The organism is Bacillus sp. LUNF1 (assembly GCF_011008975.1).
Classification (GTDB): domain Bacteria; phylum Bacillota; class Bacilli; order Bacillales; family Bacillaceae; genus Bacillus; species Bacillus velezensis.
The window spans coordinates 70,172-127,842 of the sequence record NZ_CP048876.1; the positions used below are offsets into that span (position 1 = coordinate 70,172).

The window sequence follows — 57,671 nt, forward strand, 5'->3', positions numbered from 1 at the left end:
AGCAAGTAGCCTTGTTGACACTTAAATTTTTATTTAGGTATAATTAAACAAACGATCTTTTTATAAGCCTAAGGAGGAGCACTTTTTTTATGTCGATTGAAGTTGGCAGCAAGTTGCAAGGGAAAATAACAGGTATTACAAATTTCGGAGCATTTGTTGAATTGCCTGGAGGCTCAACCGGTCTCGTTCATATCAGTGAGGTAGCCGATAATTATGTAAAAGACATTAACGAGCATTTAAAAGTCGGCGATCAAGTTGAAGTGAAAGTCATCAACGTTGAAAAAGACGGGAAAATTGGTTTATCAATTAAAAAAGCTAAAGACCGTCCGCAAGCCAGACCTAGAAATGATTTCCGTCCGAAAGAATCTTTTGAACAGAAAATGAACAAGTTTCTTAAAGATAGCGAAGACCGCTTATCATCTTTAAAACGAAACACGGAATCAAAACGTGGAGGGCGCGGAGCAAGAAGAGGATAACTTGCTGCTTTCTATAAATACATGGAGCATCCGTCTATCCCAGCGGGTGCTTTTTTTTGTATGTGTCCGTATAGTCAGAAAATTAAAACTTTAAAGTTCCTGTTGACGGAATGAAGAAACCTTTGTATTATATAACTTGTGCTTATAAGCACCTATATGGCGGTGTAGCTCAGCTGGCTAGAGCGTACGGTTCATACCCGTGAGGTCGGGGGTTCGATCCCCTCCGCCGCTACCATATATATATGGCCCGTTGGTCAAGCGGTTAAGACACCGCCCTTTCACGGCGGTAACACGGGTTCGAATCCCGTACGGGTCATCAAGCGAATCGGCTTCTGTTGCAGAAGCCGGTTTTTTCATATTTAGACAACTTTTTGAGAAATGTCGGAGGAAATACGAAAGGAAAGGGGAACAAGGGAGAAAGCGTCGAAGAGTTCTTTGGAAATGTTACCTTCTTTTGACAAAATCCTATCTGGGCTTTCATTTATAATGACAAGCAACGAATAAAACAGGTGGGGGATGAGAGCAATGGAAAAAGCGGAAAGAAGAGTGAACGGGCCGATGGCGGGACAAGCTCTGGAAAAACTGCAATCGTTTTTTGAAAAGGCGGCAAAGCTTACAGTCCATCAAGCGCATTCACTTTTTTTCTATAAGGGTTTCATTTATGTCGTGATCGGTTTTTTACTTGGACGGGCTTTCATATTATCTGAGGTTCTTCCGTTTGCGCTGCCGTTTTTCGGAGCGATGCTTTTGATCAGAAGAGATAAAGCCTTCTATGCTTGTCTGTCTTTACTTGCGGGCGCTTTAACCATTTCGCCGAAACACTCTTTATTGATTCTCACAGCTTTGGCCGTCTTCACTCTATTTTCAAAAATCGGTACATATATCGTGCAGGACCGGGTGAAGATGCTGCCGATCGTGGTGTTTTTCTCTATGGCTGCCGCGAGAATCGGATTTGTTTATTTTGAGAGCGGCGCTTTTACCACCTATGATTATGTGATGGCTGTTGTCGAGGCGGGTCTGGCCTTTATTCTGACGCTGATCTTTTTGCAAAGCCTGCCGATCTTCACGATCAAAAAAGTGAAGCAATCGTTAAAAATAGAAGAAATCATCTGTTTTATGATTTTGATCGCATCCGTTTTAACCGGGCTTGCCGGTGTTTCATTTCAGGGAATGCAGGCTGAGCATATCCTGGCCCGCTATGTCGTGCTGAGTTTTTCCTTTGTCGGCGGGGCGAGCATCGGCTGTACGGTCGGTGTGGTGACCGGACTGATCCTCGGGCTTGCGAATATCGGGAATCTCTATCAAATGAGTCTGCTTGCGTTTTCCGGGCTTCTTGGCGGGCTGCTGAAAGAAGGAAAGAAAGCCGGAGCCGCAGTCGGGTTAGTGATCGGCTCATTGCTGATTTCATTATATGGAGAAGGGTCTGCCGGATTAATGACCACTCTTTATGAATCTTTGATTGCCGTTGTTTTGTTTTTGATTACGCCCCAATCGATTACGAAAAAGGTGGCGCGATACATACCGGGCACTGCTGAGCACAGTCAGGAACAGCAGCAGTACGCGAGGAAAATCAGAGATGTCACCGCCCAGAAAGTAGACCAGTTCTCCAATGTGTTTCATGCCTTGTCGGAGAGCTTCGCCACCTTTCATCAGACGTCTTCTGATGAGCAGGCAGAGGAAGGGGAAGTGGATCTCTTTTTAAGCAAAATCACCGAGCATTCCTGCCAATCCTGCTATAAGAAAAGCAAATGCTGGGTTCAAAACTTTGATAAAACATATGACTTAATGAAACAAGTTATGCATGAAACAGAAGAAAAACAGTATGCCTCAAACCGCAGATTAAAAAAGGAGTTTCAACAGCACTGTTCCAAATCCAGACAGGTGGAAGAGCTGATTGAGGACGAACTTGCCCACCATCACGCCCATCTGACACTGAAGAGAAAAGTTCAGGACAGCAGAAGGCTTGTTGCCGAGCAGCTGTTGGGGGTTTCTGAGGTCATGGCGGACTTTTCTCGGGAAATAAAACGGGAGAGGGAGCAGCATTTTATTCAGGAAGAACAAATGATAGAGGCGCTTCAGCATTTCGGAATCGAGATTCAGCATGTCGAGATATACAGCTTGGAGCAGGGCAATATTGATATCGAAATGACAATCCCGTTCAGCGGAGGACACGGTGAGAGTGAGAAAATTATCGCCCCGATGCTGTCTGACATTCTTGAGGAGCAGATACTTGTCAAAAGCGAACAGCACTCGACTCATCCGAATGGCTACAGCCATGTCGCGTTCGGTTCGACCAAGTCGTACCGGGTATCGACAGGCGCGGCTCATGCGGCAAAAGGCGGCGGCCTTGTCTCCGGAGACAGCTACAGCATGATGGAACTGGGGGCGAGAAAGTATGCGGCCGCGATCAGTGACGGCATGGGCAATGGGGCGAGGGCCCATTATGAGAGCAATGAAACGATTAAGCTGCTCGAAAAAATTCTCGAATCAGGTATTGATGAAAAAATAGCGATCAAAACGATCAACAGTATTCTGTCTTTACGGACGACAGACGAAATCTACTCAACTCTCGATCTTTCTATCATTGATCTTCAGGATGCAAGCTGCAAATTCTTGAAGGTCGGTTCAACGCCGAGTTTTATCAAGCGGGGAGATCAAGTCATGAAAGTTCAGGCCAGTAATCTGCCGATCGGCATCATCAATGAATTTGATGTGGAGGTTGTAAGTGAACAGTTAAAAGCGGGAGATCTGCTCGTCATGATGAGTGACGGTATTTTTGAAGGGCCGAAGCACGTTGAAAACCACGACCTGTGGATGAAGCGGAAAATGAAAGGGCTGAAAACCGAAGATCCGCAGGAAATCGCTGATATATTAATGGAAGAGGTCATCAGAACGCGTTCCGGCCAAATCGAAGACGATATGACAGTGGTTGTTGTCCGGATTGATCACAACACGCCGAAATGGGCTTCCATACCGGTGCCGGCAGTTTTCCAAAATAAAAAGGAGATTTCTTAATCCATTCGTATAAATCACTTTCCTTCTGGCGAAGATGGGACTAATCGTATCACCGGGAGGAATGTATGTGAATAAGGGACATTTAAATCAAGTTCTGCTGGTTACAGATGGCTGCTCCAATCATGGTGAAGACCCGATCGCAATGGCGGCTTTCGCCAAGGAGCAGGGGATTACGGTGAATGTTATAGGAATTATGGAAGAAAACGCGATTGACCAAGAGGCAATGAAGGAAGTTGAAGGCATCGCCATGGCCGGAGGCGGCGTCCATCAAGTTGTGTACGCGTCACAATTGTCTCAGACGGTTCAAATGGTGACGAAAAAAGCAATGACCCAGACGCTGCAAGGCGTCGTCAATCAAGAGCTTAAACAAATTTTAGGGAAAAACGTTGAAATGGAAGAGCTTTCTCCTGAAAAACGCGGCGAAGTGATGGAAGTGGTTGATGAACTCGGCGAAACGGTTCATCTGCAAGTGCTTGTGCTGGTTGATACGAGTGCGAGTATGGCGCCGAAACTGCCGACGGTGAAAGAAGCGCTGATCGATCTTTCCATCAGTTTAAATTCCCGGGCCGGGCAAAATGAATTTGCCATGTGTATATTTCCCGGGAAAAGCCAGGAAGTTGAGCTTGTGCTGAATTGGACGCCGAAGCTTGAATCTCTTTCTGCACTCTTTGCGAAGCTGTCGACCGGCGGTATCACCCCTACGGGCCCCGCTATCCGGGAAGCGACGCAGCAGTTTGAGAGAATCCGCTCAAGAAGGAGCATGTTGGCAGATGATGAACGACGCTTTAACGAGTTTGGCATGTAGTCTGGCACCGGGGACGGCAATTCAGGGCAAATGGAACGGCAAATCCTACAGATTGCTCAAACAGCTTGGAAAAGGGGCTAACGGTATTGTATATCTGGCAGAAGCATCAGGCGGACAGGTCGCTTTGAAAATAAGCAGCGACAGCATGTCTGTTACCTCTGAAGTGAATGTCTTAAAATCCTTTTCAAAGGCCCGGTCGCAAACGATGGGGCCTTCTTTTTTTGATGCGGACGACGCGTTTATTCCGCAGCTGAATAAAAATGTCTCTTTTTACGTGATGGAGTACATAGAAGGGCCGCTTCTTCCGCAATATATCAGCAGTAAGGGAGCGGAGTGGATTCCGGTGCTGATGGTGCAGCTTCTTTCCAGCCTGTCAGTCCTTCATCAGCAGGGATGGGTTTTTGGTGACCTCAAACCGGACAATCTCATTGTAACCGGACCACCGGCTGCCATTCGCTGCATTGATGTAGGGGGAACGACAAAACAGGGCCGCGCGATTAAAGAGTATACGGAGTTTTACGACAGGGGCTATTGGGGGTATGGAACAAGAAAAGCAGAACCATCCTATGACCTGTTTGCTGTCGCAATGATCATGATCCACTGTGTCCAGAAGAAAGAGTGCAAAAAGTCAGGACAGCCGAAAGAACAGCTTCGTTCTATCATTGAAGGCCACCCGTTTCTGAATAAGTATAAGAAGGTTCTGTTTTCTGCTTTAAACGGCCAATATCCGTCTGCGGAAGCCATGAAGCATGACATCCTGACGGCGGGGCAGAGCGCCGGGAGCAAAAGGAAAGCCGCCGCCAAGCCTAAGCCGCCGCAATCAAAACCGCGGCAGGGCACTGTATCTCAAACGCGGTATAAACCTAAACAAAAACCCGCAAAGCACAATGGTTTGTTTGAAACAACACTTATTTTAATCAGCGTTCTCGCCCTTTATTTCGCTTACATCGTCTTTTTTCTCATCTAATGCCGGCCGGACGCCTGCGCTCATGCTTCTTCTTTGCTTGGAGGGAATGAAAGTGATAGGATATGTATATCTTTAAAAAACCTGCTCATTGTGAGGGGGACATTGTGAAAAGCGTGGAAGATTTTTTCAAAACATATCATCTTCAGGCGGAGGGAGAAACGATTATTGCCGGGGTCTCCGGAGGCCCTGATTCAATGGCGCTTCTCAGTATGCTGAATAAACACTTCGGGCATTCCTCCGTTATCATAGCGGCGCATGTCGACCATCAGTTCAGGGGTCCTGAATCTGAAGAAGATATGAAGTTTGTGCAGTCATATTGCGAAGCGGAACACATCCTCTGTGAAACGGTACAGATTGATGTTTCTGCATACGCAAAGAAGAATAGGCTGAACAAGCAGGCTGCCGCGCGTGATTGCAGATATCAGTTTTTCGAAGATCTGATGGCGAAACACCAAGCGAAGTTTTTGGCGCTGGCTCATCACGGCGATGACCAGGTTGAGACAATGCTCATGAGGCTTGCGAAAGGTACGCTCGGGGCAGGGCTTGCGGGAATGCAGCCCGTCCGCGAATTTGCATCCGGCTGGCTGATCAGGCCTCTCCTTTATGCGGCAAAGGATGAAATCCTTGAATACTGCCGTCAAAAAGGGCTCAGCTACAGAACGGATGAGAGCAATGCAAAAGACGATTATACAAGAAACAGATTCAGAAAGACCGTGCTTCCTTTTTTAAAACAAGAATCACCTGACGTTCATAAAATGTTTCAAAAGGTGAGTGAAGCACTGACAGAAGACGAACAATACCTGCAGTCATTAACGAAAGAACGAATGAATAAGGTTATTACAAGCAAGTCTGACACATCGGTTGAAGTCAATTCCTCTCAATTGCTTGCCCTTCCGATACCTTTACAAAGAAGAGGAGTTCAACTAATATTAAACTATCTTTATGAAAACGTTCCATCGTCGTTTTCCGCCCGCCACATACAGCAGTTTCTCGAATGGGCGGAAAATGGAAGCGCCTCGGGAGTGCTTGATTTTCCGAAAGGGCTGAAGGTGGTCAAATCATATCAGACATGTTTGTTTACATTTGAACAATGGCAATGTGAAAAAGTTCCCTTTGAGCTGCAGCTGCAAGGAGCGGAAGGCGAGACTGCTGTTCTCCCCAACGGCTTTATGATAGAGGTGGCCGTTCAAGCTGACCCTCATATCAAAAATGGGAATGCTGTTTTTATGACAAGCAGAAACAAGGTGCAATTTCCTTTAACAATCCGGACGAGAAAAATCGGCGACCGGATCAAACTTAAAGGGATGAATGGCTCGAAAAAGGTGAAAGATATATTTATTGATCATAAACTGCCTCTGCGGGATCGGGACGAATGGCCGATTGTAACGGATGCGAGCGGTGAAATTATCTGGCTGCCTGGCTTGAAAAAATCCATCTTTGACGATCTTGTGATTTCAAACAGTGACCGCATTGTATTACAATATAGACAGCATGAAAAGTGTAGGGGGCAAGCATTAACATGAAACAGGATATCGAAAAAGTGCTGATCTCAGAAGATGAGATCCAGCAGAAAGTAAAACAGCTTGGAGAACAATTAACAAGCGAGTACAGCGACACGTTTCCGTTGGCAATCGGTGTGTTAAAGGGAGCGCTTCCTTTTATGGCTGATCTTATAAAGCATATTGATACATATTTGGAAATGGACTTCATGGATGTATCAAGCTACGGAAATTCCACGGTTTCTTCCGGAGAAGTCAAAATCATCAAAGATTTGGATACATCTGTAGAAGGCCGGGACATCTTAATCATTGAAGATATTATCGACAGTGGGTTAACCTTGAGCTATCTCGTAGAACTCTTCCGATATCGTAAAGCGAAATCAATTAAGATTGTTACCCTGTTGGATAAACCAAGCGGAAGAAAAGCGGACATTAAAGCAGACTTCGTAGGCTTTGAAGTTCCTGACGCGTTTGTTGTGGGTTACGGACTTGATTATGCCGAACGCTATCGCAATCTGCCTTACATCGGAGTATTAAAACCGGCGATTTATGAAAGCTGATCGGCTGCCTGCTTCCGAGATGGTTATCGGTTGTATTGGAATGATTTTCTATGGTACTATTGAACATAGTTGTGCTTACTGTGGGAGGAGGTAAGGAATGAATCGGGTCTTCCGTAATACCATTTTTTATTTACTTATTTTATTAGTAGTAATCGGGGTTGTGAGTTACTTCCAGACCTCAAACCCGAAAACAGAAAATATGTCGTACAGTACGTTTATCAAGAACCTCGATGAAGGGAAAGTTGATAGCGTATCGGTTCAGCCTGTCAGAGGTGTTTATGAGGTAAAAGGACAGCTGAAAAAATACGACAAAGACCAGTACTTTTTAACACATGTTCCTGAAGGAAAAGGAGCAGACCAGATATTTGACGCAATTAAAAAGACGGACGTAAAAGTTGATCCCGCACAGGAAACAAGCGGGTGGGTGACGTTCTTAACGACGATCATTCCGTTTGTCATCATCTTTATTCTGTTTTTCTTCCTGCTCAATCAGGCTCAGGGCGGCGGAAGCCGTGTCATGAACTTCGGAAAGAGCAAAGCGAAGCTGTATACGGAAGAAAAGAAACGCGTGAAGTTTAAAGATGTAGCCGGCGCGGATGAGGAGAAGCAGGAGCTCGTTGAGGTTGTTGAGTTTCTGAAAGATCCCCGCAAATTCGCCGAGCTTGGCGCCAGAATCCCTAAAGGCGTGCTGCTGGTCGGACCTCCGGGAACCGGTAAGACATTGCTTGCGAGAGCCTCAGCCGGTGAAGCGGGCGTTCCTTTCTTCAGCATCAGCGGATCTGACTTCGTTGAAATGTTTGTCGGTGTCGGTGCTTCCCGTGTGCGTGATTTATTCGAAAATGCGAAAAAGAATGCGCCTTGCCTGATCTTCATTGATGAGATCGACGCGGTAGGACGTCAGCGCGGCGCCGGTCTTGGCGGCGGGCATGATGAACGCGAACAGACGCTGAACCAGCTGCTTGTAGAGATGGACGGTTTCAGTGCGAATGAAGGAATCATTATTATCGCTGCGACAAACCGTGCGGACATTCTTGACCCTGCATTGCTCCGTCCGGGACGTTTTGACCGTCAGATTACGGTAGACCGTCCGGATGTCATCGGCCGTGAAGCCGTATTGCAGGTGCATGCGAGAAACAAACCGCTTGATGAGACGGTGAACTTAAAAGCAATCGCTTCAAGAACACCTGGCTTCTCAGGCGCAGATTTAGAAAACCTTCTTAACGAAGCGGCACTCGTTGCTGCCCGTCAAAACAAGAAGAAAATTGATATGCGCGACATTGATGAAGCAACGGACCGTGTCATTGCGGGTCCTGCGAAGAAGAGCCGCGTCATCTCGAAAAAAGAACGCAATATCGTGGCGTACCACGAGGGCGGTCACACCGTTATCGGACTTGTGCTGGATGAAGCCGATATGGTTCATAAAGTAACGATCGTTCCAAGGGGGCAGGCGGGCGGATACGCGGTCATGCTTCCGAGAGAAGACCGTTACTTCCAGACAAAACCTGAACTTCTCGATAAAATTGTCGGTCTTCTGGGCGGACGTGTTGCGGAGGAAATTATCTTCGGCGAAGTCAGCACGGGGGCTCACAATGACTTCCAGCGGGCAACGAACATTGCCAGAAGAATGGTGACAGAGTTCGGTATGTCAGAAAAACTCGGACCGCTTCAGTTCGGTCAATCTCAAGGCGGTCAAGTATTCCTGGGCCGGGATTTCAACAACGAGCAAAACTACAGTGATCAGATCGCTTACGAAATCGATCAGGAAATTCAGCGCATCATTAAAGAATGTTATGAGCGTGCGAAAACCATCCTGACTGAAAATCGCGATAAGCTTGAATTGATTGCTCAGACATTGCTTGATGTGGAAACATTAGATGCGGAACAAATCAAGCATCTCGTGGATCACGGAAAACTCCCTGAGCGCAATTTCTCAGATGACCATCTTCAAAAAGACGATGTGAAAGTAAACATCCTGTCTAAAACAGAAGACGAAAAGAAAGACGAGCCGAAAGAATAGTTCGCTTTCTGATATAAAAACCGCCGGCGTATACCGGCGGTTTTTTTACTGGTTTCGTTTTGTTTACAAAAGAGCCGCAGATCGTGTATGGTATTGTAGAATGTTGAAAATGTTATGATTAGAAACTATTCAAAAGTGGTGATAGAGGTTGTTACTGGTTATAGATGTGGGGAACACCAACACCGTGATTGGTGTATATCATGATGGGGAACTAGAATATCATTGGCGCATAGAAACGAGCAGGCACAAAACAGAAGACGAATTCGGCATGCTGCTCCGCTCCTTATTTGAACATTCCGGACTGATGTTTGAACAGATTGAAGGGATTATCATCTCATCCGTAGTGCCGCCGATTATGTTCTCTTTAGAAAGAATGTGCACAAAATACTTTCACATCGAGCCGCAGGTTGTCGGCCCGGGAATGAAAACAGGTTTAAATATAAAATATGACAATCCGAAAGAAGTGGGAGCTGACAGAATCGTCAATGCCGTTGCGGCGATTCAGCAGTATGGCGGCCCCTTAATTGTTGTTGATTTCGGAACGGCGACGACGTATTGCTACATCGATGAAAACAAACAATACATGGGCGGCGCGATTGCTCCCGGCATTACAATTTCAACGGAAGCGCTGTACTCACGCGCGGCCAAGCTTCCGAGAATTGAAATCGCCCGACCGGACAATATCATCGGCAAAAACACGGTAAGCGCCATGCAGTCCGGCATCCTTTTCGGCTATGTCGGACAAGTTGAAGGCATTGTAAAGCGGATGAAATGGCAGGCCACACAAGAACCGAAAGTCATTGCGACAGGGGGGCTTGCGTCATTAATCGCAAACGAATCAGACTGTATTGATATTGTTGACCCGTTTCTTACTTTAAAAGGGCTGGAAATCATTTATGAGCGAAATCGCGTGGGTCACGTATAGGAGGTAAACGATGGATTATTTAATTAAAGCAATTGCATATGACGGTAAAGTGCGGGCTTATGCAGCCAGAACGACAGATATGGTAAATGAAGCGCAAAGAAGGCATGACACGTGGCCGACGGCATCAGCCGCAATCGGCCGGACGATGACAGCGTCTCTGATACTCGGAGCGATGCTTAAGGGTGAAGATAAGCTGACAGTCAAAATAGAAGGCGGCGGCCCGATCGGAGCCATTGTCGCAGATGCGAACGCAAAGGGTGAGGTAAGAGCATACGTATCAAACCCGCACGTTCATTTTGACCTCAATGAACAAGGGAAACTGGATGTCAGACGGGCGGTCGGAACTGACGGAACACTCAGTGTCGTAAAAGATTTGGGCTTGCGTGATTATTTTACGGGGCAAGTAGAGATTGTCTCGGGTGAACTCGGTGATGACTTCACGTATTACCTTGTTTCTTCTGAACAAGTCCCTTCATCTGTCGGCGTAGGTGTTCTAGTAAATCCTGATAACACGATTCTCGCTGCGGGCGGGTTCATCATTCAGCTTCTTCCGGGGACTGATGAAGAAACCATTTCAACAATTGAAAAGCAATTATCTCAAATCGAACCGATTTCAAAATTGATTCAAAAAGGCCTGACACCGGAAGAAATCTTAGAAGAAGTTCTGGGTCAAAAACCGGACGTTCTCGAAACAATGCCGGTCAAATTTCACTGTTCTTGTTCAAAAGATCGATTCGAAACGGCCATTTTAGGACTAGGCAAAAAAGAAATACAAGATATGATAGAAGAAGACGGAAAAGCCGAAGCGGTTTGCCATTTTTGTAATGAGAAATATTTATTTACAAAAGAAGAACTGGAAGAGCTTCGTGACGAAACAACCCGCTAGCTCTTTAGCGGGTTGTTCTATTTTGTAAAAGGGATGGGGTAGATTTTGAAATCGAGAACACTTTTGACGATTATTGTAGCGGCGCTGTTGGTATGCAGTGTAGCAGTGGCGTATAAGTTAACAAAATCCCAAGCTGCAGGGTCATCTGAAGAATCCATCGCGACAATCGGTGATAAACATATCACACGGCAGGACTGGATGAAAAAGATGGAAGACGAGTACGGAAAATCAACTCTGGAAGACATGATTAATGCACAAGTAGTGGAAGAACTTGCGAAAAAGAATAAACTCACAGTTTCAAACACCGAATTGGAACGTGAATTTCTTTTAATCAAAGCGGTGAATAATTCATTTTATGAAGACAGCCATATTACCGAAAAAGAATGGAGAGACCAGATCCGCTACAACATTCTTCTTGAAGAACTGCTGACGAAGGACATCGATATATCGGATAAGGAAATGCAATCATTTTATAATAAAAATAAAGAACTGTACCATTTCGATGATTCCTACAGAATCAGGCACATTGTCGTCAAAAACAAGGAAGAGGCGGACAGGGTGCTTGCTGATTTGAAAGGCGGTTCCAGCTTTGAAGCCGTCGCCGCTGAGCGTTCCACGGACAGATACACGTCTCAGTATGGCGGAGACCTCGGCTTTGTGACAGAAAACCAGGAAAATATCCCGCAGGCATATATCACAGAAGCTAAAAATCTCAAAGAAGATGAATGGTCCGCTGAACCGATTAAAGTTTCTTCAGGATATGCCGTCATTCAGCTGAAAGAAAAGCTTAAAGCAAGAACTTTCTCATACAATGAAGTGAGAAGTCAAATCAGACGCCAGATCGCGATGGATCAATTAGGTGACAAGGCGACAGTCAAAACGCTGTGGAAAGAGGCGGGGGTCTCTTGGTTCTACGGGGAAAAAAGAACTAAATGATTGACAAAAAATTTTGAAATTGATAACTTATATTTATAATACCAATAAATTTAGTCGGAAATTGAGGTGTCCAACATGGTGCGTATTGCAAATTCTATTACTGAACTAATCGGAAATACTCCTATTGTGAAATTGAATCGCCTGACGGATGAAAACAGTGCAGATGTATATCTGAAGCTTGAATACATGAATCCGGGCAGCAGCGTAAAAGACCGTATCGGAGCGGCGATGATTGAAGCGGCTGAAAAAGAAGGAAAATTAAAAGCCGGCGACACAATCATTGAACCGACAAGCGGAAATACAGGGATCGGTCTTGCGATGGTGGCAGCGGCTAAAGGTCTCAGAGCCATTCTCGTTATGCCTGATACAATGAGTATGGAACGACGCAATCTGCTGCGCGCATACGGAGCGGAGCTTGTGCTGACTCCCGGCGCAGAAGGAATGAAGGGCGCCATTAAAAAGGCGGAAGAACTTGCGGAGGAAAACGGATACTTTGTGCCTCAGCAATTCAACAATGCGGCAAACCCGGAAATTCACCGTCAAACGACGGGGAAAGAAATCGTAGAACAGTTTGGTGACGACCAGCTTGATGCGTTCGTGGCCGGAATCGGTACCGGCGGAACCATCACGGGAGCGGGCGAAGTGCTGAAAGAAGCATATCCATCCATCAAAATCTATGCGGTAGAGCCGGCTGATTCTCCGGTTCTTTCCGGCGGAAAACCGGGCCCGCATAAAATTCAGGGTATCGGAGCGGGATTTGTCCCTGAAACATTGAATACGGACATCTATGATCAAATCATTCCCGTCAAAAATGAGGATGCATTTGAATATGCCCGTAAAACGGCAAAAGAAGAAGGGATTCTCGGCGGCATTTCTTCCGGAGCGGCCATTTACGCGGCGCTGGAAATCGCGAAAAAACTCGGGAAAGGCAAGAAAGTGCTTGCGATCATCCCTAGTAACGGAGAACGTTACTTAAGCACACCGCTTTATCAGTTTGAATAGAGACATACACACGGCTCCCGGCTGTATCCGGGAGTTTTTTTGTGCCTGAAGCATCGAAAATCCAAAAAACGTTTCGAATTTTATGGTTGGAAGTGAAATTCACTTTTTTCACCAGTGTGATTGCTTTAAAATAAAACTACAGTAAAACGAAGCAGAGGATTGATATGATGGCACAACGCAGACCGGCAGGAAGAAAAATACCTTTTACGAAACAAGCATTTTTACAGCGATATGAAAACCTTTCGAAATCGAGAAAACGGCATGTTCTGCTCGAAAGCGCGAGAGGGGGAAGATTCAGTATAGCCGGTCTAGATCCGATTGCGTCCGTCAGAGGGAAAGACGGAATTACTACGATCAAGCATGAGGGAGAAACACTGTTTAAAGAAGGTGACCCGCTGCGGGCCTTTCATGAATGGTTTGGAACGCTCGGAACGGAAACAAACGTTGAGTTTCCGGACTTTCAGGGCGGTGCGATTGGTTTTATCAGTTACGACTATGCCCGATATATTGAGAATTTTAAGATGCTGTCGTTAGATGATCTGGAAACACCCGATATTTACTTTCTTGTTTTTGATGATGTGGCCGTTTATGACCATGAGGAAGAGGCGTTATGGCTCATTACCCATACTGAAGCGGAAGAAGCGGATCTTGCAAAAGAAAAGCTGTCCGGCTTAGAGGACATGTGGTGTTCCCTCCAAACGGCGGACGAGCCTTTTTCACCGCTGAATCGGAATGGGGACGGATCGTACGCCGCTCCGTTCACTGAGGAAGGATTTTCACAGGCTGTAGAACAAATTAAACAATATATCGCGAGCGGCGATGTGTTCCAGGTTAATTTGTCCATCAGGCAGTCTCAGTCTTTATCCGTTCATCCGTATGAGGTGTATAAACACTTGAGAAACGTCAATCCGTCTCCTTACATGGCCTATCTCGAGACACCGGGGTTTCAAGTGATATGCGGGTCGCCGGAGCTATTGGTGACAAAGAAGGGGAAGAAGCTTGAAACGAGACCGATCGCGGGTACGCGTTCAAGAGGAAAAGACGATGCTGAAGACAAGGCTTTGGCTGATGAATTAATTCACAACGAAAAAGAACGTGCGGAACACGTCATGCTTGTTGATCTTGAGCGCAATGACCTCGGGCGCGTATCGCGCTACGGCTCCGTGCGGGTTAACGAGTTTATGGCGATCGAAAAGTATTCCCACGTCATGCATATCGTGTCAAACGTACAGGGAGAGCTGCAGGACGGATATGACGCGACAGACATTATTCATGCGGTGTTCCCGGGGGGCACCATCACGGGAGCGCCCAAAGTGAGAACGATGGAAATTATAGAAGAGCTTGAGCCGACAAGACGGGGGCTTTATACTGGATCTATAGGCTGGTTCGGATTCAACGGAGATTTGCAGTTTAACATTGTGATCCGGACGATCTATGCAGCCGGCGGACATGCTTTTATGCAGTCCGGAGCAGGAGTGGTTATTGATTCGGTTCCGAAGCATGAATACAAGGAATCGTTCAAAAAAGCTTTTGCGATGAAAAAGGCGTTAGAGCTGAGTGAAGAAGAGACAAAAAATCAGACGAGGTGAGCAGAGATGATTTTAATGATTGACAATTATGATTCATTTACGTACAACTTGGTTCAATATTTGGGTGAGCTCGGGGAGGAACTGATCGTCAGACGGAATGACGAGATTACGATTGAGCAGATTGAAGAGCTGGGTCCGGACTTCTTAATGATTTCTCCCGGGCCGTGCAGTCCTGCTGAAGCGGGGATCAGCCTCGAAGCCATCAAACATTTTGCCGGCAGTATTCCTATTTTCGGCGTATGTCTCGGGCATCAGTCGATTGCGCAAGTATTCGGCGGCGATGTCGTCAGAGCAGAGCGGCTCATGCATGGCAAAACGTCAGAAGTTATGCATGACGGCCAGACGATTTTTAAAGGCCTGCAAAATCCGCTGGTCGCCACCCGGTACCATTCACTTATTGTCAAAGCGGACACGCTGCCGGATTGTTTTACGGTATCCGCTCAAACCAAAGAAGGAGAAATTATGGCAATCCGCCATCATGAGCTGCCTGTTGAAGGTGTTCAGTTCCATCCGGAATCCATCATGACCTCCTTCGGCAAAGAGATGCTCAGAAACTTTATAGAGACACACCGCAAAAAGGAAGTGTCGGTGTGATTATATATTTGAATGGTCAATATATAGAGGAGAAAGAAGCGGCGCTTTCTCCTTTTGACCATGGTTATCTGTACGGGATCGGCGCGTTCGAGACGTTCAGGCTTTACAGCGGCCGGCCGTTTCTGCCGGATGCGCATGTCGCCAGGCTCAACAGGGCGCTTCGGGATCTGCAGATTGCATATGAGGTGAACGAACAGGAGCTGCTTGATATGCTTCGGAGACTGTTGCACCTCAATGACATAAAGGACGGCAGCGCGCGTGTCCGGCTTAACATCTCGGCAGGCGTCAGCGATAAGGGGTTTGCCGCGCAGACTTATGAAAAGCCGACCGTCCTTTGTTTCGTCAACCGGCTCAATCCGGAAACTCTGCCTGTTCAAAAAGAAGGCAGGCTTCTCTCTGTCCGGAGAAATACGCCTGAAGGAACTTTTCGGTTAAAATCCCATCACTATTTAAACAACATGTACGCTAAACGGGAGATCGGGAATGATCCTAATCTTGAAGGGATTTTCCTGACCGGAGAAGGAGATGTCGCGGAAGGCATTGTCTCCAACGTGTTTTGGCGAAAAGGAGACAAGGTCTTTACGCCATCTTTGGATACGGGAATTCTCGATGGGGTAACAAGACAGTTTGTCATTGATGAATTGAAACGGCAGGGGACAGAAGTCACCGAAGGCCGATTCCGTTTTCAATCAATGCTTGAAGCAGATGAAGCATGGTTGACAAACTCCGTGCTTGAAATCATCCCGTTTTCTAAAATAGAGGAAGTTCCGCTGCCCGGAATGAGCGGAAAAACGGTGCAATTGCTCTGTAAGCAGTATCAGCAGGAAATAAACAAAATGAATGTACAGGAGGAGGAACAAAATGGCGCAGCAAACAATTGAACAGCCTAAACTGATTCATACAAAAAAAGGCGCTCTGTCCTATAAAGAGAAGACGCTCGTTATGGGGATATTAAATGTAACGCCAGACTCCTTCTCAGACGGCGGCAAATACGACAGTACGGAAAGGGCGCTTCTGCATGCGGCGAAGATGGCTGAAGAAGGGGCGCATATCATAGATATCGGCGGCGAATCGACAAGGCCCGGCGCATCACTCGTGTCGGCTGATGAGGAAATGTCACGAGTCATCCCCGTCATAGAACGGATTACAAGCGAGCTGGACATTCCGCTTTCAATCGATACGTATAAAGCGTCCGTGGCAGACGAAGCGGTCAAAGCGGGAGCCTCTATCCTTAATGACATCTGGGGGGCGAAAGGTGATCCTGACATGGCGTCAGTAGCCGCCGCACACGGGGTTCCGATTATCTTAATGCATAATCGCATGGAAAGAAACTACAACGATCTTATTCCTGATATGCTTGCAGACTTGATGGAAAGCGTAAAAATTGCCGCAGAAGCCGGCGTCACAGATGAAAACATGATTCTGGATCCGGGGATCGGCTTTGCGAAAAACTATGAGGACAATCTGGCTGTCATGAACAAGCTGGAGGTGTTCAGCGGGTTAGGTTATCCGCTGCTCCTGGCGACATCGAGAAAAAGGTTCATCGGCCGTGTGCTTGACCTTCCCCCTGAAGAACGTGCCGAGGGAACGGGAGCGACAGTATGCCTTGGCGTCCAGAAAGGCTGCGACATTGTGAGGGTGCACGATGTCAAAGAGATCGCAAGAATGACTAAGATGATGGATGCTATGTTGAACAAAGGAGGCGTACATTATGGATAAAGTATATGTAGAAGGTATGGAGTTTTACGGATATCACGGCGTATTCGAAGAAGAAAACAAACTCGGCCAGCGCTTCAAAGTAGACCTGACTGCCGAACTGGATTTGAGCAAAGCGGGAAAAACGGATGACCTTTCTTATACCATTAACTATGCGGAATTGTACAGTGTCTGCCGCGGCATCGTTGAGGGCGAGCCCGTTAATTTGGTCGAGACCCTTGCGGAACGGATCGCAGACACCGTCCTTGAGAAATTTGAGCCGGTGCAGCAATGTACGGTAAAGGTTGTTAAGCCTGACCCGCCGATTCCTGGCCATTATAAATCAGTAGCCATAGAAATGACGAGAAAGAAATCATGAACAATACGGCATATATCGGCCTCGGTTCCAATATGGGCGACCGTGAACATTATTTGCGCCAGGCAGTGGCCATGCTCAGCCGTCATCATGGCGTGACGGTGTCAAAGGTGTCCTCCATATATGAAACAGATCCCGTCGGCTATGAGGATCAAGATCAGTTTCTCAATATGGCGGTTGAAGTGAAAACGGCGTTATCTCCTTTTGAACTTCTTGACGTAACGCAGAGCATTGAAGCTGAATTAGGCAGAACGAGAGAGATTCGCTGGGGACCGCGGACGGCAGACCTTGACATTTTGCTGTATAATCGTGAAAATATTGAAACAGAGCGGCTGATTGTTCCGCATCCGAGAATGTATGAGCGCTTATTTGTCCTTGCGCCGTTAAAAGAAATATGTCCGCAGGCGGATCATATCACGGTAAGCGCTGAAACAAACCAAGAAGGTGTAAGAGTATGGAAGCAGAAATCTGGGGTAGGCGAATTCGTGCATTCAGAAAGCTGAAAGGTTATACTCAAGAAGGATTTGCAAAAGCATTAGGTGTATCAGTTTCTATTGTCGGTGAAATTGAACGCGGAAACCGATTGCCGTCAGATGCCATCATTCAAGATGCGGCAGATGTTTTAAATATAAGTGCGGACGAATTGGCCCCGCCTGAAAAATAGACAAATAATGAAAGGAGGGGAAAAATGTTTAAAATCGGTGATATTCAATTGAAAAACCGGGTCGTGCTTGCCCCTATGGCCGGTGTCTGCAACTCAGCGTTCAGATTGACTGTAAAGGAATTCGGAGCCGGATTGGTATGCGCTGAAATGGTCAGTGACAAAGCGATTCTTTACAACAACGCAAGAACAATGGGGATGCTTTACATTGATGAACGTGAAAAACCGCTCAGCCTTCAGATTTTTGGAGGAAAAAAGGAAACCCTTGTGGAAGCGGCGAAGTTTGTAGATCAAAACACGACTGCTGATATTATTGATATTAACATGGGTTGTCCCGTACCCAAGATTACAAAATGCGATGCGGGCGCCAAATGGCTACTCGATCCTGATAAGATTTATGAAATGGTATCCGCAGTAGTAGATGCTGTTGATAAGCCGGTTACAGTGAAGATGAGAATGGGTTGGGATGAAGAGCACATTTATGCAGTGAAAAATGCCCAAGCCGTTGAACGTGCCGGCGGAAAAGCCGTTGCCCTGCACGGCCGCACAAGAGTGCAAATGTATGAAGGCACTGCGAACTGGGATATCATTAAAGAAGTGAAGCAATCCGTCTCCATTCCCGTCATCGGAAACGGGGATGTCAAAACGCCTCAGGACGCGAAACGCATGCTTGAGGAAACAGGAGTTGACGGCGTCATGATCGGCCGGGCCGCACTCGGCAACCCGTGGATGATTTACCGTACGGTGCACTACCTTGAAACCGGTGAGTTAAAAGACGAACCGAAAGTCCGTGAAAAAATGTCGGTATGCAAACTGCACTTAGATCGCCTGATTAAGTTAAAAGGCGAAAATGTGGCAGTCAGAGAAATGAGAAAACACGCTGCCTGGTATCTGAAAGGTGTCAGAGGCAATGCGAATGTACGCAACGAAATTAACCAATGTGAGACGCGTGAAGAAGTTGTGCAGCTTTTAGATGCATTTACCGCCGAAGCAGAGGCAAAAGAGCTTCAAGATGCAAAAGTAGGTTAATATACACCCTCTATTGCTGCTCACTGCCAGCTTGCCGCTGGCAGTTTTTCTGCTTTTTCGTGAAAACAAAATGTAACGGAGTGATACCAATGAGTCAAGAAGAGCAAAATCATGAGGAATTGAACGACCAGCTGCAAGTCAGACGAGATAAAATGAACCAGCTGAGAGAAAACGGCATTGACCCTTTCGGCGAACGTTTCGAGAGAACGCATCAATCTCAACAGATCATTGACGCCTACCAGGATCTTTCTAAAGAAGAACTGGAAGAAAAAGCGATCGAAGTGACCATTGCAGGCCGTATGATGACAAAGCGCGGAAAAGGGAAAGCCGGCTTTGCGCATCTGCAGGACTTAGAAGGTCAAATTCAAATTTACGTAAGAAAAGACAGTGTCGGCGAAGAACAATATGAAATCTTTAAATCTTCAGACCTGGGAGACGTTATCGGCATCACGGGGAAAGTTTTCAAAACAAACGTAGGCGAGCTTTCTGTCAAAGCGACATCTTTTGAACTGCTGACAAAAGCACTGCGTCCTCTTCCTGATAAATATCATGGGTTAAAAGACGTTGAACAGCGTTACCGCCAGCGCTATCTCGATCTCATCGTAAACCCTGACAGCAAACAAACGTTTATCACACGCAGCAAAATCATCCAAGCGATGAGAAGATACTTAGATGACCATGGATACTTAGAAGTTGAAACACCTACGATGCACAGCATACCGGGAGGAGCGTCTGCACGCCCGTTCATCACGCACCATAACGCGCTCGACATGCCTCTTTATATGCGTATTGCGATTGAACTGCACCTAAAACGCCTGATTGTCGGCGGATTGGAAAAAGTCTACGAAATCGGCCGTGTGTTCCGTAATGAAGGTGTTTCTACACGCCATAACCCTGAATTCACGATGATCGAGCTGTATGAAGCGTACGCCGATTATAAAGATATTATGAGTCTTACGGAAAACCTCGTAGCACATATTGCGCAGGAAGTGCTTGGAAGCACCACAATCCAGTACGGAGAAGAGCAGATTGATCTGAAACCTGAATGGAAACGACTCCACATGGTAGATGCGGTCAAAGAAGCGACAGGTGTAGATTTCTGGAATGAGATGACTGTTGAAGAAGCGCGCGGTCATGCAAAAGAGCATGGTATCGAGATCACAAATTCAATGACGGTAGGTCATATCATCAATGAATTCTTCGAACAAAAAATTGAAGAAACACTCATTCAGCCTACATTTATTTACGGCCACCCTGTAGAGATTTCTCCTCTTGCTAAGAAAAATCCGGAGGACCCTCGCTTTACAGACCGTTTTGAGCTGTTTATCGTCGGCCGTGAGCACGCTAATGCGTTTACGGAGCTGAATGACCCTATTGACCAGAGGGAACGCTTTGAAGCGCAATTAAAAGAAAGAGAAGAAGGAAACGATGAAGCGCATATGATGGATGAAGACTTCGTTGAAGCTCTTGAATACGGCATGCCGCCGACCGGGGGATTGGGTATCGGTATCGACCGCCTTGTCATGCTGTTAACAAATGCTCCGTCTATCAGAGACGTTTTATTATTCCCTCAAATGAGACAACGCTAATAAAAGGGAAGGCGCCGTTTCTGCTTATCGCAGTACGGCGCTTTTTTAGAAACAAGCCGCTCATAAAACTTTTTTGATTTTCTTTTGAAAAACTATTGCACTATTATTTGCGAGGTGGTATATTATTATTCGTTGCCGCTAAACAAGGCGCTGACGAAAAAAAAGAAATTTAAAAAGTTATTGACTTCAAGAGATTGATAAGATAAAATAATAAAGTCGCTTGAACGAAAGACAAAATGATCTTTGAAAACTAAACAAGACAAAACGTACCTGTTAATTCAAAGTTTTAAATAAATCGCACAGCGATGTGCGTAGTCAGTCAAACTACTTTATCGGAGAGTTTGATCCTGGCTCAGGACGAACGCTGGCGGCGTGCCTAATACATGCAAGTCGAGCGGACAGATGGGAGCTTGCTCCCTGATGTTAGCGGCGGACGGGTGAGTAACACGTGGGTAACCTGCCTGTAAGACTGGGATAACTCCGGGAAACCGGGGCTAATACCGGATGGTTGTTTGAACCGCATGATTCAGACATAAAAGGTGGCTTCCGCTACCACTTACAGATGGACCCGCGGCGCATTAGCTAGTTGGTGAGGTAACGGCTCACCAAGGCGACGATGCGTAGCCGACCTGAGAGGGTGATCGGCCACACTGGGACTGAGACACGGCCCAGACTCCTACGGGAGGCAGCAGTAGGGAATCTTCCGCAATGGACGAAAGTCTGACGGAGCAACGCCGCGTGAGTGATGAAGGTTTTCGGATCGTAAAGCTCTGTTGTTAGGGAAGAACAAGTGCCGTTCAAATAGGGCGGCACCTTGACGGTACCTAACCAGAAAGCCACGGCTAACTACGTGCCAGCAGCCGCGGTAATACGTAGGTGGCAAGCGTTGTCCGGAATTATTGGGCGTAAAGGGCTCGCAGGCGGTTTCTTAAGTCTGATGTGAAAGCCCCCGGCTCAACCGGGGAGGGTCATTGGAAACTGGGGAACTTGAGTGCAGAAGAGGAGAGTGGAATTCCACGTGTAGCGGTGAAATGCGTAGAGATGTGGAGGAACACCAGTGGCGAAGGCGACTCTCTGGTCTGTAACTGACGCTGAGGAGCGAAAGCGTGGGGAGCGAACAGGATTAGATACCCTGGTAGTCCACGCCGTAAACGATGAGTGCTAAGTGTTAGGGGGTTTCCGCCCCTTAGTGCTGCAGCTAACGCATTAAGCACTCCGCCTGGGGAGTACGGTCGCAAGACTGAAACTCAAAGGAATTGACGGGGGCCCGCACAAGCGGTGGAGCATGTGGTTTAATTCGAAGCAACGCGAAGAACCTTACCAGGTCTTGACATCCTCTGACAATCCTAGAGATAGGACGTCCCCTTCGGGGGCAGAGTGACAGGTGGTGCATGGTTGTCGTCAGCTCGTGTCGTGAGATGTTGGGTTAAGTCCCGCAACGAGCGCAACCCTTGATCTTAGTTGCCAGCATTCAGTTGGGCACTCTAAGGTGACTGCCGGTGACAAACCGGAGGAAGGTGGGGATGACGTCAAATCATCATGCCCCTTATGACCTGGGCTACACACGTGCTACAATGGACAGAACAAAGGGCAGCGAAACCGCGAGGTTAAGCCAATCCCACAAATCTGTTCTCAGTTCGGATCGCAGTCTGCAACTCGACTGCGTGAAGCTGGAATCGCTAGTAATCGCGGATCAGCATGCCGCGGTGAATACGTTCCCGGGCCTTGTACACACCGCCCGTCACACCACGAGAGTTTGTAACACCCGAAGTCGGTGAGGTAACCTTTTAGGAGCCAGCCGCCGAAGGTGGGACAGATGATTGGGGTGAAGTCGTAACAAGGTAGCCGTATCGGAAGGTGCGGCTGGATCACCTCCTTTCTAAGGATTTTAACGGAATATAAGACCTTTGGTCTTATAAACAGAACGTTCCCTGTCTTGTTTAGTTTTGAAGGATCATTCGATTCTTCGAGATGTTGTTCTTTGAAAACTAGATAACAGAAGTAATTCACATTCAATTAGTAATGCAAGATATCACGTAGTGATTCTTTTTAACGGTTAAGTTAGAAAGGGCGCACGGTGGATGCCTTGGCACTAGGAGCCGATGAAGGACGGGACGAACACCGATATGCTTCGGGGAGCTGTAAGCAAGCTTTGATCCGGAGATTTCCGAATGGGGAAACCCACCACTCGTAATGGAGTGGTATCCATATCTGAATACATAGGATATGAGAAGGCAGACCCGGGGAACTGAAACATCTAAGTACCCGGAGGAAGAGAAAGCAAATGCGATTCCCTGAGTAGCGGCGAGCGAAACGGGACCAGCCCAAACCAAGAGGCTTGCCTCTTGGGGTTGTAGGACACTCTGTACGGAGTTACAAAGGAACGAGGTAGATGAAGAGGTCTGGAAAGGCCCGCCATAGAAGGTAACAGCCCTGTAGTCAAAACTTCGTTCTCTCCTGAGTGGATCCTGAGTACGGCGGAACACGTGAAATTCCGTCGGAATCCGGGAGGACCATCTCCCAAGGCTAAATACTCCCTAGTGACCGATAGTGAACCAGTACCGTGAGGGAAAGGTGAAAAGCACCCCGGAAGGGGAGTGAAAGAGATCCTGAAACCGTGTGCCTACAAGTAGTCAGAGCCCGTTAACGGGTGATGGCGTGCCTTTTGTAGAATGAACCGGCGAGTTACGATCCCGTGCAAGGTTAAGCAGAAGATGCGGAGCCGCAGCGAAAGCGAGTCTGAATAGGGCGAATTGAGTACGTGGTCGTAGACCCGAAACCAGGTGATCTACCCATGTCCAGGGTGAAGTTCAGGTAACACTGAATGGAGGCCCGAACCCACGCACGTTGAAAAGTGCGGGGATGAGGTGTGGGTAGGGGTGAAATGCCAATCGAACCTGGAGATAGCTGGTTCTCTCCGAAATAGCTTTAGGGCTAGCCTCAAGGTAAGAGTCTCGGAGGTAGAGCACTGATTGGACTAGGGGCCCCTACCGGGTTACCGAATTCAGTCAAACTCCGAATGCCGATGACTTATCCTTGGGAGTCAGACTGCGAGTGATAAGATCCGTAGTCGAAAGGGAAACAGCCCAGACCGCCAGCTAAGGTCCCAAAGTATACGTTAAGTGGAAAAGGATGTGGAGTTGCTTAGACAACCAGGATGTTGGCTTAGAAGCAGCCACCATTTAAAGAGTGCGTAATAGCTCACTGGTCGAGTGACTCTGCGCCGAAAATGTACCGGGGCTAAACGTATCACCGAAGCTGCGGACTGTTCTTCGAACAGTGGTAGGAGAGCGTTCTAAGGGCTGTGAAGCAAGACCGGAAGGACTTGTGGAGCGCTTAGAAGTGAGAATGCCGGTATGAGTAGCGAAAGAGGGGTGAGAATCCCCTCCACCGAATGCCTAAGGTTTCCTGAGGAAGGCTCGTCCGCTCAGGGTTAGTCGGGACCTAAGCCGAGGCCGAAAGGCGTAGGCGATGGATAACAGGTTGATATTCCTGTACCACCTCCTCACCATTTGAGCAATGGGGGGACGCAGGAGGATAGGGTAAGCGCGGTATTGGATATCCGCGTCCAAGCAGTTAGGCTGGGAAATAGGCAAATCCGTTTCCCGTGAAGGCTGAGCTGTGATGGCGAGCGAATTATAGTAGCGAAGTTCCTGATTCCACACTGCCAAGAAAAGCCTCTAGCGAGGTGAGAGGTGCCCGTACCGCAAACCGACACAGGTAGGCGAGGAGAGAATCCTAAGGTGATCGAGAGAACTCTCGTTAAGGAACTCGGCAAAATGACCCCGTAACTTCGGGAGAAGGGGTGCTCTGTTAGGGTGCAAGCCCGAGAGAGCCGCAGTGAATAGGCCCAGGCGACTGTTTAGCAAAAACACAGGTCTCTGCGAAGCCGTAAGGCGAAGTATAGGGGCTGACGCCTGCCCGGTGCTGGAAGGTTAAGAGGAGCGCTTAGCGTAAGCGAAGGTGCGAATTGAAGCCCCAGTAAACGGCGGCCGTAACTATAACGGTCCTAAGGTAGCGAAATTCCTTGTCGGGTAAGTTCCGACCCGCACGAAAGGCGCAACGATCTGGGCACTGTCTCAACGAGAGACTCGGTGAAATTATAGTACCTGTGAAGATGCAGGTTACCCGCGACAGGACGGAAAGACCCCGTGGAGCTTTACTGCAGCCTGATATTGAATGTTGGTACAGCTTGTACAGGATAGGTAGGAGCCTTGGAAACCGGAGCGCCAGCTTCGGTGGAGGCATCGGTGGGATACTACCCTGGCTGTATTGACCTTCTAACCCGCCGCCCTTATCGGGCGGGGAGACAGTGTCAGGTGGGCAGTTTGACTGGGGCGGTCGCCTCCTAAAAGGTAACGGAGGCGCCCAAAGGTTCCCTCAGAATGGTTGGAAATCATTCGCAGAGTGTAAAGGCACAAGGGAGCTTGACTGCGAGACCTACAAGTCGAGCAGGGACGAAAGTCGGGCTTAGTGATCCGGTGGTTCCGCATGGAAGGGCCATCGCTCAACGGATAAAAGCTACCCCGGGGATAACAGGCTTATCTCCCCCAAGAGTCCACATCGACGGGGAGGTTTGGCACCTCGATGTCGGCTCATCGCATCCTGGGGCTGTAGTCGGTCCCAAGGGTTGGGCTGTTCGCCCATTAAAGCGGTACGCGAGCTGGGTTCAGAACGTCGTGAGACAGTTCGGTCCCTATCCGTCGCGGGCGCAGGAAATTTGAGAGGAGCTGTCCTTAGTACGAGAGGACCGGGATGGACGCACCGCTGGTGTACCAGTTGTTCTGCCAAGGGCATCGCTGGGTAGCTATGTGCGGACGGGATAAGTGCTGAAAGCATCTAAGCATGAAGCCCCCCTCAAGATGAGATTTCCCATTCCGCAAGGAAGTAAGATCCCTGAAAGATGATCAGGTTGATAGGTCTGAGGTGGAAGTGTGGCGACACATGGAGCTGACAGATACTAATCGATCGAGGACTTAACCAATTTGAATGTATGCTTACTGTTATCTAGTTTTGAGAGAACACTCTCAATGGTTTGGTGGCGATAGCGAAGAGGTCACACCCGTTCCCATGCCGAACACGGAAGTTAAGCTCTTCAGCGCCGATGGTAGTCGGGGGTTTCCCCCTGTGAGAGTAGGACGCCGCCAAGCCATTACACGCAAGTGTAATATATGGAGGATTAGCTCAGCTGGGAGAGCATCTGCCTTACAAGCAGAGGGTCGGCGGTTCGAGCCCGTCATCCTCCACCATATTTGCCGGCCTAGCTCAATTGGTAGAGCAACTGACTTGTAATCAGTAGGTTGGGGGTTCAAGTCCTCTGGCCGGCACCATTTTTGGACAAGATAATAACATAAGTCTTTTAAAAAGAGCCATTAGCTCAGTTGGTAGAGCATCTGACTTTTAATCAGAGGGTCGAAGGTTCGAGTCCTTCATGGCTCACCATGTTACGCGGGTGTGGCGGAATTGGCAGACGCGCTAGACTTAGGATCTAGTGTCTTATGACGTGGGGGTTCAAGTCCCTTCACCCGCATTATACAGGATAGTGATCCTGTATGCGGAAGTAGTTCAGTGGTAGAACACCACCTTGCCAAGGTGGGGGTCGCGGGTTCGAATCCCGTCTTCCGCTCCAACTATACCATCCACGCCGGGGTGGTGGAATTGGCAGACACACAGGACTTAAAATCCTGCGGTAGGTGACTACCGTGCCGGTTCAAGTCCGGCCCTCGGCATTATTGTTATGCGCCCGTAGCTCAATTGGATAGAGCGTTTGACTACGGATCAAAAGGTTAGGGGTTCGACTCCTCTCGGGCGCGCCATAATATTTTTAAAAATCGGGAAGTAGCTCAGCTTGGTAGAGCACATGGTTTGGGACCATGGGGTCGCAGGTTCGAATCCTGTCTTCCCGACCACTTCGGGGCCTTAGCTCAGCTGGGAGAGCGCCTGCTTTGCACGCAGGAGGTCAGCGGTTCGATCCCGCTAGGCTCCACCATTTATAAAAAAACATGTTGACTTTAAGAGAAACTTATTATATAATTAAAAAGTTGCTTGGGAAAGTGAACAAAATGATCTTTGAAAACTAAACAAGACAAAACGTACCTGTTAATTCAAAGTTTTAAATAAATCGCACAGCGATGTGCGTAGTCAGTCAAACACTTTATCGGAGAGTTTGATCCTGGCTCAGGACGAACGCTGGCGGCGTGCCTAATACATGCAAGTCGAGCGGACAGATGGGAGCTTGCTCCCTGATGTTAGCGGCGGACGGGTGAGTAACACGTGGGTAACCTGCCTGTAAGACTGGGATAACTCCGGGAAACCGGGGCTAATACCGGATGGTTGTCTGAACCGCATGGTTCAGACATAAAAGGTGGCTTCGGCTACCACTTACAGATGGACCCGCGGCGCATTAGCTAGTTGGTGAGGTAACGGCTCACCAAGGCGACGATGCGTAGCCGACCTGAGAGGGTGATCGGCCACACTGGGACTGAGACACGGCCCAGACTCCTACGGGAGGCAGCAGTAGGGAATCTTCCGCAATGGACGAAAGTCTGACGGAGCAACGCCGCGTGAGTGATGAAGGTTTTCGGATCGTAAAGCTCTGTTGTTAGGGAAGAACAAGTGCCGTTCAAATAGGGCGGCACCTTGACGGTACCTAACCAGAAAGCCACGGCTAACTACGTGCCAGCAGCCGCGGTAATACGTAGGTGGCAAGCGTTGTCCGGAATTATTGGGCGTAAAGGGCTCGCAGGCGGTTTCTTAAGTCTGATGTGAAAGCCCCCGGCTCAACCGGGGAGGGTCATTGGAAACTGGGGAACTTGAGTGCAGAAGAGGAGAGTGGAATTCCACGTGTAGCGGTGAAATGCGTAGAGATGTGGAGGAACACCAGTGGCGAAGGCGACTCTCTGGTCTGTAACTGACGCTGAGGAGCGAAAGCGTGGGGAGCGAACAGGATTAGATACCCTGGTAGTCCACGCCGTAAACGATGAGTGCTAAGTGTTAGGGGGTTTCCGCCCCTTAGTGCTGCAGCTAACGCATTAAGCACTCCGCCTGGGGAGTACGGTCGCAAGACTGAAACTCAAAGGAATTGACGGGGGCCCGCACAAGCGGTGGAGCATGTGGTTTAATTCGAAGCAACGCGAAGAACCTTACCAGGTCTTGACATCCTCTGACAATCCTAGAGATAGGACGTCCCCTTCGGGGGCAGAGTGACAGGTGGTGCATGGTTGTCGTCAGCTCGTGTCGTGAGATGTTGGGTTAAGTCCCGCAACGAGCGCAACCCTTGATCTTAGTTGCCAGCATTCAGTTGGGCACTCTAAGGTGACTGCCGGTGACAAACCGGAGGAAGGTGGGGATGACGTCAAATCATCATGCCCCTTATGACCTGGGCTACACACGTGCTACAATGGACAGAACAAAGGGCAGCGAAACCGCGAGGTTAAGCCAATCCCACAAATCTGTTCTCAGTTCGGATCGCAGTCTGCAACTCGACTGCGTGAAGCTGGAATCGCTAGTAATCGCGGATCAGCATGCCGCGGTGAATACGTTCCCGGGCCTTGTACACACCGCCCGTCACACCACGAGAGTTTGTAACACCCGAAGTCGGTGAGGTAACCTTTTAGGAGCCAGCCGCCGAAGGTGGGACAGATGATTGGGGTGAAGTCGTAACAAGGTAGCCGTATCGGAAGGTGCGGCTGGATCACCTCCTTTCTAAGGATTTTAACGGAATATAAGACCTTTGGTCTTATAAACAGAACGTTCCCTGTCTTGTTTAGTTTTGAAGGATCATTCGATTCTTCGAGATGTTGTTCTTTGAAAACTAGATAACAGAAGTAATTCACATTCAATTAGTAATGCAAGATATCACGTAGTGATTCTTTTTAACGGTTAAGTTAGAAAGGGCGCACGGTGGATGCCTTGGCACTAGGAGCCGATGAAGGACGGGACGAACACCGATATGCTTCGGGGAGCTGTAAGCAAGCTTTGATCCGGAGATTTCCGAATGGGGAAACCCACCACTCGTAATGGAGTGGTATCCATATCTGAATACATAGGATATGAGAAGGCAGACCCGGGGAACTGAAACATCTAAGTACCCGGAGGAAGAGAAAGCAAATGCGATTCCCTGAGTAGCGGCGAGCGAAACGGGACCAGCCCAAACCAAGAGGCTTGCCTCTTGGGGTTGTAGGACACTCTGTACGGAGTTACAAAGGAACGAGGTAGATGAAGAGGTCTGGAAAGGCCCGCCATAGAAGGTAACAGCCCTGTAGTCAAAACTTCGTTCTCTCCTGAGTGGATCCTGAGTACGGCGGAACACGTGAAATTCCGTCGGAATCCGGGAGGACCATCTCCCAAGGCTAAATACTCCCTAGTGACCGATAGTGAACCAGTACCGTGAGGGAAAGGTGAAAAGCACCCCGGAAGGGGAGTGAAAGAGATCCTGAAACCGTGTGCCTACAAGTAGTCAGAGCCCGTTAACGGGTGATGGCGTGCCTTTTGTAGAATGAACCGGCGAGTTACGATCCCGTGCAAGGTTAAGCAGAAGATGCGGAGCCGCAGCGAAAGCGAGTCTGAATAGGGCGAATTGAGTACGTGGTCGTAGACCCGAAACCAGGTGATCTACCCATGTCCAGGGTGAAGTTCAGGTAACACTGAATGGAGGCCCGAACCCACGCACGTTGAAAAGTGCGGGGATGAGGTGTGGGTAGGGGTGAAATGCCAATCGAACCTGGAGATAGCTGGTTCTCTCCGAAATAGCTTTAGGGCTAGCCTCAAGGTAAGAGTCTCGGAGGTAGAGCACTGATTGGACTAGGGGCCCCTACCGGGTTACCGAATTCAGTCAAACTCCGAATGCCGATGACTTATCCTTGGGAGTCAGACTGCGAGTGATAAGATCCGTAGTCGAAAGGGAAACAGCCCAGACCGCCAGCTAAGGTCCCAAAGTATACGTTAAGTGGAAAAGGATGTGGAGTTGCTTAGACAACCAGGATGTTGGCTTAGAAGCAGCCACCATTTAAAGAGTGCGTAATAGCTCACTGGTCGAGTGACTCTGCGCCGAAAATGTACCGGGGCTAAACGTATCACCGAAGCTGCGGACTGTTCTTCGAACAGTGGTAGGAGAGCGTTCTAAGGGCTGTGAAGCAAGACCGGAAGGACTTGTGGAGCGCTTAGAAGTGAGAATGCCGGTATGAGTAGCGAAAGAGGGGTGAGAATCCCCTCCACCGAATGCCTAAGGTTTCCTGAGGAAGGCTCGTCCGCTCAGGGTTAGTCGGGACCTAAGCCGAGGCCGAAAGGCGTAGGCGATGGATAACAGGTTGATATTCCTGTACCACCTCCTCACCATTTGAGCAATGGGGGGACGCAGGAGGATAGGGTAAGCGCGGTATTGGATATCCGCGTCCAAGCAGTTAGGCTGGGAAATAGGCAAATCCGTTTCCCGTGAAGGCTGAGCTGTGATGGCGAGCGAATTATAGTAGCGAAGTTCCTGATTCCACACTGCCAAGAAAAGCCTCTAGCGAGGTGAGAGGTGCCCGTACCGCAAACCGACACAGGTAGGCGAGGAGAGAATCCTAAGGTGATCGAGAGAACTCTCGTTAAGGAACTCGGCAAAATGACCCCGTAACTTCGGGAGAAGGGGTGCTCTGTTAGGGTGCAAGCCCGAGAGAGCCGCAGTGAATAGGCCCAGGCGACTGTTTAGCAAAAACACAGGTCTCTGCGAAGCCGTAAGGCGAAGTATAGGGGCTGACGCCTGCCCGGTGCTGGAAGGTTAAGAGGAGCGCTTAGCGTAAGCGAAGGTGCGAATTGAAGCCCCAGTAAACGGCGGCCGTAACTATAACGGTCCTAAGGTAGCGAAATTCCTTGTCGGGTAAGTTCCGACCCGCACGAAAGGCGCAACGATCTGGGCACTGTCTCAACGAGAGACTCGGTGAAATTATAGTACCTGTGAAGATGCAGGTTACCCGCGACAGGACGGAAAGACCCCGTGGAGCTTTACTGCAGCCTGATATTGAATGTTGGTACAGCTTGTACAGGATAGGTAGGAGCCTTGGAAACCGGAGCGCCAGCTTCGGTGGAGGCATCGGTGGGATACTACCCTGGCTGTATTGACCTTCTAACCCGCCGCCCTTATCGGGCGGGGAGACAGTGTCAGGTGGGCAGTTTGACTGGGGCGGTCGCCTCCTAAAAGGTAACGGAGGCGCCCAAAGGTTCCCTCAGAATGGTTGGAAATCATTCGCAGAGTGTAAAGGCACAAGGGAGCTTGACTGCGAGACCTACAAGTCGAGCAGGGACGAAAGTCGGGCTTAGTGATCCGGTGGTTCCGCATGGAAGGGCCATCGCTCAACGGATAAAAGCTACCCCGGGGATAACAGGCTTATCTCCCCCAAGAGTCCACATCGACGGGGAGGTTTGGCACCTCGATGTCGGCTCATCGCATCCTGGGGCTGTAGTCGGTCCCAAGGGTTGGGCTGTTCGCCCATTAAAGCGGTACGCGAGCTGGGTTCAGAACGTCGTGAGACAGTTCGGTCCCTATCCGTCGCGGGCGCAGGAAATTTGAGAGGAGCTGTCCTTAGTACGAGAGGACCGGGATGGACGCACCGCTGGTGTACCAGTTGTTCTGCCAAGGGCATCGCTGGGTAGCTATGTGCGGACGGGATAAGTGCTGAAAGCATCTAAGCATGAAGCCCCCCTCAAGATGAGATTTCCCATTCCGCAAGGAAGTAAGATCCCTGAAAGATGATCAGGTTGATAGGTCTGAGGTGGAAGTGTGGCGACACATGGAGCTGACAGATACTAATCGATCGAGGACTTAACCAATTTGAATGTATGCTTACTGTTATCTAGTTTTGAGAGAACACTCTCAATGGTTTGGTGGCGATAGCGAAGAGGTCACACCCGTTCCCATGCCGAACACGGAAGTTAAGCTCTTCAGCGCCGATGGTAGTCGGGGGTTTCCCCCTGTGAGAGTAGGACGCCGCCAAGCTATATTATGGTAAAGGCAGCTCATCATGAGTTGCCTTTTTTGTGTTTTTCTGCATACATTATATAATATGAGAAACGTAACGATATGCCTTTTTGCAAAAGCAGGTTTTATGCTTGTGCAAAGTGGAAATAATAGAGATAGAGCGATACAGTTGAAAAATTTCGCGAAACACCTTATAGTAAGGTTAAAGTCAAATATAGTCAAAGTCAATAAAGGAGGGGGTTGAGTGGGACATAATATTTCTGACATCATTGAACAGTACTTGAAACAAGTATTAGATCAAAATGGCAAAGAAATTTTAGAGATCAAACGCAGTGAAATTGCTGATAAATTTCAATGTGTTCCTTCCCAAATAAATTATGTCATCAACACCAGATTTACAAGTGAAAGAGGATATATTGTTGAAAGTAAACGGGGAGGCGGCGGTTATATTCGTATTATCAAAATTAAAATGAATAACGAAGTCGTCCTCATTAATAATATTATTTCGCAGATTCATACCCACTTGTCCCAGGCAGCCTCTGATGACATTATTCTCAGACTGTTAGAGGACGGAGTTATTTCGGAAAGAGAAGCTAAAATGATGGTGAGTGTAATGGATCGTTCAGTTCTATATATTGATTTGCCCGAACGGGATGAACTAAGAGCCAGAATGATGAAAGCAATGCTCACATCTTTAAAACTAAAGTAAGCGGGTGAAAAGATTGATTTGTCAAGAATGCAATGAGAGACCGGCCACTTTTCACTTTACGAAAGTTGTTAATGGAGAAAAACAAGAAGTTCATATTTGTGAACAATGTGCAAAAGAAAATAGCGATTCATACAGTATAAGTGGAAACCAAGGGTTCTCGATCCATAATTTATTATCAGGGCTGCTGAATATGGAGTCTTCATTTCAAAACACCGGTTCTCAAATGTTCGGCTACTCAGAGCAAGGCACAGCTTGTAAGAAATGCGGTATGACGTTTCAGCAGCTGAGAAAAACAGGGCGTTTCGGCTGTGCGGAATGTTACGATACGTTCTACAGCCAAATTACACCGATCTTGCGAAAAGTTCACAGCGGGAATACGGTGCATGCCGGGAAAATTCCAAAACGAATAGGTGGAAACCTGCATGTAAGACGGCAAATGGAAATGTTAAAAAAAGAACTTGAATCTTTAATACACCACGAAGAGTTTGAAAGAGCAGCGGAGGTCAGGGATCAGATCCGATCGTTAGAGCAGAAATTAAAAAGTAAAGACAGTGAGGGGGAACAAGGGTAATGTCGCTCAAGCATTTTATTCAGGACGCACTAAGCAATTGGATGAAGCAAAAGGGACCTGAAAGTGACATTGTACTCAGCAGCCGTATACGGTTGGCCCGAAACTTTGAAAATATAAAGTTTCCTGCCAGGTATACGAATGAAGAAGCCTCATCCATCATTCAGCAATTCGAAGATCATTTTTCAGGAAAAGAACTTCCTGATATCGGTCAATTTCATTTAATCAGAATGAGTGAAGCTCAGCCTTTGGAAAAACGGGTGCTGATGGAGAAACATCTGATCAGCCCGAATTTAACTGAATCCCCTTTTGGCGGCTGTTTGCTTTCTGAAAATGAAGAAGTCAGCATTATGTTAAATGAAGAAGATCATATCAGAATTCAATGCCTCTTCCCCGGCTTCCAGCTTCTCAACGCTATAAAAGCGGCAAACCAGGTTGATGACTGGATTGAGGAGAAAGTGGATTACGCCTTTGGAGAGAAGAGAGGGTACTTAACAAGCTGTCCTACAAATGTAGGGACGGGACTAAGGGCTTCAGTCATGATGCATTTGCCGGGCCTTGTATTAACTAGGCAAATGAATCGAATTATACCGGCAATTAACCAATTAGGCTTAGTTGTTAGAGGAATTTACGGTGAAGGCAGCGAAGCATTAGGAAATATCTTTCAAATTTCAAATCAAATCACACTCGGAAAATCAGAACAGGACATTGTAGATGATTTAAACAGTGTGGCTGCCCAGCTGATTGAGCAGGAACGTTCAGCCCGAGAAGCGCTTTACCAAACCTCGAAAATTGAATTGGAGGACCGGGTATTCAGATCTTACGGTGTTTTATCCAACTGCCGTATGATTGAATCAAAGGAAACGGCGAAATGCCTTTCTGACGTTCGGCTGGGGATAGACCTTGGAATCATCAAAGGGCTATCAAGCAATATACTTAATGAACTGATGATTTTGACACAGCCGGGTTTTCTCCAACAATATTCGGGCGGTGCATTACGGCCGAACGAAAGAGACGCGAGAAGAGCGGCTCTTATCAGGGAAAGGCTGCATTTAGAAATGAGTGCAAATAGACAGGAGGATGATTCGATATGATGTTTGGAAGGTTTACAGAGCGAGCTCAAAAGGTATTGGCACTGGCACAGGAAGAAGCACTGCGCTTAGGCCATAACAATATTGGAACTGAACATATCTTATTAGGTCTGGTTCGTGAAGGAGAAGGGATTGCGGCTAAAGCACTCCAAGCACTCGGACTCGGTTCGGATAAAATTCAGAAAGAAGTGGAGAGCTTAATCGGACGGGGACAGGAAATGTCTCAAACGATTCATTATACGCCAAGAGCAAAAAAAGTCATTGAGCTCAGCATGGATGAAGCCAGAAAGCTAGGACATTCTTATGTGGGAACAGAACACATACTTCTCGGACTGATTCGTGAAGGAGAAGGCGTGGCCGCGAGAGTTCTGAATAATCTCGGTGTCAGCTTGAATAAGGCGAGACAGCAAGTGCTGCAGCTTCTGGGAAGCAATGAGACGGGATCTTCTGCATCCGGTACGAACAGCAATGCAAACACGCCGACGCTTGACAGCTTGGCTCGTGATTTAACTGCGATTGCGAAGGAAGACAGTCTTGATCCGGTTATCGGCCGAAGCAAAGAGATTCAGCGTGTTATTGAGGTATTAAGCCGCAGAACGAAGAATAATCCCGTTCTTATCGGAGAACCGGGTGTAGGTAAGACTGCGATTGCTGAAGGCCTCGCACAGCAGATCATCAATAATGAAGTGCCGGAAATTTTACGTGATAAACGCGTAATGACATTAGACATGGGTACGGTTGTAGCCGGTACGAAATACCGCGGAGAATTTGAAGACCGCTTGAAAAAAGTAATGGATGAAATACGTCAGGCCGGCAATATTATTTTATTCATTGACGAACTGCATACACTGATCGGAGCGGGGGGAGCAGAAGGTGCGATTGACGCATCGAATATCTTAAAACCTTCACTGGCCCGCGGAGAGCTTCAATGCATCGGTGCGACAACGCTTGATGAATACCGTAAATATATCGAAAAAGACGCTGCTCTGGAGCGCCGTTTCCAGCCGATTCAGGTGGATCAGCCGTCAGCCGATGAAAGCATTCAAATTTTAAAAGGGCTCCGTGACCGCTATGAAGCGCATCACCGCGTATCCATTACCGATGAAGCGATTGAAGCAGCGGTAAAATTGTCCGACCGTTATATTTCTGACCGCTTCCTTCCGGATAAAGCGATCGATTTAATTGATGAAGCCGGTTCAAAAGTACGTCTCCGTTCTTTCACAACGCCTCCGAACTTAAAAGAGCTTGAGCAGAAACTCGATGAAGTTCGCAAGGAAAAAGACGCTGCCGTTCAGAGCCAGGAGTTTGAAAAAGCGGCTTCTCTTCGTGATACGGAGCAGCGCCTGAGAGAACAGGTGGAAGACACGAAAAAAACGTGGAAAGAAAAACAAGGCCAGGAGAACTCCGAAGTTTCTGTAGAGGATATCGCGATGGTTGTATCCAGCTGGACCGGGGTGCCTGTATCTAAAATTGCCCAAACGGAAACAGATAAGCTTCTCAATATGGAAAACATTCTGCACTCCCGCGTCATCGGCCAGGATGAAGCTGTTGTAGCCGTTGCAAAGGCTGTCAGACGTGCAAGAGCCGGTCTGAAGGACCCGAAACGCCCGATTGGTTCATTCATCTTCTTAGGCCCTACAGGCGTTGGGAAGACAGAGCTGGCACGAGCGCTGGCGGAATCCATTTTCGGTGATGAGGAAGCGATGATCAGAGTGGATATGTCCGAATACATGGAGAAACACTCGACTTCACGTCTTGTCGGTTCTCCTCCGGGATATGTCGGCTATGATGAAGGCGGCCAGCTGACAGAAAAAGTGAGAAGAAAACCTTACTCTGTCGTACTGCTTGATGAAATTGAAAAAGCGCATCCTGATGTGTTTAACATTCTCCTGCAAGTGCTTGAAGACGGACGCTTGACTGATTCAAAAGGACGCACTGTGGATTTCCGCAACACGATCCTGATTATGACGTCAAACGTCGGAGCGAGCGAGCTGAAACGCAACAAATATGTGGGCTTCAATGTGCAGGATGAATCACAAAACCATAAAGACATGAAAGACAAAGTCATGGGAGAGCTGAAGCGCGCCTTCAGACCTGAGTTTATCAACCGGATTGACGAAATTATCGTCTTCCACTCCCTTGAGAAAAAACATCTTACAGACATCGTGTCGCTTATGTCTGATCAGTTAACAAAACGTCTGAAAGAACAAGATCTCTCTATCGAGCTGACGGATGCTGCAAAAGCAAAAGTGGCAGAAGAGGGCGTCGATTTGGAATACGGCGCACGTCCGTTAAGAAGAGCGATTCAAAAGCATGTGGAGGACCGGTTATCAGAAGAACTCCTCAGAGGCAATATTGATAAAGGCCAGCACATTGTTCTTGATGTTGAGGACGGCGAATTTGTCGTAAAAACAACTGCTAAAACGAACTAATATAGTGACAAACATGAGGCATACGTAAGCGAGTGTATGCCTCACTTTGTTATATAGAGAAATATTCGATAAGGAAGAGGTCTTACAACATATATGGCTAAATCAAAAACAAAATTCATCTGCCACTCATGCGGTTATGAATCCGCTAAGTGGATGGGAAAGTGCCCGGGCTGCGGGGCTTGGAATACAATGGTGGAAGAAACCATAAAAAAAGCACCGGCGAATCGGCGGGCGGCTTTCTCCCACTCCGTTCAAACCGTCCAGAAACCATCACCCATTACATCAATTGAAACATCGGAAGAACCCCGCGTTCAAACAAAGCTCGAAGAATTCAACAGAGTGCTTGGCGGCGGCGTTGTGAAAGGCTCGTTAGTATTAATCGGCGGCGATCCAGGCATCGGAAAATCAACGCTCCTTCTCCAAGTATCCGCACAATTAGCAGATACGGCCGGCAGCGTGCTTTACATTTCAGGGGAAGAATCCGTGAAGCAAACGAAGCTGCGTGCCGACAGACTTGGAATCAACAGCCAAATGTTACATGTTTTATCTGAAACCGATATGGAGTATATTTCGTCTGCTATACAAGAGATGAAACCCGCATTTGTTGTCGTAGACTCCATTCAGACCGTGTACCAAAGTGATATCACCTCGGCTCCCGGCAGTGTATCACAAGTAAGAGAGTGTACGGCCGAATTGATGAAAATCGCGAAAACAAACGGCATACCTATTTTTATCGTCGGGCACGTCACAAAAGAAGGATCGATCGCAGGGCCGAGATTGCTTGAGCACATGGTCGATACCGTTCTATACTTTGAAGGAGAGCGGCATCATACATTCCGTATTTTGCGGGCCGTAAAAAACCGTTTCGGCTCCACAAATGAAATGGGCATCTTTGAAATGCGGGAAGAGGGGCTTACGGAAGTGCTGAACCCTTCTGAAATTTTCTTGGAAGAGCGTTCTGCCGGGGCATCGGGTTCGAGTATCGTTGCGTCAATGGAAGGAACGAGACCGATCCTGGTTGAAATCCAGGCGCTCATATCACCGACCAGTTTTGGAAACCCGCGCCGCATGGCTACAGGCATTGACCACAACAGGGTGTCGTTAATTATGGCTGTGCTTGAGAAGCGGGTGGGTCTTTTGCTTCAAAATCAAGATGCATATTTAAAGGTCGCCGGCGGGGTCAAACTGGATGAACCGGCGATTGATTTGGCAGTAGCCGTCAGCATTGCCTCAAGCTTCAGAGATACACCGCCGAATCCCGCAGATTGCTTTATCGGTGAAGTGGGTCTGACAGGAGAAGTCCGCAGGGTGTCAAGAATCGAACAGCGCGTAAAGGAAGCGGCAAAACTCGGCTTCAAGCGCATGATCATACCTGAGGCGAATGCAGATGGGTGGACAATACCAAAAGGGATTGAGGTTGTCGGAGTAGCAAATGTTGCAGAAGCGCTTCGTACTTCATTAGGAGGATCATAATAGATGGAAAAAGAGAAAAAAGGGGCGAAACAAGAGCTTGACCTGTCTGCAATTCTGCAGTTCGTTGCTCCGGGCACCCCGCTCAGAGCCGGGATAGAGAATGTACTTCGGGCAAATACAGGCGGCCTGATTGTTGTCGGATACAATGATAAGGTAAAGCAAGTCGTGGATGGCGGTTTTCATATTAATACATCATTTGCGCCCGCTCACTTATACGAGCTGGCCAAAATGGACGGTGCCATTATTTTAAGTGATTCCGGACAGAAAATTCTTTATGCGAATACGCAGCTTATGCCGGAAGCGACCATTTCTTCTTCAGAAACGGGAATGAGGCACCGTACGGCGGAACGGGTGGCGAAGCAGACCGGCTGTCTCGTCATCGCCATTTCTGAGCGCAGAAATGTCATTACGTTATATCAGGACAGCATGAAGTACACACTAAAGGACATAGGATTTATTTTAACAAAGGCAAATCAGGCCATTCAAACGCTTGAGAAGTATAAAACCATTTTAGACAAAACGATTACGGCTTTAAACGCATTAGAGTTTGAGGAGCTTGTGACATTCAGTGACGTGCTGTCCGTCATGCATCGATATGAAATGGTGCTCCGAATAAAAAATGAAATCAATATGTATATTAAAGAACTCGGAACGGAAGGCCACTTAATCCGTCTGCAGGTGATTGAACTGATTACGGACATGGAAGAAGAGGCGGCACTTTTCATCAAAGACTATGTCAAAGAAAAAATCAAAGATCCGTTCGTGCTGTTAAAAGAGCTTCAGGATATGTCCAGCTATGATCTGCTTGATGATTCCATTCTGTTTAAGCTGCTTGGATATCCGGCTTCTACCAATATTGATGATTATGTGCTCCCGAGAGGATACAGGCTGCTGAACAAAATTCCGCGTCTGCCGATGCCGATTGTTGAAAATGTGGTTGAGGCGTTCGGATTTTTGCCAAGCATAACGGAAGCCACTGTAGAAGAGCTTGATGATGTTGAGGGTATCGGCGAAGTGCGCGCCAAAAAAATCAAAAAAGGCTTAAAACGCCTTCAGGAAAAACACTATATAGATAGACAGCTTTAAGAATCGCTTAAACCTGTCGGAATCCGGGTATATTATTGTTAGTTTTTGTTTATTCTGAATTTGTAGGCTCTGACAGTCTGCTGAAAAAATGCTACTTAAAAGGAGGTGGAGGTATGTTAAAACGAATAGTTCAGGCGTTCTTCATTATTGTGGGCGGCGTTGTCGGTATCTTTTTAATACCTGAATTGTTTGTGCTGTCAAATATACAGGACATACCTTTAATAACAAACGCATATACGTCTGCTGCAATTGGTGCTATTATCTTTTTTCTCATCAGTATATGGACGACAGAATATGTGATTAATTGGGTAAAATGGATTGAAGATTCTTTACTGAGAGCTCCGGTGCCGGATCTGTTATTCGGGAGTCTCGGATTGGTTTTTGGACTTATCATCGCATATCTCATTGTAAACGTGATTCCGCTGGACAATATTCCGTACCGTATATTCAGCACCATCATTCCGGTCTTTCTGGCTTTCTTTCTCGGTTATCTGGGCTTCCAAGTCGGATTTAAGAAAAAGGATGAACTGATCAGTCTTTTCTCCATTTCTGCAAGAATGCAGAAGAAAAAGGGAAGTGCTGATGAGGAGCAGGAGGAACAGGATAAAAGGCTGAAAATCTTAGATACAAGTGTTATTATTGATGGGAGAATTGCAGATATTTGTCAGACGGGCTTTTTAGAAGGCGTCATTGTCATTCCTCAATTTGTGCTGGAGGAATTACAGCATATCGCTGATTCTTCAGATGTTTTAAAACGTAACAGAGGACGACGCGGTCTGGATATCTTGAATCGCATTCAAAAGGAACTGGATATTACGGTTGAAATTTATGAAGGCGACTTCGAGGACATTCAGGAGGTTGACAGCAAGCTTGTCAAACTTGCGAAGCTGACATCCGGCGTCGTTGTGACGAATGATTTTAATTTAAATAAAGTATGTGAGCTTCAGAAGGTTGCGGTACTGAATATTAATGACCTTGCAAACGCGGTGAAGCCGGTTGTGCTTCCGGGCGAAGAGATGAATGTGCAGGTGATTAAGGACGGGAAAGAGCATAATCAAGGTGTGGCTTACTTGGATGACGGTACGATGATTGTTGTGGAAGAAGGCCGCAATTATATAGGGAAACATATTGATGTGCTCGTAACCAGCGTACTGCAGACAGCGGCGGGACGAATGATTTTTGCCAAGCCCAAGCTGCTTGAGAAAGCTCTTTAAGAGGGAGTTCATATGGAGTATGTTGTCGTTATTCCGGCTGCCGGACAAGGAAAACGGATGAAGGCCGGGAAAAATAAGCTGTTCATCAGCTTAAAAGGTGCGCCTGTTATTATACACACACTGCGGGTTTTTGAAAGCCACGCACCCTGTCAGAAAATAATCTTGGTGATAAACGAGAGTGAACGGGAAGATTTTCGCCAGCTGCTGGCCCAATTTCCGATTCAGACGGAAATTGAGCTTGTTACCGGAGGTGCGGAGCGTCAGAACAGTGTATACGAAGGACTGAAAGTGATTGATAAGGAATCGGTCGTTCTTGTTCATGACGGAGCGCGCCCGTTTGTCACACATCAGCATATCGATAAGCTCGTTGAAACAGCAGAGGAGGCGGGAGCGGCTGTCCTGGCTGTTCCTGTGAAAGACACGATAAAACGGGCGGAAGGCTCCCGGGTTGCGGAGACCTTTGATCGTTCAAGCTTGTGGGCCGTTCAAACGCCGCAAGCTTTTCGTCTTTCTTTATTGAAGACGGCGCATATGGAAGCGGAAAACAAAGGCTTCTTAGGGACGGATGACGCCAGCCTCGTCGAGCGTCTTGATGGATATCAGGTGAGTATCGTTGAAGGCAGCTATACCAATATTAAGCTGACAACGCCGGATGATCTGATATCCGCGGAAGCAATCATGAAAGCGGAAAGTGGGAATCATAATGTTTAGAATCGGACAAGGATTTGATGTGCATCAATTAACGGAAGGCCGTCCTCTCATCATCGGCGGAATTGAAATTCCTTATGAAAAAGGGCTGCTCGGACATTCAGATGCTGATGTATTGCTGCATACAGTCGCAGACGCGTGTCTCGGAGCGGCAGGTGAAGGAGATATCGGCAAGCATTTCCCGGATACTGATCCGGAATTCAAGGATGCGGATTCTTTTAAGCTGCTTCAGCATGTCTGGAACATTGTTAAAGAAAAAGGATACGTACTCGGAAATATAGACTGTACGATTATTGCGCAAAAGCCGAAAATGGCGCCGCATATTGATGCTATGAGAAAACGGATAGCGGAAGGCCTTGAGGCGGACGTCTCTCAAGTAAACGTAAAAGCGACGACGACTGAAAAGCTCGGGTTTACCGGAAGAGCTGAAGGAATTGCCGCTCAGGCGACCGTTCTGATCCAAAAAGCCTGATCATTGTTTTGATGCCCGGTCTATTTGGTGGTAGAATAGATACATATATTCGGCTAGAGGCTACAGACGAGATGAAAGGAAGTATTTGAACATGGGAAATGAAGTACGCGTTCGTTATGCACCGAGTCCGACCGGACATTTGCATATCGGTAACGCCAGAACAGCGCTTTTTAACTATTTATTTGCCCGCAGCCAAGGCGGAAAGTTTATTATCCGGATTGAGGATACGGACAAAAAGCGAAATATTGAAGGCGGAGAGCAAAGCCAGCTCAACTATTTGAAATGGCTCGGCATGGACTGGGATGAAAGTGTGGATATCGGCGGAGAATACGGCCCGTACCGCCAGTCTGAGCGTAACGACATTTACAAAAAGTACTATGAAGAGCTTCTTGAAAAAGGGCTTGCTTATAAATGTTTCTGTACGGAAGAAGAACTTGAGAAAGAACGTGAAGAGCAAATCGCCCGTGGGGAAATGCCGCGCTATTCCGGCAAACACAGAAACCTGACTCAGGAAGAGCAGGAGCAGTTTTTAGCCGAAGGCAGACAGCCGAGCATCCGTTTCCGCGTGCCGGAAGGGAAAATCATCGCATTTAACGATATCGTAAAAGGTGAGATTTCTTTTGAATCAGACGGCATCGGCGACTTTGTCATCGTCAAAAAAGACGGAACACCGACGTATAACTTTGCTGTCGCGATTGACGATTACTTAATGAAAATGACGCACGTGCTCCGCGGTGAGGATCACATTTCAAATACACCGAAACAGATCATGATTTTCCAGGCATTCGGCTGGGATGTTCCTGTCTTCGGACATATGACGCTTATCGTAAACGAAAGCCGCAAAAAATTAAGTAAACGTGATGAATCAATTATCCAGTTTATTGAGCAGTATGATGAGCTGGGTTACCTGCCTGAAGCGCTGTTTAACTTTATCGGACTTCTCGGCTGGTCTCCCGTCGGTGAAGAAGAGCTTTTCACAAGAGAACAATTCATTGAAATTTTTGATGTAAATCGTTTGTCTAAGTCACCGGCTCTGTTTGATATGCATAAACTGAAATGGGTCAACAACCAATACGTCAAAGCGCTGGATCTTGATCAAGTGGTTGAGCTGACCTTGCCGCACCTGCAAAAAGCTGGAAAAGTCGGCACTGAGCTTTCTGCCGAGGAGCAGGAATGGGTTCGTAAATTAATCTCTCTTTACCATGAGCAATTGAGCTACGGCGCTGAAATTGTCGAGCTGACTGATTTGTTCTTTAAAGATGAGATCGAGTATAATCAAGAGGCAAAAGCCGTTCTGGAAGAAGAACAGGTGCCTGAAGTGCTCAGCGTATTTGCTGCGAAGCTTGAAGAGCTTGAAGAATTTACGCCTGAGCTGATCAAAGCCTCAATTAAAGCTGTTCAGAAAGAAACAGGCCATAAAGGTAAAAAGCTGTTCATGCCGATTCGTGTAGCGGTTACCGGTCAGACACACGGTCCTGAGCTTCCGCAGGCCATTGAGCTGATCGGCAGAGAAACAGCCGTCAGACGCCTGAAAAGCATTTAAATATACGATTGTTGACAGGGAAGAGTATAAAACAATGACCATTACAGAAAGAATCTTCATCGGCTGAGAGAGATTCATGCGTCATGTTTTAGAAGTGCGCCCTTAAGACCTTTGAAGAACATTTCTGCGGAAATCAGTATTTAAAGGCGGCCGCCGCCGTTACCGGCTTTTAAGTTGGGAAAACAGTGACTTGTTTTTCAAACAGAGTGGAACCGCGCGGTAAAAGCGTCTCTGTCATGTTTACATGCAGAGGCGCTTTTTTTATAGGCGGAAAAACAGACTGGAGCGGGGAGAGAATGGGGGGAAGCATGTGTTTTTTAAAATGCTAAAAGAAGACATAGATACAGTGTTCGATCAAGATCCGGCAGCAAGAAGCTATTTCGAAGTTGTTTTAACTTATTCTGGTTTACATGCTATATGGGCGCATCGGATTGCACATGCTTTATATAAACGGAGATTTTTCTTCCTGGCGCGCCTGATATCACAGATTGCCCGTTTCTTTACCGGAATTGAAATCCATCCCGGCGCGACCATCGGGAGAAGGTTTTTCATTGACCACGGTATGGGGGTCGTCATAGGGGAAACATGTGAAATCGGCAATAACGTGACGGTATTCCAAGGTGTCACTCTCGGGGGAACGGGAAAAGAAAAGGGGAAGCGGCATCCGACCATAAAAGATGATGCTTTAATTGCAACCGGAGCGAAGGTGCTCGGCTCTATTACGGTCGGGCAGGGTTCTAAAGTAGGGGCCGGTTCCGTTGTGCTTCGTGATGTTCCCGACTTTTCGACCGTTGTCGGCATACCGGGGAAAGTCGTCATTCAGAACGGAAGAAAAATCAAACGCGATCTCAATCACCAAGACTTGCCCGATCCGGTTGCTGACCGGTTTAGAGCATTGGAGCAGCAGATTTTTGAACTGCAGGCTGAACTGGAAGATAAAAAAGAAAGGATCAACCAAAAATGACCATTACACTTTATAATACATTGACACGGAAAAAGGAAACATTCGTTCCTCTTGAGGAAGGCAAAGTAAAAATGTACGTGTGCGGACCGACTGTATACAACTATATTCATATCGGAAACGCCCGTCCGGCGATTGTGTATGATACCGTACGCAACTATTTAGAGTATAAAGGATACGATGTTCAATACGTATCGAATTTTACCGATGTTGACGACAAACTGATTAAGGCGGCCAACGAGCTCGGCGAGGACGTCCCGGCCGTTTCTGAACGGTTTATTAAAGCGTATTTTGAAGACGTGGGCGCCCTCGGATGCCGGAAAGCGGATCTTCACCCCCGGGTCATGGAAAACATGGACGCCATTATTGAATTTGTCAGCGAGCTGATTAAAAAAGGCTACGCTTATGAATCAGAAGGCGATGTCTATTTCAAAACAAGGGCCTTCGAAGGCTACGGCAAGCTATCTCAGCAATCAATTGATGAACTCAGATCAGGCGCGCGTATCCGGGTCGGCGAGAAGAAAGAGGATGCGCTGGACTTTGCTCTTTGGAAAGCTGCTAAGGACGGAGAAATATCATGGGATAGCCCTTGGGGAAAAGGCCGCCCGGGCTGGCATATTGAATGCTCCGCAATGGTGAAAAAGTATTTGGGTGACGAAATCGATATTCATGCCGGCGGTCAGGACCTGACATTCCCGCACCATGAAAACGAAATTGCCCAATCTGAAGCATTAACAGGCAAGACATTCGCAAAATACTGGCTTCACAACGGATATATCAATATCGATAATGAGAAGATGTCAAAATCTCTCGGCAACTTTGTTTTGGTGCACGATATCATTAAGCAATATGACCCGCAGCTTTTGAGATTTTTCATGCTGTCCGTTCATTACCGCCACCCGATCAACTATTCGGAAGAGCTGCTTGAGAAAACAAAAAACGCGTTTAACCGCCTGAAGACGGCCTATAGTAATTTAAACCATCGTTTGATTAGCAGTACGAATCTGACTGACAATGATGAGGAATGGCTCGCTAAAATTGAAGAGCACCGCACTGCGTTTGAAGAAGCAATGGATGATGATTTTAATACGGCGAATGCGATTTCCGTTTGGTTTGATCTGGCGAAGCTCGCCAATTACTACATGCAGGAAGACAATACGGCGGATCACGTCATTAAAGCCTTTATCAGCATGTTTGACAGAATCGGATCTGTTCTCGGACTTACGCTCGGCGAAGAAGTGCTTGTCGACGAAGAGATTGAAGAGTTGATTGAGAAGAGAAATGAAGCCCGCCGCAATCGCGATTTTGCTTTGTCAGACCAGATTCGCGATCAGCTGAAAAGCATGAATATCATTCTTGAAGATACGGCCCAGGGAACTCGCTGGAAGCGGGGAGAGTAAGCGGATGCTTCAATTTGAACAAATCAAAGATTCAAAGCAGTTAAACGGTCTTGCGCTTGCTTATATGGGTGATGCCATTTTTGAAATATATGTCCGGCATCACCTGCTTAAGCAGGGCTTTACGAAACCGAATGACCTTCATAAGAAGGCGAGCCGGATTGTATCGGCAAAATCACAGGCAGACATATTGTTCCGCCTTCAGGACGAATCCTTTTTCACGGAGGAAGAGGAAGCCGTGCTGAGAAGAGGCAGAAACGCGAAATCAGGGACGACGCCAAAAAACACAGATGTACAGACGTACCGCCATAGTACAGCTTTTGAGGCTTTACTCGGATACCTTTTTCTTGAGAAAAGAGAAGAAAGACTGAATCAGCTGATTGCTGAGGCTATACAAGTCGGGACGTCAGGGAGGAAAACAAATGAGTCAGCAACATGATTACGTCATAGGAAAAAACGCTGTGATTGAGACGTTAAAGTCAGATCGCAAGCTGTATAAGTTATGGATGGCGGAAAACACAGTAAAAGGACAGGCGCAGCAAGTTATGGAGCTTGCTAAAAAGCGCGGCGTCACCATTCAATTTGTACCGAGGAAAAAACTCGATCAGATGGTGGAGGGGCAGCATCAGGGTGTTGTCGCCCAGGTGGCAGCATATGAATATGCACAATTAGACGAATTATATAAAAGAGCGGAAGAGAGAAACGAACAGCCTTTCTTTCTCATATTGGACGAGCTGGAAGACCCTCATAATCTCGGTTCCATCATGAGAACGGCTGACGCTGTCGGTGCACACGGCATCGTGATTCCGAAACGCAGAGCGGTCGGACTGACTTCGACGGTCGCAAAAGCTTCGACCGGTGCGATTGAACACATTCCCGTCGTGAAGGTGACCAACCTTGCCCGGACACTTGATGAAATGAAGGAGCGGGGGATTTGGGTCGTCGGAACGGATGCATCCGCCCGGGAAGACTACCGCTCTATGGACGGCAAGATGCCTTTGGCGCTCGTTATCGGAAGCGAAGGCAGAGGAATGGGCCGGCTTGTGAAAGAGAAATGTGATTTTCTCATTAAGCTTCCGATGGCCGGAAAAGTCACGTCTTTGAATGCGTCGGTAGCGGCCGGCCTTCTCATGTATGAAGTCTACCGGAAGCGCAATCCTTTAGGGGAATGAAGACAGATGGACATCCTGTTAGTAGACGGATACAACATGATTGGAGCTTGGCCGCAGCTAAAGGATTTAAAAGCGAACAGTTTTGAAGAAGCGAGAGATGTACTGATCCAGAAGATGGCGGAATATCAGTCCTACACGGGAATCAGAGTCATTGTGGTGTTTGACGCACACCTGGTAAAAGGCATAGAGAAAAAACAAACGAATCACAGAGTCGAAGTGATTTTCACACGGGAGAATGAAACGGCGGATGAGCGGATCGAGAAGCTTGCCCAGGCGCTGAATAATATTGCGACACAGATTCATGTCGCAACTTCCGATTATACGGAGCAGTGGGCGATCTTCGGACAAGGGGCTCTCCGTAAATCCGCCCGGGAGCTCCTGAGGGAAGTGGATACGATAGAACGCCGGATTCAAAGGCGGGTTTCAAAGATCACTTCTGAAAAACCACCGGGTAAAATCGAGCTGTCCGAAGAGGTTTTGAAAACGTTTGAAAAGTGGCGCCGAGGCGGTCTGGATTAGGTTGACGCTTTTTCGCCCATTAATGTATAATATTTCTATCTACGTGCGCCGGGGGGATCGCAGTGAATCTACAGAACAGCAAGGGAAAGTTCAACAAAGTGCAATTTTGCCAGTTGGAGGACGAGCAGGTCATTGAAAAGGTTCATGTTGGGGATAGTGATGCGTTAGATTACTTGATTACGAAGTACCGTAATTTTGTACGGGCGAAAGCAAGGTCTTATTTTTTAATAGGGGCCGACAGAGAAGATATTGTACAGGAAGGGATGATAGGCTTATATAAGTCTATCCGAGACTTTAGAGAGGACAAGCTTACTTCATTTAAAGCTTTTGCAGAATTATGCATTACCCGCCAGATTATTACCGCAATAAAGACAGCTACCCGTCAGAAACACATTCCTTTAAATTCCTATGTTTCTTTAGACAAACCTATTTTTGATGAAGAATCTGACAGAACACTGCTTGATGTCATTTCAGGCGCTAAAACGTTAAATCCTGAAGAGATGATTATTAATCAGGAAGAATTTGATGATATCGAAATGAAAATGGGAGAACTGCTGAGCGATCTGGAGAGAAAGGTGCTTGTTTTGTACTTGGACGGAAGAAGTTACCAAGAGATTTCAGATGACTTAAACCGACACGTAAAATCAATCGATAATGCCCTGCAGCGCGTGAAGCGCAAGCTTGAAAAGTATTTAGAAATAAGAGAGATCAGCCTGTAGCAGGTTTCTGTGTCATATTGACAGAATTTTTCTGACTGTGCTATTTTATTAAGATAAATGAATGTTTAGGAAAAGGTGTAACGACATGAGAAAAAAGATTACGCTGGCATGCAAAACATGCGGAAATCGTAATTATACGACAATGAAAAGCTCTGCATCAGCGGCTGAGCGGTTAGAAGTTAAGAAGTACTGCAGCACTTGCAATTCACATACAGCTCATTTAGAAACAAAATAGTGTTCGCTTTTTAAATTGTGGAGGTCTTTTACATGCGCATGATGAGTTTCTTTAAAGATGTTGGGAAAGAAATGAAAAAGGTTAGCTGGCCTAAAGGCAAAGAGTTAACGCGCTATACAATCACGGTGATTTCAACGGTTATCTTTTTTGTTATCTTTTTTGCCCTCCTTGATACAGGAATTTCTCAATTAATTCGTTTAATAGTTGAATAATGATCAGCAATACGTGCTATAATAGATCATAATATCGTTTGCCAAAACCCGTTCAGCGGGTTTTTTATTGTGTTGTTGAAAAAGGATTCATAGGCCCTGAGCCTATTTTTTGTTTTACACTTCATTTTTAAATGCGGGGAGGGAAGGACTGCAGAGTCCTGATAGAATGGAAAAGAATTGGTATGTTGTTCATACGTATTCCGGTTATGAAAACAAAGTAAAAGCAAACCTTGAAAAACGTGTGGAATCAATGGGAATGCAGGATAAAATTTTCCGCGTTGTCGTCCCTGAAGAAGAAGAGACTGATATTAAGAACGGCAAGAAAAAAGTAGTCAAAAAGAAAGTGTTCCCGGGTTATGTGCTTGTTGAAATCGTCATGACTGATGATTCCTGGTATGTGGTCCGCAACACGCCGGGCGTTACCGGATTCGTCGGATCAGCCGGTTCAGGCTCAAAGCCGACTCCGCTTCTTCCTGGCGAAGCGGAAACCATCTTAAAACGCATGGGCATGGATGAGCGGAAAACCGACATTGATTTTGAATTGAATGAGACAGTCAAAGTCATAGACGGACCTTTCGCCAACTTTACAGGATCAATTGAAGAGATTGATTATGATAAGAGCAAAGTGAAAGTATTCGTTAACATGTTCGGCCGTGAAACGCCGGTTGAACTGGAATTTACCCAGATCGACAAATTGTAATGTGAAAAAACTTGAAATTGCTATATATTAATGATAATATAGCAAAGGTACGTCTTGGACTAATCCAAGGCAGCTAGCTTGATATTTCGTCATTCATATAAAGAATGAAACCTTGAGTGGGAGGGTTTACCCTATTACCACATCACGGACTTAAGGAGGTGTGTCTCGTGGCTAAAAAAGTAGTAAAAGTTGTAAAATTGCAAATTCCTGCTGGAAAAGCTAACCCAGCGCCGCCAGTTGGACCTGCACTAGGTCAAGCCGGTGTAAATATCATGGGATTCTGTAAGGAGTTTAACGCTCGTACAGCTGACCAAGCTGGTTTAATCATTCCTGTTGAAATTTCGGTTTACGAAGACCGTTCATTTACATTTATTACAAAAACTCCGCCTGCTGCAGTATTGCTTAAAAAAGCAGCTGGAATTGAGTCTGGTTCTGGTGAACCAAACCGTAATAAAGTGGCAACCGTTAAGCGCGATAAGGTTCGCGAAATCGCTGAAACGAAAATGCCTGACTTAAACGCAGCAGACGTTGAAGCGGCAATGCGCATGGTTGAAGGTACTGCCCGCAGTATGGGTATCGTTATCGAGGATTAATTTGTTTCTTGTCGGGTTGCGAGTTTTCACAAGTTCGCAACCCTTATTCGTGGGAGGTTATTCCGCTATAACCACATAAGGAGGAAATTTTAAAATGGCTAAAAAAGGTAAAAAGTACGTTGAAGCTGCGAAGCTTGTAGACCGTGCGAAAGCTTACGACGTCGCTGAAGCAGTGGCGCTTACTAAAAAAACAAACACAGCTAAATTCGACGCTACAGTTGAAGTTGCTTTTCGTTTAGGGGTTGACCCTCGTAAAAACGATCAGCAAATCCGCGGTGCAGTTGTACTTCCTAACGGAACTGGTAAAACTCAGCGCGTGCTTGTATTCGCTAAAGGCGAAAAAGCAAAAGAAGCTGAAGCTGCCGGTGCAGACTACGTTGGCGATTCTGATTACATCGCGAAAATCCAGCAAGGCTGGTTCGAATTCGATGTAATCGTTGCGACTCCTGACATGATGGGTGAAGTCGGTAAAATCGGCCGTGTGCTTGGACCAAAAGGTCTTATGCCAAACCCTAAAACAGGAACTGTTACATTCGAAGTAGAAAAAGCAATCGGCGAAATCAAAGCTGGTAAAGTAGAATACCGCGTTGACAAAGCTGGTAACATCCATGTTCCGATCGGAAAAGTTTCTTTCGAGGATGAAAAACTTGTTGAGAACTTCACAACAATGTATGATACAATCCTGAAAGCAAAACCGGCTGCGGCCAAAGGTGTTTACGTGAAAAACGTTGCCGTTACTTCTACTATGGGCCCTGGTGTCAAAGTAGACGCTTCTACTTTCAACGTAAAATAATATTTGACTTTAGATCAGCATTCTGATATGATTCAAAATGTTGTAAAATATAATATGTCATTTATACCGTAGACAGCAGGGGCCGTTGAGGCTTAATATCCTGCCGAGGTGTATATATATCACAGCTATTACGTTACGTATGCTTGTATATACAGCCTCCATGTCCACATGGAGGCTTTTTATATGAAATCGTCGTCACAGTCGTGATCACCTAGCGGTATAAGTGTTACACAAAATCTACAGGAGGTGTAACCATGAGCAGCGCAATTGATACAAAAAAAGTTGTTGTTGAAGAGATTGCTTCTAAACTGAAAGAAAGCAAATCAACGATCATCGTTGACTACCGCGGACTTAACGTTTCTGAAGTAACTGAACTCCGTAAACAGCTTCGCGAAGCTAACGTAGAGTTCAAAGTGTACAAAAACACAATGACTCGCCGTGCGGTTGAACAAGCTGAACTTGATGGTTTGAATGATGTCTTAACTGGACCGAATGCGATCGCATTCAGTACTGAAGATGTTATCGCTCCGGCAAAAGTTCTTAACGAGTTCGCGAAAAATCACGAAGCTCTGGAAATCAAAGCGGGCGTTATCGAAGGAAAAGTATCTTCTGTTGAAGAAGTGAAAGCTCTTGCTGAACTTCCTTCACGCGATGGCTTACTTTCTATGTTGCTTAGCGTACTTCAAGCTCCAGTTCGCAACCTTGCACTTGCAGCTAAAGCAGTTGCAGACCAAAAGGAAGAACAAGGCGCTTAATCTGATTTTACCCTAAAATAAAACAAATGGAGGAATTTCAAATGGCTTTAAATATCGAAGAAATCATTGCTTCCGTTAAAGAAGCAACTGTACTTGAACTGAACGACCTAGTAAAAGCAATCGAAGAAGAATTTGGCGTAACTGCTGCTGCTCCTGTAGCTGTAGCTGGCGGAGCTGCTGCTGGCGGCGCTGCTGAAGAGCAAAGCGAATTCGACCTTATCCTTGCTGGTGCAGGTTCTCAGAAAATCAAAGTTATCAAAGTTGTTCGTGAAATCACTGGTCTTGGCTTGAAAGAAGCTAAAGAACTTGTTGACAACACTCCAAAACCACTTAAAGAAGGTATTGCGAAAGAAGAAGCTGAAGAGCTTAAAGCTAAACTTGAAGAAGTTGGCGCTTCTGTAGAAGTTAAGTAATCTTCACTTGCCTGTAGGGGAAGCTCGCTTTTATGAGGCGGGCTTTTTCTTTGCTTTTCTTTAAGTGCCATTAAAAAAGGAGGTTCTAATAATGAGTGAACACTATTATTCAGAAAAACCTTCAGTTAAAAGCGATAAACAGACATGGTCATTTACACTGCGGAACAGATCTTATACATTCACAAGTGACAGCGGCGTTTTCTCGAAAAAGGAAGTTGATTTCGGTTCGCGCGTCTTAATTGAAGCGTTTGAAGAGCCGGAGATCGACGGTGACTTCCTGGATGCAGGCTGCGGTTACGGCCCGATCGGTCTGTCGCTCGCCGGTGCATTTACAGACCGGACCGTGCACATGATTGACGTGAATGAAAGAGCCGTAGAGCTGTCAAATGAAAATGCAGAAAAAAACGGAATAAAAAACGTTCGGATTTATCAGAGTGATTTATTTTCAAATATTGATTCTGCTCAAACATTTGCTTCTATTTTTACAAACCCCCCAATCCGCGCCGGAAAAAAAGTTGTCCATGCCATTTTTGAAAAAAGCGCTGAGCATTTAAGGGCTTCAGGTGAATTGTGGATCGTTATACAGAAAAAACAGGGCGGGCCTTCTGCCATTGAAAAACTGAAGGAGCTTTTTGACGAAGTTTCTGTGGTTCAAAAAAAGAAAGGCTATTATATCATAAAAGCAAAAAAAGTTTGACTTGAATTTTCAGCTATGTTAATATTGTAAAATGCCAATGTATATATTTTGCATGATATGCTGAAATAATCATAGTGCATGTATAAATTATACAAACATGGAAATGCTAATAAAATCGGTATTTGTTTTTGGATGTGGTTTTCTTAATTAGAAACCCTTTTTTCTTTTGTCTTGTAAAAGTATTTCTTTATCGTAAGAGATGCTTATTACACATATAATACGCATGATTTGAGGGGTGAATCAGTTGACAGGTCAACTAGTTCAGTATGGACGACACCGCCAGCGCAGAAGCTATGCTCGCATTAGCGAAGTGTTAGAATTACCAAATCTCATTGAAATTCAAACCTCTTCTTATCAGTGGTTTCTTGATGAGGGTCTTAGAGAGATGTTTCAAGACATATCACCAATTGAGGATTTCACTGGTAACCTCTCTCTAGAGTTCATTGACTACAGTTTAGGAGATCCTAAGTATCCCGTTGAAGAGTCAAAAGAACGTGATGTGACTTACTCAGCTCCGCTGAGAGTGAAGGTTCGTTTAATTAACAAAGAAACTGGAGAGGTAAAAGATCAGGATGTCTTCATGGGTGATTTCCCTATTATGACAGATACCGGTACTTTTATCATCAACGGTGCAGAACGTGTTATCGTATCTCAGCTTGTTCGGTCTCCAAGTGTATATTTCAGTGGTAAAGTAGACAAAAACGGTAAAAAAGGTTTTACCGCGACTGTCATTCCAAACCGTGGCGCATGGTTAGAATACGAAACTGATGCGAAAGATGTTGTGTATGTCCGCATTGATCGCACACGTAAGTTGCCGGTTACGGTTCTTTTGCGTGCTCTCGGCTTCGGTTCCGACCAAGAGATTCTCGATCTCATTGGTGAGAACGAATATCTCCGCAATACACTGGATAAGGACAACACTGAAAACAGTGACAAAGCGCTTCTTGAAATCTATGAGCGCCTTCGTCCCGGAGAGCCGCCTACAGTAGAAAATGCAAAAAGCTTGCTGGATTCCCGTTTCTTCGATCCGAAGCGATACGACCTTGCGAATGTAGGACGCTATAAAATTAATAAAAAGCTTCATATCAAGAACCGCCTGTTTAACCAGCGCCTTGCAGAAACACTGGTGGATCCGGAAACCGGTGAAATTCTCGCTGAAAAAGGGCAGATTCTTGACAGAAGAACACTTGATAAAGTATTGCCATACTTAGAAAATGGAATCGGCTTCAGAAAACTTTATCCTAACGGCGGCGTTGTCGAGGATGAAGTGATGCTTCAATCCATTAAAATCTATGCTCCTACCGATGCAGAAGGAGAGCAGACGATCAATGTGATCGGCAATGCTTACATCGAAGAAGCGATTAAAAACATTACGCCTGCTGATATTATTTCTTCTATCAGCTACTTCTTCAACCTCCTGCACGGAGTGGGCGACACTGATGATATCGACCATCTCGGAAACCGCCGTCTGCGTTCTGTAGGTGAGCTCCTGCAAAACCAATTCCGTATCGGTTTAAGCCGGATGGAACGTGTCGTACGTGAAAGAATGTCTATTCAAGACACAAATACAATTACGCCGCAGCAGCTGATTAACATCAGACCTGTTATTGCGTCTATTAAAGAGTTCTTCGGAAGCTCACAGCTTTCTCAATTCATGGATCAGACGAACCCGCTTGCTGAATTGACGCACAAACGCCGTCTGTCAGCTCTCGGACCGGGCGGTTTGACACGTGAGCGCGCAGGTATGGAAGTACGTGACGTTCACTACTCTCACTATGGCCGTATGTGCCCGATTGAAACGCCTGAGGGCCCGAACATCGGTTTGATCAACTCATTGTCATCATTTGCGAAAGTAAACCGCTTTGGTTTCATTGAGACGCCATACCGCCGCGTTGATCCTGAAACAGGAAAAGTAACGCCTAGAATCGACTACCTGACTGCTGATGAAGAGGATAACTATGTCGTAGCCCAAGCGAATGCTAAGCTGAGCGATGACGGTTCTTTCTTGGATGACAGCATCGTAGCGCGTTTCAGAGGGGAAAACACCGTTGTAGCCCGCAACCGCGTGGATTACATGGACGTTTCTCCTAAACAGGTTGTTTCTGCTGCGACAGCATGTATTCCGTTCTTGGAAAACGATGACTCTAACCGTGCTCTAATGGGAGCGAACATGCAGCGTCAGGCTGTGCCTTTGATGCAGCCGGAAGCTCCGATCGTCGGAACGGGTATGGAATACGTATCCGGTAAAGACTCCGGTGCAGCCGTTATTTGTAAACACCCTGGTATCGTTGAACGGGTGGAAGCGAAAAACGTATGGGTGCGCCGCTATGAAGAAATTGACGGCCAAAAAGTAAAAGGCAACCTGGATAAGTACAGCTTGCTGAAATTTGTCCGCTCCAACCAAGGTACGTGCTACAACCAGCGTCCGATCGTCAGTGTCGGCGATGAAGTAGTCAAAGGAGAAATCCTTGCTGACGGACCTTCAATGGAGCTTGGCGAACTTGCTCTCGGCCGCAACGTAATGGTCGGCTTCATGACATGGGATGGTTACAACTATGAGGATGCCATCATCATGAGTGAACGCCTTGTGAAAGATGATGTATACACATCTATTCACATTGAAGAATATGAATCAGAAGCACGTGATACAAAGCTTGGGCCTGAAGAGATCACCCGCGATATTCCAAACGTAGGGGAAGACGCGCTTCGCAATCTTGATGACCGCGGAATTATCCGTATCGGTGCGGAAGTCAACGACGGAGACCTTCTCGTAGGTAAAGTAACGCCTAAAGGTGTAACTGAGCTTACGGCTGAAGAACGCCTTCTGCATGCGATCTTTGGAGAAAAAGCGCGTGAAGTCCGTGATACTTCTCTCCGTGTGCCTCACGGCGGCGGCGGAATTATCCACGACGTAAAAGTCTTCAACCGTGAAGACGGCGACGAACTTCCTCCGGGAGTGAACCAGCTTGTACGCGTATATATCGTTCAGAAACGTAAGATTTCTGAAGGTGATAAAATGGCCGGACGTCACGGAAACAAAGGGGTTATCTCGAAGATTCTTCCTGAAGAAGATATGCCTTACCTTCCTGACGGCACGCCGATCGATATCATGCTTAACCCGCTGGGTGTACCATCACGTATGAATATCGGTCAGGTATTAGAACTTCACATGGGTATGGCTGCCCGCTACCTCGGCATTCACATCGCGTCACCTGTATTTGACGGCGCGCGTGAAGAAGATGTGTGGGAAACACTTGAAGAAGCAGGCATGTCAAGAGACGCTAAAACAGTTCTTTATGACGGCCGTACGGGAGAACCGTTTGACAACCGTGTATCTGTCGGAATCATGTACATGATCAAACTGGCGCACATGGTTGATGATAAACTTCATGCCCGTTCGACAGGTCCTTACTCACTTGTTACGCAGCAGCCTCTCGGCGGTAAAGCCCAATTCGGCGGACAGCGTTTCGGTGAGATGGAGGTTTGGGCGCTTGAAGCTTACGGCGCAGCTTACACGCTTCAAGAAATCCTGACTGTGAAGTCCGATGACGTGGTCGGACGTGTGAAAACATATGAAGCCATCGTCAAAGGCGACAATGTTCCAGAGCCTGGTGTTCCGGAATCATTCAAAGTATTGATCAAAGAGCTTCAAAGCTTAGGTATGGACGTAAAAATCCTTTCAGGCGATGAAGAAGAAATAGAAATGAGAGATCTAGAAGACGAGGAAGATGCGAAACAAGCTGACGGCCTTGCATTATCAGGTGATGAAGCGCCGGAAGAAACAGCATCTCCAGACGTTGAACGTGACGCAGTAACGAAAGAATAGTCTCTGATTGATAAAGGCAAGTGACATCGGTTAATCCGAAGATAAAAAGGGAGGTAGGCCCCTTGCTAGATGTGAACAATTTTGAGTATATGAACATCGGTCTTGCTTCACCGGATAAAATCCGTTCATGGTCTTTTGGTGAAGTGAAAAAGCCTGAAACGATAAACTATCGTACATTGAAACCTGAAAAGGACGGCCTGTTCTGCGAACGCATTTTCGGACCGACTAAGGACTGGGAATGTCATTGCGGCAAGTACAAGCGGGTTCGTTATAAAGGCGTAGTTTGTGACCGTTGCGGAGTTGAAGTAACGCGGGCTAAAGTCCGTCGTGAGAGAATGGGGCATATTGAACTGGCTGCCCCGGTTTCTCACATTTGGTATTTCAAAGGTATTCCGAGCCGTATGGGTCTTGTATTGGATATGTCACCGCGTGCGCTGGAAGAAGTTATTTACTTTGCTTCTTACGTCGTAACTGACCCGGCCAATACACCGCTCGAAAAGAAACAGCTTTTATCTGAAAAGGAATACCGTGCGTATCTGGATAAGTACGGAAACAAATTCCAAGCCTCTATGGGTGCGGAAGCCATTAATAAACTTCTGCAGGACATCGACCTGGTCAAAGAAGTTGATATGTTAAAAGAAGAGCTGAAGACTTCTCAGGGACAGCGCCGTACACGTGCGATCAAACGCCTTGAAGTGCTTGAAGCCTTCCGTAATTCAGGAAACAAGCCGTCTTGGATGATCCTCGACGTGCTTCCGGTTATTCCGCCTGAATTAAGACCGATGGTTCAGCTTGACGGCGGACGTTTCGCAACGTCTGACCTGAACGACCTTTACCGTCGTGTCATCAACCGTAATAACCGTTTAAAACGTCTGTTAGACCTCGGCGCGCCAAGCATCATCGTTCAGAACGAAAAACGTATGCTTCAGGAAGCAGTCGACGCTCTGATTGACAACGGACGCCGCGGCCGTCCGGTTACCGGACCGGGTAACCGTCCGCTTAAATCTCTTTCTCACATGCTGAAAGGGAAACAAGGGCGTTTCCGTCAGAACCTTCTCGGTAAACGTGTAGACTACTCAGGACGTTCCGTTATCGTCGTAGGTCCGCATCTGAAAATGTATCAGTGCGGTTTGCCGAAGGAAATGGCGCTTGAGCTCTTCAAGCCTTTCGTCATGAAAGAGCTTGTTGAAAAAGGCCTTGCTCACAATATCAAGAGCGCAAAACGCAAAATCGAACGCGTGCAGCCTGAAGTATGGGATGTACTTGAATCTGTCATTAAGGAGCATCCGGTCTTACTGAACCGTGCCCCTACTCTTCACAGATTAGGTATCCAGGCTTTCGAACCGACGCTTGTTGAAGGACGCGCCATCCGTCTTCACCCGTTAGTATGTACAGCTTATAACGCTGACTTTGACGGTGACCAAATGGCGGTTCACGTACCTTTATCAGCTGAGGCTCAAGCTGAGGCGCGCATTCTGATGCTTGCGGCCCAAAACATCTTGAACCCTAAAGATGGTAAACCGGTTGTTACGCCGTCTCAGGATATGGTATTAGGAAACTACTACCTGACGCTTGAGCGCGCCGGAGCAGTCGGCGAGGGTATGGTTTTCAAAAATACGGACGAAGCGCTTCTTGCTTATCAAAACGGTTATGTTCACCTTCATACGAGAGTAGCTGTTGCAGCGAACTCCCTTAAGAATGTGACATTTACTGAAGAACAGCGTTCAAAATTGTTAATTACAACTGTCGGTAAGCTCGTCTTCAATGAAATTCTTCCGGAATCATTCCCTTACATGAATGAACCA

47 protein-coding genes, 11 tRNA genes, 6 rRNA genes and 2 other annotated features (2 of these 66 running past the window's edge) are annotated in these 57,671 nt (G+C 46.9%); all 64 genes read left to right on the forward strand.

The window, feature by feature from the left end; all coding sequences use genetic code 11:
* Nucleotides 1-9 carry the 3' end of a cell division protein DivIC gene (gene divIC / locus G4O42_RS00375; protein WP_032872199.1) on the forward strand. Its footprint begins 369 nt before the window's first position, so the window shows 9 of its 378 coding nt (coding positions 370-378); its start codon lies beyond the left edge, outside the window; it ends in the stop codon at nucleotides 7-9.
* Nucleotides 10-89: 80 nt separating this feature from the next.
* Nucleotides 90-476, forward strand: a complete 387-nt coding sequence (locus G4O42_RS00380; RefSeq protein WP_004264630.1) for a S1 domain-containing RNA-binding protein — start codon at nucleotides 90-92, stop codon at nucleotides 474-476.
* Nucleotides 477-634: 158 nt separating this feature from the next.
* Nucleotides 635-711, forward strand: a tRNA-Met gene (locus G4O42_RS00385).
* Nucleotides 712-720: 9 nt separating this feature from the next.
* Nucleotides 721-792, forward strand: a tRNA-Glu gene (locus G4O42_RS00390).
* A gap of 209 nt (nucleotides 793-1,001) precedes the next feature.
* On the forward strand, nucleotides 1,002-3,491 hold the full coding sequence (spoIIE, locus tag G4O42_RS00395) for a stage II sporulation protein E (RefSeq protein ID WP_007409936.1): 2,490 nt from the start codon (nucleotides 1,002-1,004) through the stop codon (nucleotides 3,489-3,491).
* 67 nt (nucleotides 3,492-3,558) lie between these two features.
* A complete protein-coding gene (locus G4O42_RS00400) occupies nucleotides 3,559-4,296 on the forward strand; it encodes a vWA domain-containing protein (protein WP_032872200.1) in 738 nt (245 codons plus the stop codon).
* Entirely contained in the window at nucleotides 4,262-5,263 is a 1,002-nt protein-coding gene (locus G4O42_RS00405) for a protein kinase domain-containing protein (protein WP_007615197.1), read from the forward strand. Before G4O42_RS00400 ends, G4O42_RS00405 begins: the two co-directional genes overlap by 35 nt.
* Nucleotides 5,264-5,367: 104 nt before the next feature.
* Nucleotides 5,368-6,786 (forward strand): tRNA lysidine(34) synthetase TilS, encoded by a 1,419-nt coding sequence (gene tilS / locus G4O42_RS00410; RefSeq protein WP_032872210.1) that lies wholly within the window; start codon nucleotides 5,368-5,370, stop codon nucleotides 6,784-6,786.
* Nucleotides 6,783-7,322 (forward strand): hypoxanthine phosphoribosyltransferase, encoded by a 540-nt coding sequence (gene hpt / locus G4O42_RS00415; protein ID WP_004264611.1) that lies wholly within the window; start codon nucleotides 6,783-6,785, stop codon nucleotides 7,320-7,322. Before tilS ends, hpt begins: the two co-directional genes overlap by 4 nt.
* A 97-nt stretch (nucleotides 7,323-7,419) precedes the next feature.
* Nucleotides 7,420-9,339, forward strand: a complete 1,920-nt coding sequence (ftsH, locus tag G4O42_RS00420; RefSeq protein WP_004264608.1) for an ATP-dependent zinc metalloprotease FtsH — start codon at nucleotides 7,420-7,422, stop codon at nucleotides 9,337-9,339.
* A 148-nt stretch (nucleotides 9,340-9,487) separates the two neighbouring features.
* The gene (locus G4O42_RS00425; protein WP_007409940.1) at nucleotides 9,488-10,264 is read left to right on the forward strand and encodes a type III pantothenate kinase; all 777 of its coding nucleotides are present in this window, start codon (nucleotides 9,488-9,490) and stop codon (nucleotides 10,262-10,264) included.
* 10 nt (nucleotides 10,265-10,274) lie between these two features.
* On the forward strand, nucleotides 10,275-11,150 hold the full coding sequence (hslO, locus tag G4O42_RS00430) for an Hsp33 family molecular chaperone HslO (RefSeq protein ID WP_014304205.1): 876 nt from the start codon (nucleotides 10,275-10,277) through the stop codon (nucleotides 11,148-11,150).
* Nucleotides 11,151-11,195: 45 nt separating this feature from the next.
* Nucleotides 11,196-12,086 (forward strand): peptidyl-prolyl cis-trans isomerase, encoded by an 891-nt coding sequence (locus tag G4O42_RS00435; protein WP_032872202.1) that lies wholly within the window; start codon nucleotides 11,196-11,198, stop codon nucleotides 12,084-12,086.
* 75 nt (nucleotides 12,087-12,161) lie between these two features.
* Entirely contained in the window at nucleotides 12,162-13,088 is a 927-nt protein-coding gene (gene cysK, locus G4O42_RS00440; RefSeq protein WP_032872203.1) for a cysteine synthase A, read from the forward strand.
* 167 nt (nucleotides 13,089-13,255) lie between these two features.
* Nucleotides 13,256-14,677, forward strand: a complete 1,422-nt coding sequence (pabB, locus tag G4O42_RS00445) for an aminodeoxychorismate synthase, component I (protein WP_032872212.1) — start codon at nucleotides 13,256-13,258, stop codon at nucleotides 14,675-14,677.
* Between the two features lie 6 nt (nucleotides 14,678-14,683).
* On the forward strand, nucleotides 14,684-15,271 hold the full coding sequence (pabA, locus tag G4O42_RS00450; protein ID WP_032872204.1) for an aminodeoxychorismate/anthranilate synthase component II: 588 nt from the start codon (nucleotides 14,684-14,686) through the stop codon (nucleotides 15,269-15,271).
* Nucleotides 15,268-16,152: an aminodeoxychorismate lyase gene (gene pabC, locus G4O42_RS00455; RefSeq protein ID WP_032872205.1), complete on the forward strand. Its 885-nt coding sequence runs from the start codon at nucleotides 15,268-15,270 to the stop codon at nucleotides 16,150-16,152. Before pabA ends, pabC begins: the two co-directional genes overlap by 4 nt.
* Nucleotides 16,133-16,990 carry a dihydropteroate synthase gene (gene folP, locus G4O42_RS00460; protein ID WP_007409946.1) on the forward strand — a complete coding sequence of 286 codons (858 nt, stop codon included), beginning with the start codon at nucleotides 16,133-16,135 and terminating at the stop codon, nucleotides 16,988-16,990. Before pabC ends, folP begins: the two co-directional genes overlap by 20 nt.
* Nucleotides 16,983-17,345 carry a dihydroneopterin aldolase gene (gene folB / locus G4O42_RS00465; RefSeq protein WP_003150671.1) on the forward strand — a complete coding sequence of 121 codons (363 nt, stop codon included), beginning with the start codon at nucleotides 16,983-16,985 and terminating at the stop codon, nucleotides 17,343-17,345. The genes folP and folB overlap by 8 nt, the downstream gene beginning before the upstream one ends.
* A complete protein-coding gene (folK, locus tag G4O42_RS00470; protein ID WP_032872206.1) occupies nucleotides 17,342-17,845 on the forward strand; it encodes a 2-amino-4-hydroxy-6-hydroxymethyldihydropteridine diphosphokinase in 504 nt (167 codons plus the stop codon). The genes folB and folK overlap by 4 nt, the downstream gene beginning before the upstream one ends.
* Nucleotides 17,797-18,006, forward strand: a complete 210-nt coding sequence (locus tag G4O42_RS00475; protein ID WP_032872207.1) for a helix-turn-helix domain-containing protein — start codon at nucleotides 17,797-17,799, stop codon at nucleotides 18,004-18,006. The genes folK and G4O42_RS00475 overlap by 49 nt, the downstream gene beginning before the upstream one ends.
* 24 nt (nucleotides 18,007-18,030) lie before the next feature.
* Entirely contained in the window at nucleotides 18,031-19,032 is a 1,002-nt protein-coding gene (dusB, locus tag G4O42_RS00480) for a tRNA dihydrouridine synthase DusB (RefSeq protein WP_007409948.1), read from the forward strand.
* 89 nt (nucleotides 19,033-19,121) lie between these two features.
* The gene (gene lysS, locus G4O42_RS00485) at nucleotides 19,122-20,621 is read left to right on the forward strand and encodes a lysine--tRNA ligase (protein WP_032872208.1); all 1,500 of its coding nucleotides are present in this window, start codon (nucleotides 19,122-19,124) and stop codon (nucleotides 20,619-20,621) included.
* 329 nt (nucleotides 20,622-20,950) lie between these two features.
* A 16S ribosomal RNA gene (locus G4O42_RS00490) occupies nucleotides 20,951-22,500 on the forward strand.
* Nucleotides 22,501-22,675: 175 nt separating this feature from the next.
* Nucleotides 22,676-25,605, forward strand: a 23S ribosomal RNA gene (locus G4O42_RS00495).
* Between the two features lie 50 nt (nucleotides 25,606-25,655).
* Nucleotides 25,656-25,771 (forward strand): 5S ribosomal RNA (rrf, locus tag G4O42_RS00500).
* Nucleotides 25,772-25,794: 23 nt separating this feature from the next.
* Nucleotides 25,795-25,870 (forward strand) — tRNA-Val (locus G4O42_RS00505).
* Between the two features lie 5 nt (nucleotides 25,871-25,875).
* Nucleotides 25,876-25,951: transfer RNA gene (locus G4O42_RS00510), tRNA-Thr, on the forward strand.
* 36 nt (nucleotides 25,952-25,987) lie between these two features.
* A tRNA-Lys gene (locus tag G4O42_RS00515) sits at nucleotides 25,988-26,063 on the forward strand.
* Between the two features lie 6 nt (nucleotides 26,064-26,069).
* Nucleotides 26,070-26,151 (forward strand) — tRNA-Leu (locus G4O42_RS00520).
* Nucleotides 26,152-26,175: 24 nt separating this feature from the next.
* Nucleotides 26,176-26,250: transfer RNA gene (locus G4O42_RS00525), tRNA-Gly, on the forward strand.
* 14 nt (nucleotides 26,251-26,264) lie between these two features.
* Nucleotides 26,265-26,350 (forward strand) — tRNA-Leu (locus G4O42_RS00530).
* Between the two features lie 10 nt (nucleotides 26,351-26,360).
* Nucleotides 26,361-26,437, forward strand: a tRNA-Arg gene (locus G4O42_RS00535).
* A 16-nt stretch (nucleotides 26,438-26,453) separates the two neighbouring features.
* Nucleotides 26,454-26,530: transfer RNA gene (locus tag G4O42_RS00540), tRNA-Pro, on the forward strand.
* 4 nt (nucleotides 26,531-26,534) lie between these two features.
* Nucleotides 26,535-26,610, forward strand: a tRNA-Ala gene (locus G4O42_RS00545).
* A gap of 165 nt (nucleotides 26,611-26,775) precedes the next feature.
* A 16S ribosomal RNA gene (locus tag G4O42_RS00550) occupies nucleotides 26,776-28,325 on the forward strand.
* 175 nt (nucleotides 28,326-28,500) lie between these two features.
* A 23S ribosomal RNA gene (locus G4O42_RS00555) occupies nucleotides 28,501-31,430 on the forward strand.
* 50 nt (nucleotides 31,431-31,480) lie between these two features.
* A 5S ribosomal RNA gene (gene rrf, locus G4O42_RS00560) occupies nucleotides 31,481-31,596 on the forward strand.
* Together the 16S, 23S and 5S rRNA genes with 9 tRNA genes alongside form the textbook arrangement of a ribosomal RNA operon.
* Nucleotides 31,597-31,822: 226 nt before the next feature.
* Nucleotides 31,823-32,287, forward strand: coding sequence for a transcriptional regulator CtsR (gene ctsR / locus G4O42_RS00565; RefSeq protein ID WP_003156396.1), 465 nt, complete (start codon nucleotides 31,823-31,825; stop codon nucleotides 32,285-32,287).
* Between the two features lie 13 nt (nucleotides 32,288-32,300).
* Nucleotides 32,301-32,858, forward strand: a complete 558-nt coding sequence (gene mcsA, locus G4O42_RS00570) for a protein-arginine kinase activator protein McsA (protein ID WP_007410387.1) — start codon at nucleotides 32,301-32,303, stop codon at nucleotides 32,856-32,858.
* Nucleotides 32,858-33,949 carry a protein-arginine kinase McsB gene (gene mcsB, locus G4O42_RS00575; RefSeq protein WP_003156398.1) on the forward strand — a complete coding sequence of 364 codons (1,092 nt, stop codon included), beginning with the start codon at nucleotides 32,858-32,860 and terminating at the stop codon, nucleotides 33,947-33,949. The genes mcsA and mcsB overlap by 1 nt, the downstream gene beginning before the upstream one ends.
* Nucleotides 33,946-36,378, forward strand: a complete 2,433-nt coding sequence (gene clpC / locus G4O42_RS00580) for an ATP-dependent protease ATP-binding subunit ClpC (protein ID WP_015239036.1) — start codon at nucleotides 33,946-33,948, stop codon at nucleotides 36,376-36,378. Before mcsB ends, clpC begins: the two co-directional genes overlap by 4 nt.
* Nucleotides 36,379-36,471: 93 nt before the next feature.
* Nucleotides 36,472-37,851, forward strand: coding sequence for a DNA repair protein RadA (gene radA, locus G4O42_RS00585; protein ID WP_014304212.1), 1,380 nt, complete (start codon nucleotides 36,472-36,474; stop codon nucleotides 37,849-37,851).
* 3 nt (nucleotides 37,852-37,854) lie between these two features.
* On the forward strand, nucleotides 37,855-38,937 hold the full coding sequence (gene disA / locus G4O42_RS00590) for a DNA integrity scanning diadenylate cyclase DisA (protein WP_007615225.1): 1,083 nt from the start codon (nucleotides 37,855-37,857) through the stop codon (nucleotides 38,935-38,937).
* Nucleotides 38,938-39,050: 113 nt separating this feature from the next.
* The gene (locus tag G4O42_RS00595) at nucleotides 39,051-40,151 is read left to right on the forward strand and encodes a PIN/TRAM domain-containing protein (RefSeq protein ID WP_003156403.1); all 1,101 of its coding nucleotides are present in this window, start codon (nucleotides 39,051-39,053) and stop codon (nucleotides 40,149-40,151) included.
* Between the two features lie 12 nt (nucleotides 40,152-40,163).
* Nucleotides 40,164-40,862 (forward strand): 2-C-methyl-D-erythritol 4-phosphate cytidylyltransferase, encoded by a 699-nt coding sequence (gene ispD / locus G4O42_RS00600; RefSeq protein ID WP_032872229.1) that lies wholly within the window; start codon nucleotides 40,164-40,166, stop codon nucleotides 40,860-40,862.
* A complete protein-coding gene (gene ispF / locus G4O42_RS00605; protein ID WP_003156407.1) occupies nucleotides 40,855-41,331 on the forward strand; it encodes a 2-C-methyl-D-erythritol 2,4-cyclodiphosphate synthase in 477 nt (158 codons plus the stop codon). Before ispD ends, ispF begins: the two co-directional genes overlap by 8 nt.
* Before the next feature lie 91 nt (nucleotides 41,332-41,422).
* A complete protein-coding gene (gene gltX, locus G4O42_RS00610) occupies nucleotides 41,423-42,874 on the forward strand; it encodes a glutamate--tRNA ligase (RefSeq protein WP_007410392.1) in 1,452 nt (483 codons plus the stop codon).
* Nucleotides 42,875-42,876: 2 nt separating this feature from the next.
* Nucleotides 42,877-43,110 (forward strand) — a binding site (T-box leader).
* A 74-nt stretch (nucleotides 43,111-43,184) separates the two neighbouring features.
* Entirely contained in the window at nucleotides 43,185-43,838 is a 654-nt protein-coding gene (gene cysE, locus G4O42_RS00615; RefSeq protein WP_003156410.1) for a serine O-acetyltransferase, read from the forward strand.
* Nucleotides 43,835-45,235 (forward strand): cysteine--tRNA ligase, encoded by a 1,401-nt coding sequence (gene cysS, locus G4O42_RS00620; RefSeq protein ID WP_032872232.1) that lies wholly within the window; start codon nucleotides 43,835-43,837, stop codon nucleotides 45,233-45,235. Before cysE ends, cysS begins: the two co-directional genes overlap by 4 nt.
* Nucleotides 45,236-45,239: 4 nt before the next feature.
* Nucleotides 45,240-45,671: a Mini-ribonuclease 3 gene (locus G4O42_RS00625; RefSeq protein ID WP_003156412.1), complete on the forward strand. Its 432-nt coding sequence runs from the start codon at nucleotides 45,240-45,242 to the stop codon at nucleotides 45,669-45,671.
* Complete coding sequence (gene rlmB, locus G4O42_RS00630) at nucleotides 45,655-46,404, forward strand: 23S rRNA (guanosine(2251)-2'-O)-methyltransferase RlmB (RefSeq protein WP_003156413.1); 750 nt, start codon at nucleotides 45,655-45,657, stop codon at nucleotides 46,402-46,404. The genes G4O42_RS00625 and rlmB overlap by 17 nt, the downstream gene beginning before the upstream one ends.
* A gap of 6 nt (nucleotides 46,405-46,410) precedes the next feature.
* Complete coding sequence (gene rae1 / locus G4O42_RS00635; RefSeq protein WP_003156414.1) at nucleotides 46,411-46,923, forward strand: ribosome-dependent mRNA decay endonuclease Rae1/YacP; 513 nt, start codon at nucleotides 46,411-46,413, stop codon at nucleotides 46,921-46,923.
* A 62-nt stretch (nucleotides 46,924-46,985) separates the two neighbouring features.
* The gene (gene sigH / locus G4O42_RS00640; protein ID WP_003156415.1) at nucleotides 46,986-47,642 is read left to right on the forward strand and encodes an RNA polymerase sporulation sigma factor SigH; all 657 of its coding nucleotides are present in this window, start codon (nucleotides 46,986-46,988) and stop codon (nucleotides 47,640-47,642) included.
* Nucleotides 47,643-47,727: 85 nt separating this feature from the next.
* Entirely contained in the window at nucleotides 47,728-47,877 is a 150-nt protein-coding gene (gene rpmG, locus G4O42_RS00645; protein ID WP_003156421.1) for a 50S ribosomal protein L33, read from the forward strand.
* 32 nt (nucleotides 47,878-47,909) lie between these two features.
* Complete coding sequence (gene secE, locus G4O42_RS00650; RefSeq protein WP_003156422.1) at nucleotides 47,910-48,089, forward strand: preprotein translocase subunit SecE; 180 nt, start codon at nucleotides 47,910-47,912, stop codon at nucleotides 48,087-48,089.
* A gap of 166 nt (nucleotides 48,090-48,255) precedes the next feature.
* Entirely contained in the window at nucleotides 48,256-48,789 is a 534-nt protein-coding gene (nusG, locus tag G4O42_RS00655) for a transcription termination/antitermination protein NusG (RefSeq protein WP_003156423.1), read from the forward strand.
* Between the two features lie 167 nt (nucleotides 48,790-48,956).
* The gene (gene rplK, locus G4O42_RS00660; protein ID WP_003156430.1) at nucleotides 48,957-49,382 is read left to right on the forward strand and encodes a 50S ribosomal protein L11; all 426 of its coding nucleotides are present in this window, start codon (nucleotides 48,957-48,959) and stop codon (nucleotides 49,380-49,382) included.
* Nucleotides 49,383-49,476: 94 nt separating this feature from the next.
* Complete coding sequence (gene rplA, locus G4O42_RS00665) at nucleotides 49,477-50,175, forward strand: 50S ribosomal protein L1 (RefSeq protein ID WP_003156431.1); 699 nt, start codon at nucleotides 49,477-49,479, stop codon at nucleotides 50,173-50,175.
* A 48-nt stretch (nucleotides 50,176-50,223) separates the two neighbouring features.
* Nucleotides 50,224-50,366 (forward strand) — a sequence feature (ribosomal protein L10 leader region).
* A gap of 63 nt (nucleotides 50,367-50,429) precedes the next feature.
* Entirely contained in the window at nucleotides 50,430-50,930 is a 501-nt protein-coding gene (gene rplJ / locus G4O42_RS00670) for a 50S ribosomal protein L10 (protein WP_007410396.1), read from the forward strand.
* 41 nt (nucleotides 50,931-50,971) lie between these two features.
* Nucleotides 50,972-51,343 carry a 50S ribosomal protein L7/L12 gene (gene rplL / locus G4O42_RS00675; protein ID WP_003156436.1) on the forward strand — a complete coding sequence of 124 codons (372 nt, stop codon included), beginning with the start codon at nucleotides 50,972-50,974 and terminating at the stop codon, nucleotides 51,341-51,343.
* A gap of 91 nt (nucleotides 51,344-51,434) precedes the next feature.
* Nucleotides 51,435-52,040 (forward strand): class I SAM-dependent methyltransferase, encoded by a 606-nt coding sequence (locus G4O42_RS00680; RefSeq protein WP_029325705.1) that lies wholly within the window; start codon nucleotides 51,435-51,437, stop codon nucleotides 52,038-52,040.
* A 244-nt stretch (nucleotides 52,041-52,284) separates the two neighbouring features.
* Nucleotides 52,285-55,866: a DNA-directed RNA polymerase subunit beta gene (gene rpoB, locus G4O42_RS00685; protein WP_003156440.1), complete on the forward strand. Its 3,582-nt coding sequence runs from the start codon at nucleotides 52,285-52,287 to the stop codon at nucleotides 55,864-55,866.
* A 62-nt stretch (nucleotides 55,867-55,928) separates the two neighbouring features.
* Nucleotides 55,929-57,671: the start of a DNA-directed RNA polymerase subunit beta' gene (gene rpoC / locus G4O42_RS00690; RefSeq protein WP_007410398.1), read on the forward strand. The gene runs 1,857 nt beyond the window's last position; only the first 1,743 of its 3,600 coding nucleotides appear in the window; it begins with the start codon at nucleotides 55,929-55,931; the stop codon falls past the right edge of the window.

Coding starts and splice junctions, on each gene's coding strand:
- G4O42_RS00380 (WP_004264630.1), top strand. CDS start 90: ATGTCGATTGAAGTTGGCAGCAAGTTGCAAGGGAAAATAACAGGTATT.
- spoIIE (WP_007409936.1), top strand. CDS start 1,002: ATGGAAAAAGCGGAAAGAAGAGTGAACGGGCCGATGGCGGGACAAGCT.
- G4O42_RS00405 (WP_007615197.1), top strand. CDS start 4,262: ATGATGAACGACGCTTTAACGAGTTTGGCATGTAGTCTGGCACCGGGG.
- hpt (WP_004264611.1), top strand. CDS start 6,783: ATGAAACAGGATATCGAAAAAGTGCTGATCTCAGAAGATGAGATCCAG.
- ftsH (WP_004264608.1), top strand. CDS start 7,420: ATGAATCGGGTCTTCCGTAATACCATTTTTTATTTACTTATTTTATTA.
- hslO (WP_014304205.1), top strand. CDS start 10,275: ATGGATTATTTAATTAAAGCAATTGCATATGACGGTAAAGTGCGGGCT.
- cysK (WP_032872203.1), top strand. CDS start 12,162: ATGGTGCGTATTGCAAATTCTATTACTGAACTAATCGGAAATACTCCT.
- pabB (WP_032872212.1), top strand. CDS start 13,256: ATGGCACAACGCAGACCGGCAGGAAGAAAAATACCTTTTACGAAACAA.
- pabA (WP_032872204.1), top strand. CDS start 14,684: ATGATTTTAATGATTGACAATTATGATTCATTTACGTACAACTTGGTT.
- folP (WP_007409946.1), top strand. CDS start 16,133: ATGGCGCAGCAAACAATTGAACAGCCTAAACTGATTCATACAAAAAAA.
- folB (WP_003150671.1), top strand. CDS start 16,983: ATGGATAAAGTATATGTAGAAGGTATGGAGTTTTACGGATATCACGGC.
- folK (WP_032872206.1), top strand. CDS start 17,342: ATGAACAATACGGCATATATCGGCCTCGGTTCCAATATGGGCGACCGT.
- G4O42_RS00475 (WP_032872207.1), top strand. CDS start 17,797: ATGGAAGCAGAAATCTGGGGTAGGCGAATTCGTGCATTCAGAAAGCTG.
- dusB (WP_007409948.1), top strand. CDS start 18,031: ATGTTTAAAATCGGTGATATTCAATTGAAAAACCGGGTCGTGCTTGCC.
- lysS (WP_032872208.1), top strand. CDS start 19,122: ATGAGTCAAGAAGAGCAAAATCATGAGGAATTGAACGACCAGCTGCAA.
- mcsB (WP_003156398.1), top strand. CDS start 32,858: ATGTCGCTCAAGCATTTTATTCAGGACGCACTAAGCAATTGGATGAAG.
- clpC (WP_015239036.1), top strand. CDS start 33,946: ATGATGTTTGGAAGGTTTACAGAGCGAGCTCAAAAGGTATTGGCACTG.
- radA (WP_014304212.1), top strand. CDS start 36,472: ATGGCTAAATCAAAAACAAAATTCATCTGCCACTCATGCGGTTATGAA.
- disA (WP_007615225.1), top strand. CDS start 37,855: ATGGAAAAAGAGAAAAAAGGGGCGAAACAAGAGCTTGACCTGTCTGCA.
- G4O42_RS00595 (WP_003156403.1), top strand. CDS start 39,051: ATGTTAAAACGAATAGTTCAGGCGTTCTTCATTATTGTGGGCGGCGTT.
- ispD (WP_032872229.1), top strand. CDS start 40,164: ATGGAGTATGTTGTCGTTATTCCGGCTGCCGGACAAGGAAAACGGATG.
- ispF (WP_003156407.1), top strand. CDS start 40,855: ATGTTTAGAATCGGACAAGGATTTGATGTGCATCAATTAACGGAAGGC.
- gltX (WP_007410392.1), top strand. CDS start 41,423: ATGGGAAATGAAGTACGCGTTCGTTATGCACCGAGTCCGACCGGACAT.
- cysS (WP_032872232.1), top strand. CDS start 43,835: ATGACCATTACACTTTATAATACATTGACACGGAAAAAGGAAACATTC.
- G4O42_RS00625 (WP_003156412.1), top strand. CDS start 45,240: ATGCTTCAATTTGAACAAATCAAAGATTCAAAGCAGTTAAACGGTCTT.
- rlmB (WP_003156413.1), top strand. CDS start 45,655: ATGAGTCAGCAACATGATTACGTCATAGGAAAAAACGCTGTGATTGAG.
- rae1 (WP_003156414.1), top strand. CDS start 46,411: ATGGACATCCTGTTAGTAGACGGATACAACATGATTGGAGCTTGGCCG.
- rpmG (WP_003156421.1), top strand. CDS start 47,728: ATGAGAAAAAAGATTACGCTGGCATGCAAAACATGCGGAAATCGTAAT.
- secE (WP_003156422.1), top strand. CDS start 47,910: ATGCGCATGATGAGTTTCTTTAAAGATGTTGGGAAAGAAATGAAAAAG.
- nusG (WP_003156423.1), top strand. CDS start 48,256: ATGGAAAAGAATTGGTATGTTGTTCATACGTATTCCGGTTATGAAAAC.
- rplA (WP_003156431.1), top strand. CDS start 49,477: ATGGCTAAAAAAGGTAAAAAGTACGTTGAAGCTGCGAAGCTTGTAGAC.
- rplJ (WP_007410396.1), top strand. CDS start 50,430: ATGAGCAGCGCAATTGATACAAAAAAAGTTGTTGTTGAAGAGATTGCT.
- rplL (WP_003156436.1), top strand. CDS start 50,972: ATGGCTTTAAATATCGAAGAAATCATTGCTTCCGTTAAAGAAGCAACT.
- G4O42_RS00680 (WP_029325705.1), top strand. CDS start 51,435: ATGAGTGAACACTATTATTCAGAAAAACCTTCAGTTAAAAGCGATAAA.